This window comes from Pseudomonas idahonensis, from assembly GCF_037903935.1.
Lineage (GTDB): Bacteria > Pseudomonadota > Gammaproteobacteria > Pseudomonadales > Pseudomonadaceae > Aquipseudomonas > Aquipseudomonas danubii.
Genome location: NZ_CP149586.1, coordinates 4,057,969 through 4,115,639, shown reverse-complemented (window position 1 = coordinate 4,115,639; position 57,671 = coordinate 4,057,969). Strand labels below are relative to the sequence as shown.

Below are 57,671 nucleotides of genomic sequence, written 5' to 3'. Positions count from 1 at the left end.
GCTGGCCGCCGGAAAGCTGGTGCGGGTAGGCCTTGAGTCGCTCCTTGGGTTTCTGGATGCCCACCAGTTCCAGCAGTTCGAGAATTCGCGCCTGGGCCTCCTTGCCCCCCAGTCCCCGGTGCAGGAGCAGGGTTTCGCCGATCTGCTTCTCCACGCTGTGCAGCGGGTTGAGGGAGGTCATGGGCTCTTGGAAGATCATGGCGATGCGGTTGCCCCGCAGTTTTTGCAGGGTTGCCGGATCGCAGCCCATCAGCTCCTGGCCGCGGTAGCGCACGCTGCCGGAGCTGCTACAGCCGGTCTGCGGCAGCAGTTGCAGGATCGAGTGGGCGGTCACCGACTTGCCCGAGCCGGACTCGCCCACCAGGGCCAGGCATTCGCCGGGGCGGATGTCCAGGCTCAGGTCGCGGACCACGATCTGTTCGCCGAAGGCGACCTTGAGCTGGCGGATTTCGATAAGGTTGTCAGGCATTTCTACAGTCCGCTTCAAGATCGTGGATCAAAGGCATCGCGCAACGCTTCGCCGATAAACACCAGCAGCGAAAGGATCAGCGCCAGGGTGAAAAACGCCGTTAGCCCCAGCCATGGCGCCTGCAGGTTCTGCTTGCCCTGGCCGATCAGTTCGCCCAGGGAAGCGCTGCCCGCGGGCATGCCGAAGCCGAGGAAGTCCAGGGCGGTGAGGGTCGAGATGGCGCCGGTGAGGATGAACGGCAGGTAGCTCAGGGTGGCGTTCATGGCATTGGGCAGGATGTGCCGCAGGATCACCTTGCGGTCGCTCAGGCCCAGGGCCCGGGCGGCCTTGACGTATTCCAGGTTGCGCCCACGGAGGAACTCGGCGCGCACCACGTCCACCAGGGCCAGCCAGGAAAACAGCGCCATGATTCCCAGCAGCCACCAGAAGTTCGGCTCGACGAAGCCCGAGAGGATGATCAGCAGGTAGAGCACCGGCAGCCCGGACCAGACTTCCAGCAGGCGCTGGCCCAAGAGGTCGACCCAGCCGCCGTAATAGCCTTGCAGGGCGCCGGCGGCGATGCCGATCAGGGCGCTGATGGCGGTCAGCGCCAGGGCGAACAGGATCGATACCCGGGCGCCGTAGATCACCCGCGCGGCCACATCCCGGGCCTGGTCGTCGGTGCCCAGCCAGTTGACCTGGCTCGGTGGGCTGGGGGCCGGCTGGGTCAGGTCGTAGTTGGGCGTGTCTTCGCTGAAGGGGATCGGCGGGAACAGCAGCCAGCCACCGTCCTTGCGGATCAGCTGCTGCACGTAATCGCTGCGATAGTCGGCCTGGAACGGCAGTTGGCCGCCGAATTCCTGCTCGGTGTAGCGCTTGAACACCGGGAAGTACAGCGAGCCCTGGTAACTGGCCACCAGGGGTTTGTCGTTGGCGATCAGCTCGCCGCCCAGGGTCAGGATGAACAGGCCGATGAACAGCCACAGCGACCACCAGCCGCGGCGGTTTTTCTTGAAGCGGTCCAAGCGTCGACGGGCGACGGGAGAAAGCTTGAGCATCAGGCATTCCTCGCGGCGAAGTCGATACGCGGGTCGACCAGGGTGTAGCACAGGTCGCCGATGAGTTTTATCAGGAGGCCAAACAGGGTGAAGATGAACAGCGAACCGAACACCACCGGATAATCTCGCGACACCGCCGCCTCGTAGCTCATGCGCCCCAGGCCGTCGAGGGAGAAGATCACCTCGATCAGCAAGGAACCGGCGAAAAACACGCTGATAAAGGCCTGGGGAATCCCCGAGACCACCAGCAGCATGGCGTTGCGGAACACGTGGCCATAGAGCACGCGGCGCTCGCTCAGGCCCTTGGCCCGAGCGGTGACCACGTACTGGCGGGTGATCTCGTTGAGGAAGGAGTTCTTGGTGAGGATGGTCAGGGTGGCGAAGCCACCGATCACCAGGGAGCTGACCGGCAATACCAGGTGCCAGAAGTAGTCGGCGATCTTGCCCAGGGTACTCAGCTGTTCGAAGTTGTCCGAGACCAGGCCGCGCACCGGGAACCAGTTCAGCGAGGTGCCGCCGGCGAACAGCACGATCAGGAACATGGCGAACAGAAAGGCCGGCATGGCGTAGCCGATGATGATCGCGGTGCTGCTCCAGATGTCGAAATGGCTGCCGTGGTGCACGGCCTTGCGAATCCCCAGGGGGATCGACACCAGGTAGGTGATCAAGGTCGCCCAGAGACCGAGGGAAATGGTCACTGGCATTTTCTCCAGGATCAGGTCGGTGACCGTGGCGCCGCGGAAGAAGCTCTTGCCGAAGTCCAGTTGGGCGTAGTTCTTGAGCATCAGCCACAGGCGTTCATGGGCCGGCTTGTCGAAGCCGTACTGTTTTTCGATGTCCTGGATCAGCTTGGGATCGAGCCCGCGGCTGGCCCGGGAGCCGCTGCTGCTCATGGCATCGGCGGAGCCGCCGACGCTGCCGCCACCACCAATGCCTTGCAGGCGGGCGATGGCCTGTTCCACCGGGCCGCCGGGGGCCGCCTGGACGATGACGAAGTTGACCAGGAGGATGATCAGCAGGGTCGGAATGATCAGCAGCAGGCGCCGCAGAATGTAGGCCAGCATCAGTGGCGTCCTCCGGGTTTGCCACGGCGGATCAGCTCGGCGGCCATTTGTTCATTGGTCAGCGCGGTGCTGCTGACTTCCCACCAGCTTTCAATGGCTTCGTCGTTGCTTGCCGGCACCTTGGGCATGCCGAAGCGGTTCCACCACACCGTGGAGGTGCCGGGCGGGTAGTAGTTGGCGATCCAGTAGTAGTTCCACTGCAACACCCGGTCCAGGGCGTGGGCGTAGCGCAGCATCTCCGGCTGGCTGGTGGCCTTCACCAGGCCGTTGAGCAGGCGGTCCACTGCCGGGTTCTTGAGCACCATGTAGTTGTTGGAGCCCGGATCGTTGGCCGCCGCCGAACCGAAGTAGTTGTACAGCTCCATGCCCGGCGAAGTGGTCACCGGGTAGCCGGTGACGATCATGTCGTAGTCCCGGGCCATGAGGCGGTTGACGTACTGCGAGGAGTCGATGCGGCGGATGTTCAGGCTGATGCCGATCTGCGCCAGGTTGCGCTTGTAGGGCAGCAGTAGGCGCTCGATGGAACCTTGGGTGATGAGGAAGGTGAAACTCAGGGGCTCGCCTTCGGCGTTGACCAGTTTGTCGCCTTCGGCTTTCCAGCCGGCCTGTTCCAGCAGGGCCAGGGCTTGCAGTTGCTTGTCGCGGATCACGCCGCTGCCGTCGGTTTTTGGCGCTTGGAAAACCTGGGTGAAGACTTCGTCGGGGATCTGTCCGCGCAGGGGTTCGAGGATCTTCAGCTCCTCGGCGTCCGGCAGGCTGCGGGCGGCCAGGGGCGTGTTGGAGAAGAAGCTCTGCTGGCGGATGTAGAGGTTGCGCATCATCTGCCGGTTGCTCCATTCGAAGTCCCAGAGCAGGGCCAGGGCCTGGCGCACCCGGCGGTCCTGGAACACCGGCCGGTCGAGATTGAACACATAGCCCTGGGCCGGTTGCGGCGCCGACTGAGCCAGGTGGGCCTTTTGCAGGCGGCCGTCGTTCAGGGCCGGACTGTCGTAGCCGATGGAGTAGCCGGTGGCGGAGAACTCGCGGTTGTAGTCGTAGGCGCCGCCGCGCAGCACCTGGCGGGCGACATCGATGTCGCCGAAGTACTCGACGCTGAAATGATCGAAGTTGTACAAGCCGCGGCTCACTGGCAGGTCCTTGCCCCACCAGTCGGGGTTGCGGGCGAAGGTGATGCTGTTGCCCGAATCCACTTTGGCCACGCGATAGGGGCCACTGCCCAGGGGGGCTTCGTAACCGCCGCCGCCCGCGAAGTCGCGACTCTTCCACCAGTGTTCGGGGAACACCGGCAGGGTCGCGATATCCAGGGGCAGGGTGCGGTTTTCATTGCTCTTGAAGTCGAAGCGCACCACTCGTGGCGATTCCACGGTGACGCCTTTGACGTCCTCGAACTGGGTGCGGTAGCGCATGCTGCCCTGGGTCATCAGCAGGTCATAGCTGTAGCGCACGTCCTCGGCGGTGATCGCGGTGCCGTCGGCAAAGCGCGCCTTGGGGTTGAGGTAGAAACGCAGCCACAGGCCGTCTTCGGCACGCTCCATCTTTTCGGCCACCAGACCGTAGACGGTGTAGGGCTCATCCAGGGAGCGCAGGGCCAGGGGCGAATAGACCAGGCCGTCGAGCTGGGAAACGCCGATGCCTTTGTCTATATAAGGCAGCACGTGGTCGAAGCGCCCGATCTCGATGGCCGAGCGGCGCAGGGTCCCGCCTTTGGGGGCTTGGGGATTGACGTAGTCGAAGTGGCTGAAGCCCTGGGGGTACTTGGCTGGTTCGCCGTAGACGGTCATGGCGTGTTGCGGGGCCGCCTGGGCACCCGAGGTCGCCAGCAACAGGGCGGTGAAAAGCACGGTGGGGAAAAGCAGTCGCATTGTCAGCCTTACGAGCCGGGTGATCGATGACCACGATTTGTACGCTAGCGGCGCGTGACTGGCCAGCCGCTTTCACAAACACAACGGCCCACCAGGAGGCGGGCCGTTGAGCAGACGCAGTCGCGAGGGGATCAGTCCTGGCGGCTGGTGACTTCCAGCAGGTGGTAGCCGAACTGGGTTTTCACCGGACCTTGCACGACGTTCACGGGAGCGCTGAACACCACGGTGTCGAATTCCTTGACCATCTGGCCCGGGCCGAAGGAGCCCAGGTTGCCGCCGTCACGGCTGGACGGGCAGGTGGAGTTCTTTTTCGCGACTTCGGCGAAGTCGGCGCCGGCTTCGATCTCGGCTTTGAGTTCGTTGCACTTGGCTTCGCTGGCAACCAGGATGTGACGGGCAGTGGCTTTGGCCATGGATGTTGCTCCTTTCAAGAAAGTTGAGAGCCTACCGGATTCAGGTGGCTATTTCTTCTCAAAGTTCCTTCAAGGCGTTGCCGTCTGGCGCCTTCGCGGGCTGCCACGCTCCTGCGGGCGCGGTGGGTGTTACAGAAGCCGGCTTGCTGGCGAAGAAGTCGCTGCTCTTGGGGACGTCTTCGCTGGCAAGCCAGTGCCTGCAGCAGGGGCGGTCAGGCGGGGACGGCAGCGACCTTGTGTGCGTGCTGCAGTTGTTGCGCGGCATTGCGCAGCAATTGCTCGGTCGCGCTCCAGCCCAGGCAGCCGTCGGTCACGGAGACGCCGTAGCGCAGTTGGCCGCTCAGGGGCTGGCAGCCTTCGAACAGGTGGCTTTCCAGCATCACCCCTATCAGCGAGGTGTCGCCCTGCAGGCGTTGCTCCAGTACGTCGTTGAATACCGCCGGTTGGCGCAGTGGGTCCTTGCCGCTGTTGGCGTGGCTGCAGTCCACCATGATCCGCGCCGGTATCTTCAGCTTGTGCAGGTCGCGCTGGACCTGGGCCACGCTCTGGCGGTCGTAGTTCGGGCCGCTGTGGCCGCCGCGCAATACCAGATGAGTGTCGGGGTTGCCCGGAGTCTGGATGATCGCCGGATGGCCCTGGCTGTCGACGCCGAAATGGCGGTGGGGGTGGGCAGCCGAACGCATGGCATCACAGGCGATGGCGACGCCGCCGTCGGTGCCGTTCTTGAAGCCTACGGGCATCTCCAGGCCGCTGGCCATCTCGCGGTGGATCTGCGATTCGGTGGTGCGGGCGCCAATGGCGACCCAGCTCAACAGGTCGTCGAAGTAGCCGGCGGCCATGGGCTGCAGCAATTCGGTGGCAATCGGCAGGCCCAGGCGCAGCATTTCGCGCATCAGCTCCCGGGACAGGGTCAGGCCGCCGGCCATGTCGTCGCTGCCATCCAGGTCCGGGTCGTAGGCCAGGCCTTTCCAGCCCACGGTGGTGCGGGGCTTTTCGACGTAGGCACGCATCACCAGGAGCATCTGGTCGCTCACCTCTTCGGCCAGGCGGGCCAGGTTGGCGGCGTATTCCAGGGCTGATTGCGGGTCATGGATGGAGCAGGGACCGACGACTACCAGCAGGCGGTGGTCTTGTCCTTCGAGAATGGCGCGTATCGCCAGGCGGTGGTTGGCGACCTGCTGGCTCAGGGCCAGTGACAGGGGCAATTGCTGCTTGAGCTCCAGAGAGCTGGGCAGGCGCTGGGTCAGGGTTTCGTTGGCGCTGACTTGGGCGGACAGGGGCAGAGCGGATACGGACGAGTTCATGTTCGGTCTTCCTGGGCGGGCGGCGGGTGATGTCCCGCGCGCGGCCCTACTGGGGTGTTCGACAATTGGCCGTACTGGCCACAAGTGTGCAATTGCCACCGGTAGGTGACCGATCGGAGGCGGCAGGCTGTCCCGAGCGGAGGCTGCTAAATCGCCAGGTGGAGAACATGTCGTAGCGGTAATAGGTGGCGTAGTTCATGGGGCAAATCCTCGGTAAGTTCGGTGTGTTGCTGAAAGTCGTGGTTAAAAACGTCGAGCCTGAAAAAACAAAACCCCCGGTCGGGAGGCCGACCGGGGGTTGAGAATTCTCTGGTAGGCGACCCGTTAAAGTGGGCGCCGGTTGGGTATCAGGCGCGCCAGTGGCTAAACCAATACCCAAAATAAAAGCTCGCCGGAGCGCTGGTGCCGTCGACCCGAGCAGCCGCAACCGAACGCAGTGCGCTGGCGGTGTGACGATGCAGGGAAAGGGTCTGGGACAACATGAGTTTCTCCGTGAAGTGGGGCGAGCTTACTAGAGGCCGGGGCCGCGATTCAATCAGTAATTTCTATGGAAGCTGATGCAATGAGCCATGGATTAAGCCGTGAGAGGATTTATGCCACACTCGCCGCTGCCTCTCGTTGTCTCGCCAAGGAACGTTCATGACCGTGCTGACCCTCGCTGCCGCCCAATCGGTGTCCATTGCTGGAGACTTGTCGGCGAATCTGGCCCGACATCAGCATTTGATGGGGTTGGCAGCGCAGCAGGGTGTGCAGTTGCTGGTGTTTCCTGAGCTGTCCCTGACTGGTTATGAACCGCAGTTGGTCGCTGAACTGGCGCTGCCGCCCGACTCCCCGCGGCTGCAGCCACTGCGCAATCTGGCCCGCGAGTTGAAGCTGACGACGGTGGTGGGCATGCCGATTCGCTTGTCCGTCGATGGACCGGTGCTGATTGGCGCACTGGTGCTGGGGGCGGACGGCTCGCTGGCGGTTTATAGCAAGCAGCATCTGCACCCTGGAGAGGAGCGGGTTTTTGCTCCGGGTAGCGGTGGCGCGCCGTTGCAGTTGGGGAATGAGGTCCTGGCCTTGGCGGTATGCGCGGATTTCTGTCATGCCAGCCATGTGCAGGCTGCGGTGGACGCTGGCGCCGGCATCTACGCCGCCGGGGTGTTGATCAGTGAAGGCGGGTATGCCGTCGACAGTGCTCTGTTGCAAGGATATGCCCGGGACCACGGGATTCTGGTGCTGATGGCCAACCATGGCGGCCCCAGCGGCGGCTGGTCCTGTGCCGGGCGCAGCGCAATCTGGGGCGCCCAGGGACAATTGCTGGGTGCTGTGGAAGGTGTCGGCGAAGCGCTGCTGATCGCCCAGCGCGATGGGGGGCAATGGCGGGTCGAAGTGCGGGCGGTTGCGGGTTGATGAGCGCCTTTCAATTGCGTCCGGCAGCTGAGGCGGATTTGGCCTTCGCCCGGGATCTGACGCGTTCCACAATGCTGCGCTATTACATTCGCAACGATCTGTTGTGGCTTGATGAGGCGTTTGATGTGGCGTGGGGCGGTCGCGAGAATCTTTTGATTTGCTCGGGAACCGAGGTATTGGGGTTTGTCAGCCTTAGCAGGGACCTGCGCGCCGTCTACATCCGTGAGCTGCACGTACTGGAGGCGTGGAGGGGGCGGGGCGCCGGAGCCTGGACGCTGTTGCAGGTGATGGAAAAGGCCCGTTCGGAGCGGCGGGGCTTGTTGCGTCTGACTGTGTTCAAGGGCAACCCGGCACAGCGTCTATACGAGCGGGTGGGGTTGAAGGTGGTGGGTGAGGAGGAGTGCTTTTTGCGGATGGAATGCTCATCCGCCTCAGATCCTCTGGAAGGCTCCTGCGGCAATTGAGCGCAACCTTGTGGGTTCAATCCCATTTGCTGTTCTTGCAGCCCGCCAGAGGTGGGAAGGTATGCGCGGGATCGAGCCTCTGCCAGTGGGAAAAGTGTTGAACCGATTTACCTTGAAGTTCGCGCCTGGCTTGGCTTGTGCGGCAATGCGGATACCGGGCATAGTTCAAAACCGTTCAAATTGCTGGAGGGTACTGTTCAAGGACGATCAGAGGGCAATCTTTCGTCTGACCAGGACCCTGGCGAGTTGTCGTAGATCCAGAGTCTGCGCAAAAAGCCCCTGATCGCCGAGCCCTGAAGCCAGAGCGTTTTCTTGCTTCTGGTTGGCGGCGTCTCTTATCGCTTGCCGATGTTTTTTATATAGCGCTTGTGATTAGGTTTGTACGTCGCTTTTTGCTAAGGTATCCGGCAACCTATAAAGACCAAATCGCGAGGTGTCTGCTTGATTAGGGTGCTAGTAGTCGATGACCATGATCTCGTTCGTACGGGCATTACACGAATGTTGGCTGACATCGATGGCCTGCAAGTAGTCGGGCAGGCGGAGTCAGGGGAAGAATCCCTGCTCAAGGCTCGGGAGTTGAAGCCCGATGTGGTCCTGATGGACGTAAAGATGCCCGGGATCGGCGGCCTTGAGGCCACGCGCAAATTGCTGCGCAGTCATCCGGATATCAAAGTCGTGGCGGTGACTGTCTGCGAGGAAGATCCGTTTCCGACGCGGTTGCTGCAGGCCGGTGCGGCGGGCTACCTGACCAAGGGCGCGGGCCTCAATGAAATGGTTCAGGCCATTCGCCTGGTTTTTGCTGGTCAGCGCTACATCAGCCCGCAGATTGCTCAGCAACTGGTGTTCAAATCGTTCCAGCCTTCCAGTGATTCCCCGTTCGATGCCTTGTCGGAGCGGGAAATTCAGATTGCGCTGATGATTGTCGGTTGCCAGAAGGTGCAGATCATCTCCGACAAGTTGTGCCTGTCGCCGAAAACCGTGAACACCTACCGCTATCGTATTTTCGAGAAACTGTCGATCAGTAGTGATGTCGAGTTGACGCTACTGGCGGTTCGTCATGGCATGGTTGATGCCAGCCTCTGAAATGACTGACCTGTTTGATCCCAGTGCTTTTCTTTCTACCTGCAGTGGCCGTCCCGGCGTGTATCGCATGTTCGACAGCGATGCACGCCTGCTTTACGTGGGCAAAGCCAAGAATCTGAAAAACCGGCTGTCCAGCTATTTTCGCAAGACCGGCCAGGCACCGAAGACCGCAGCCCTGGTGGCGCGTATCGCGCAGATCGAAACCACCATTACCGCCAACGAGACCGAAGCGCTGCTGCTGGAGCAGACGCTGATCAAGGAGTGGCGGCCGCCCTACAACATTCTCTTGCGCGACGATAAGTCCTATCCCTATGTGTTTCTTTCGGATGGCGATTTTCCGCGTTTCAGCATCCATCGCGGGGCGAAGAAGCACAAGGGCAAGTATTTTGGGCCATACCCCAGTGCCGGTGCCATTCGTGAAAGCCTCAGCCTGTTGCAGAAGACCTTCATGGTTCGCCAGTGCGAGGACAGCTATTACAAAAACCGCACGCGGCCCTGCCTGCAGTACCAGATCAAACGCTGCAAGGCACCTTGCGTCGGTCTAGTGGAACCCGAGATCTATGCCGAAGACGTGCGCCACTCGGTCATGTTCCTGGAAGGGCGTAGCAATGCCTTGACCGATGAACTTTCCAGTGCAATGGAGGCGGCCGCCGGCACTCTGGATTTTGAAAAGGCCGCCGAGTTGCGGGACCAGATTTCCCTGCTGCGCCGAGTCCAGGACCAGCAAAGCATGGAAGGTGGCACCGGTGATGTGGATGTGGTCGCGGCCTTCGTCAACCCGGGTGGCGCCTGCGTGCACCTGATCAGCGTGCGTGGCGGTCGGGTGCTGGGTAGCAAGAACTTCTTTCCCCAGGTGGGCATCGAGGAAGACGTGGCGCAAGTCATGTCGGCCTTTCTGGGTCAGTATTTTGTCAGCAGTCCTGAGCGCGATCTGCCTGCGGAGTTGATCGTCAACGTGGTGCACGAAGACTTTCCGACGCTGGTCGCCGCCATTTACGAACTGCGGGGCCGCGAGCTGACCATCAGTCACCGGGTCCGTGGCACCCGTGCCCGCTGGCAGCAACTGGCGGTGACCAATGCCGAACAGGCTCTGAGTGCACGCTTGGCCAACCGCCAGCACGTAGCCGCGCGCTTTGAAGCCCTGGCTGAAGTTCTGAATCTGGACGAGCCGCCCCAGCGCCTGGAGTGCTACGACATCAGCCATTCCAGCGGCGAGGCCACAGTGGCTTCCTGTGTGGTTTTCGGTCCGGAAGGGCCGCTGAAATCCGATTACCGCCGTTACAACATTGAGGGTGTCACCGCCGGAGACGACTATGCGGCCATGCATCAGGCTCTTACCCGGCGCTTCAGCAAGCTCAAGGAAGGCGAAGGCAAGCTGCCGGATATCCTTCTGGTGGATGGCGGCAAGGGGCAGTTGTCCATGGCTCGCGACGTGCTCAATGAACTGGCGGTACCAGATCTGATCCTCCTCGGCGTAGCCAAGGGGGCGACCCGCAAGGCGGGTTTCGAGACCTTGTACCTGAATGACGCCGCCCACGAGTTCACCCTCAAAGGCGACTCACCGGCGTTACACCTGATTCAGCAAATCCGCGATGAGGCTCACCGCTTCGCGATCACCGGTCACCGTGCCCGACGTGGCAAGACCCGGCGTACCTCGACCCTGGAAGGGGTGGCGGGCGTTGGCCCGAAGCGTCGGCGGGACCTTCTTAAACATTTTGGTGGATTGCAAGAACTGTCTCGTGCCAGCATCGACGAGATAGCCAAAGCACCGGGAATCAGTAAAAAGCTCGCAGAGTTGATTTATGCAAACCTGCACAGCGAGTAGAATGCCCAATCACCTCGTAGCCAGTTGTGCCGATGAATATCCCTAATCTGATCACCGTTCTACGCGTCCTGCTCATCCCGATTTTCATATTGCTGTTCTATTTGCCCTATAGCTGGAGCTACATGGCGGCCAGTTCAGTCTTTGCCTTCGCGGCTGCCACTGACTGGTTAGATGGCTACCTAGCGCGACGCCTGCAGCAGAGCACGCCGTTTGGCGCGTTCCTCGACCCTGTAGCCGACAAGCTGATGGTGGCGGTGGCCCTGGTGCTGCTGGTGCAAGAGCACGGCAACCTGTGGCTGACCTTGCCGGCAGCCGTGATCATCGGTCGCGAGATTGTTGTTTCGGCACTGCGCGAATGGATGGCCGAACTTGGCGCCCGGGCCCAGGTGGCAGTGTCCAATATGGGCAAATGGAAAACAGCAGCGCAGATGCTGGCGCTGGTGATCCTCCTGGCCAACCCTTCGGACTTCAGCTTCTGGGTCTTGGTGGGCTATGCCTTGCTGCTGGTAGCGGCGGGGCTAACCTTGTGGTCGATGCTGCAGTATCTGCGGGCCGCCTGGCCGCATCTGAAAATCGACAACGAGAAAAAATAAGTATTTTTGAATCAAAGGCTTGACGCGCATTCGGATTTCTATAGAATGCGCAACACCAAGACGATGCGGGAATAGCTCAGTTGGTAGAGCACGACCTTGCCAAGGTCGGGGTCGCGAGTTCGAGTCTCGTTTCCCGCTCCAAATATAGCGTTGTAGAATTCAGTTGATTTCTACTGCGATCGAAAAAAGGACCTCCGGGTCCTTTTTTCGTTTCTGTGGTTTTCACTCAAATGCAGCACCATCCAGTGCGTTTAAGTCCAGAATTGAGTACGTTTCAAACGCTCAAATCTGGTCAAGTGCTTAATACGGTTTGTTGTCGGCGCATACCGATTTAGGTTATCCCCGCCCATCAACTCAATCGGACCTTGCGTGGGAAATCGCCCCACCGCGGGATCGTCTTACTGAAGGTTCTGTAGTTCAGTCCTCTTTCCCAAACGTGATCCCCCCTGAAAACACAGATTCTGCTCCATCCGATTCTGCGATAGCGTTCTCCTCATGCTTTGTAGTACGCGCGACACCTCGAGCCCTCCGACATCGGTCATTTCCTGCGGTGTGCCGATCTGGTTGGTATGGAAGTTGTAGGCCTGGCTGGGAAGGCCGAGGGCGTTTTCGATGCGCGGCTGATCAGATCGCCTCATGGCCAAGTCTCTCGCTGGCATAGCGGGTCATGCATTTACCGCAGTCGCCGATTTCGATGATCGTCGATCAGGCCGTGGATGCCTTCACCGTCCAGGCCGAACTGCAAGGACGCCGGTTGGTTGAGTAGGCTTTTCAGCTCGACATTAGGCTCTGTCCGAACGAAGGTCAGGCAAGGCGAAAATGGCCGAGGAACGGCCGGGGTCGCGTTCGACTTTACTGGGTGTAAATGAGCATTCCGATCGGACTCGCGCACGAGACCGTTTTCAACGCAGCATCACCGAGTATCAAGGGTTTTCGTACAAAGCCTAGGGTTGTCCGAAATCAGCTCGATACGGATCGCATACAGCTCGCAGATGGCTTCGCAACCCTTGAAGACCAGCCCCTTGAAGTCGTGGCGAACGGCAGGGATGGACAGCACAAAATGTGCAGTGTCGACTGACGCGAACATAGACTCATCCTTAAGCTTTAGAGAGGCCAGACCCGCACCTTGCCTGGCTCGGATGCAAGATGGCGCTCAACCTGGCAAAGCGTGCGCAAACGCTAATATGAGACCGGTCTGTAAAGTCAGTTGAAACTTCTGAGTCTAAAAGCTGCCCTCAATTAAGAACGGTGATGTTTAGGCCTAGGGCTCCGCCCAACATTCAAACGCCATGACCAAACAACACATCAGGACCATTTTGGGTAAGTAAAAACATGGCCCATGTCCGGTGCTACAACAACGCAAAGCCAGCACTCTCATAATGAATCGCCGAGCAGTTTCCATTTTTTTGGAAGCTGTTGTACCGCTATTTCAGGGAGTTACACCTTGAGCCGAGTGTTCCTCTTGTTGGGCGCGACCTTTAAAGGAGGTTGTGTTTTGGTTTCTAAGTAATTTTCTTATGTTATTGATAAATATGAACTAATTATATTTCTCTCTCGGTGCGCCGTTAGCTGAATAAGGTTGTCTCGCCCCGATTTTACTTTCTGATACAGCATGGTTAATGGAGGTATATATCTGTGGCAATGCATCGTGACGGCACTGCATCAGCGAAAAGGCCGGTAACAAAGGTCCTAGCGCGGAGTGCGCTTGTAGGAAAAATTGAAACGGTAAGGGAATTATTCTCGTAAGTTTAGGATTTTTCTTAAATTAATACTTATGGGTTAGGGGTTATATTTTTAAAGCTCTAGCCATTTGTTCTGCGGCAAAGCTTTAAACAGGTCATGGATGAACTACTCAAATAAACTGTCTGCTCATTATCTTGAGATCGCCAAAGTCTCTATTTCCAAAGAGAGTTTTGCGGGCGCGGATGTTCGCTTTTCGAGTGAATACGAAGCCCTTGAAAACGAGTTGGCCAAAGCCCAGTCCATGCATGAAAGCGGTCAGATCGACTGGCTGAAAGTTCTTGAAAACAGTGAAAACCTGCTACGTGTGCAGTCCAAGGATCTGCGGGTGGCCGCCTGGCTCACTTGGGCGCTGTATCAGCGCGAGTCCTTCGCAGGATTGCTTGCGGGTTCCGGCCTCTTGCAGTACCTGTGCGAACAGCATTGGGTCGAGGTCCACCCCAATAAACTGCGTACCCGTGGTGCCGCCATCAGTTGGCTGGTGCCTCGACTGGAGCAGGCGTTAAGCGAAAACATCGCGATCAAGGAACAGTTACCGCTGTTTCGTCGATTGGTGCTGAATCTGGAAAAGCTTGATGCGGTACTGACCCAGCATCTTGGCGATGACGCTCCTTTGTTGCTGCCCATCTGTCGGCGGCTGTCGAGCATGATCCAGCGTGCCGTCGAGCATCAGCCAGAGCCAGGCGCCGTCGGCACCGTGGTAGCACAGGTCAAGCAGGCAGCGACCCAGCTCTTCTCATCGGCCTCGTCGATCGATAACGAAAAGGATGCTCAGAGGGTCCTGCGTGCGCTGCAGGAGCATGCCCGACCTCTGTGCGCCTGGTGGCTCAAGCAGAAGGCTACCGACGTACGCTCCCTGCGCCTGAACCGCACCATGCTGTGGTTGCCCATCGATAGTGTCCCGGAGCGTAACGCTGAACAGGTCACGGGATTGCGAGGGCTGCCAGGGGACAAACTCAAGGCTTACCAGGAACGCTTTGCCGGTGGTCAGTTCGCTGATTTGTTGCTGGAGCTCGAAGCCAGCCTGTCCAGGGCACCCTTTTGGTTCGACGGGCAGCGCATGGTCTGGGAGTGCTTGCAAGCGTTGAACGCCGATCAGGCCATGCGTGAAGTCGAATTTCACTTTGCGCTCTTGCTGCAGCGTCTGCCGGGAGTGGTGGAGTTGCGCTTTCACGACGGCACTCCCTTCGCCGATCCGGCCACTCGAAGCTGGATCAGCGCCCATGTCATGCCTCACCTATCCGCCACCAGCGCACCGCGTCAGGTCGACGCCAGCTCCAGCCAGCCGATTTGGGAGGAGGCCCTGGAAGAGGTCTTGCCGATCCTGCGCAAGGATGGCCTCAAGGCGGCGGTGCAAGTACTCAAGCCAGGCCTGCAGAGTGCGCGTGGCGGTCGCGTGAGGTTCTTCTGGCATTTCAGCCTGGCGCGGCTGTGTTTCATCGCCAAGAAGTACGAGCTGGCCAAGACCCAGCTGGAAACCCTTGATCAAGAATTGCAGAACTCAGGCTTGCACGCCTGGGAGCCGGATCTTGCGTTGGAAGTGCTGCACCTCCTGCATAGCTGCTGTGAGTTGTTGCCGCAGAACCACGCAGTGCGAGAACGCAAGGAAGAGATTTATCGCAGGCTGTGCCATCTCGACCTCGAGGTGGTACTCGAATAGGCCCACGGGCCGACAATCGCAAGGAAAGGACCATGGCCAAAGAAGGCTCTGTAGCCCCTAAGGAACGCATCAACGTCACCTTCAAACCCGCGACCGGCGGAGCTCAGGAGGAGATTGAGCTACCGCTGAAACTGCTGGCGATCGGCGATTACACCCAGCGTCCGGATGAACGCAAGGTGGAAGATCGCAAGCCGATCAGTATCGACAAAATGACCTTCGACGAAGTCTTGGCCAAGCAGGATCTGAGTCTGACGCTCAGCGTGCCTAACCGTCTTCAGGAGGACAGTGACGCTGATGAGCTGGCGGTCAGTCTGCGGGTCAGCTCGATGAAGGACTTCAACCCGGCCAGCTTGGTAGAGCAGGTGCCCGAGTTGAAAAAGCTGATGGAGCTGCGCGATGCCTTGGTGGCACTCAAGGGGCCTCTGGGTAATGCCCCTGCGTTTCGCAAAGCCATCGAAGGCGTTCTCGCCGACGACGAATCCCGCGTTCGCGTGCTCGGTGAGCTGGGCCTGAACGCCGCCGCCCCAGACGCCTGACCCATCAGACAAGGAAGCCACAACACATGACTACCCGTGCCGCGCAACACCAAAGCAACGAGAGCAGCGAGTACAGCATTCTCGACGGCATCATCGCCGAAACCCGTCTGACTCCGAACGACGAAGCCTACGATATCGCCAAGCGCGGAGTGTCAGCCTTCATCGAGGAGCTGCTCAAGCCGCAGAACAGCGGCGAGCCGGTCAAGAAGGCCATGGTCGATCGCATGATCGCCGAGATCGATGCCAAGCTCAGCCAGCAGATGGATGAGATTCTCCACCACGAAGACTTTCAGTCGCTGGAGTCCGCCTGGCGGGGGCTGCAGTTACTGGTGGAACGCACCAATTTCCGTGAAAACATCAAGATAGAAATCCTCAACGTCTCCAAGCAGGACCTGCTGGACGACTTCGAAGATTCGCCGGAAGTGATGCAGGCCGGCCTTTACAAACACATCTACACCGCGGAGTACGGTCAGTTTGGTGGCCAGCCAGTCGGCGCGATCATCGCCAACTACTTCATGTCGCCCAGTTCTCCTGACGTGAAGTTGATGCAGTACGTCTCCAGCGTTGCCTGCATGTCACATGCGCCGTTCATTGCCGCCGCAGGCCCGAACTTCTTTGGCCTGGAAAGCTTCACCGGCCTGCCGGACCTGAAGGATCTGAAGGATCATTTCGAAGGCCCGCAATTTGCCAAGTGGCAGAGTTTCCGGCAATCGGAAGACTCTCGCTACATTGCCCTGACCTTGCCGCGGTTCCTGCTGCGCAATCCCTATGATCCGGAAGAAAACCCGGTCAAGTCCTTCGTCTACAAGGAAACCGTTGCCAACAACCACGAGCACTACCTGTGGGGCAATACCGCATATGCGTTCGGCACCAAGTTGACCGACAGCTTCGCCAAGTTCCGCTGGTGCCCGAACATCATCGGTCCGCAGAGCGGTGGCGCGGTGGAGGACTTGCCGCTGCACCATTTCGAAAGCATGGGTGAAATCGAAACCAAGATCCCGACTGAAGTGCTGGTTTCAGATCGTCGTGAGTATGAACTGGCCGAGGAGGGCTTCATCTCCCTGACCATGCGCAAGGGCAGTGACAACGCCGCGTTCTTCTCTGCCAACTCGGTACAGAAGCCGAAGTTCTTTGGCATCAGCGCTGAAGGCAAGACGGCGGAGCTGAATTACAAGCTTGGCACCCAACTGCCCTACATGATGATCGTCAACCGCCTGGCTCACTACCTGAAGGTGCTGCAGCGTGAACAGCTCGGCTCATGGAAGGAGCGTACCGATCTTGAGCTGGAGCTCAATAAATGGATCCGTCAGTACGTGGCTGACCAGGAAAACCCCAGTGCCGAAGTCCGTGGCCGTCGTCCGCTGCGCGCTGCGCAGATCATCGTCAGCGATGTGGAAGGCGAGCCGGGCTGGTATCGCGTGAGCCTGAACGTGCGCCCGCACTTCAAGTACATGGGGGCCGACTTCACGCTTTCTCTGGTTGGCAAACTGGATAAAGAGTAACCGGGAGCCAGGTCATGAGCGGATACGGCAGCCTGTTTGAACGCCTGAGCGCAGAGGCCGACCAGCGTGTCGGCTGGAGCCGCGAGGTCGGCGCGATGGCATCGGTGGCTGCCCATCTGGGCAAGATGCTCAGCACCCGTGCGGGGAGCGTGCAAACGCTTTCCGACTACGGGTTGCCCGATCTCAACGACATGCGCTTGAGCTTGCACGATGCCCTGAGCCAGGCCCGTTTGGCCATCGAGCACTTCATCGAAGCCTACGAGCCGCGGCTCAGTCAGGTGCGTGTCGTTTCTCTGCCGCGTGATCATGACCCGCTCAAGCTGGCGTTCAGCATTGAAGGCTTGCTTGAGGTGGAAGGGATCAAGCGTCAGGTCAGTTTTTCCGCCTGCCTGGATGGCAGCGGGCAAGTCAAGGTCAGTTAAGGAGACGACGATGACAGCAAACCACGCAGTCTGCGCCAGCCGGGTTGTTGGCTGCCCAGGCCACGACCTTTGTTGGCTATCCGGTACGCGTAGCGAACACGGCAAGGATCTTTGGAGAGTGGGGTAACGCGGCGCGGCTACTGGCAACGCGTTCCACCGCAGTGATCCATGACTCTTACTACCAGGCACTGAGCCCATGTCCTTTAACCACTACTACCAAAGTGAGCTTACCGCGCTGCGCCAGCTGGGCCGTCGTTTCGCCGAGCGCAGTCCGGCCTTGGCACCTTTTCTGGGGGAGGCCGGACGAGACCCGGATGTGGAGCGCCTGCTCGAAGGGTTTGCGTTTCTGACGGGACGTCTGCGCCAGAAGCTCGACGACGAACTGCCCGAGCTGAGCCACTCGCTGATGCACCTGCTGTGGCCGAACTACATGCGGCCATTGCCAGCGTTCAGCATCTTGCAGTTCGACCCCCTGCAGCAGTCCGGACCCGCCCAGCGCATACCGCGAGATACGCCGGTAGAGAGCAAGCCCATCGATGATGTCTGCTGCCGATTTCGCACCTGCTATCCGACCGATGTGCTGCCTCTGGATCTGAAGGCATTGAGTTACTCGGTCAAGGGTGACGGTGCACTGTTGAGCCTGCGTCTGGAAATGAGTTGCGACGGTCATATTGGTGAACTGAACCTGGAGCGTCTGCGCCTGCACCTGGCCGGTGAGCGCTACATCAGTCAGATGCTTTACCTCAGCCTGCTGCGCAACCTTGAAGGCATCGAGCTGGTGCCGTTGGGGGTGGACGGCGAGCCGCTGGCCGGAGTCAACGGCGTTGGGATGTCCTTCAAGATACCGGGCAATCGTGTACAGCCTGTGGGCTTTGCTGAAGAAGAGGCCTTGATCCCGTACCCGCTGAATACCTTCCGCGGGTATCGCTATTTGCAGGAGTATTTTGCGCTCCAGGATAAGTTCCTGTTTGTCGATCTCAGTGGTCTGGATCTGCTGCAGAGGTTGGCCCAAGACATCCTTCAGCGCATGCACGGCCTGGAGTTGCGCTTCGATATTCGCAACAGTGGGGTGCAACGTCTGCGTCCGACACTGGACAACGTGAAGCTCTACTGCACGCCTATCGTCAACCTGTTCAAGCACGATGCCTTGCCGATTCGTCTCGACGGCAAGCAGGACGAGTACCTGCTGCTGCCGGCCAAGTACGAACTGGAACATTGCGGCGTGTTTTCCATTGAAAGCGTCACCGGCTGGAAGCCGGGCGGCCTGGGTTATCAGGCGTATGTACCCTTCGAGTCGTTCGAGCATGATCCGAGTTTCGACGTGCCCCACAGCCGTCCGCACTACAGCATTCGCCAGCGCTCATCGTTGCTGCACGACGGCCTCGATACCTACCTGAGCTTCGGCATCCGTCACACCGATGCTCAGGAAACCCTGTCGATCGAGCTGATGTGCACCAACCAGAACCTGCCGCGTCGGCTCAAGCTCGGCGACATCAACCAGTTGTGCGAGGAAACCCCGGAGTTTCTCAGCTTCCGCAATATCACACCGGTCACGTCGAGCTACGCGCCGCCGCTGAACCGCGATTTTCTGTGGAAGCTCATCAGCAACATGTCGCTCAACTATCTGTCGCTGGCCAACGTCGATGCGTTGAAGGTGATCCTCGAAACCTACGATTTGCCACGCTACTACGACCAGCATCTGGAGAAGGTCAGCAAGCGTTTACTGGGCGGGCTCAAGTCGATACGTCACGAGCACGTCGACCGCCTGCACCGAGGCTTGCCGCTGCGTGGATTGCGCACCGAGCTGAGTATCGATCCCCAAGGCTATATCGGTGAAGGCGACCTGTTCGTTTTCGCGTCGGTTCTTAACGAGTTTTTTGCTCTTTACGCCAGTCTCAATTCCTACCATGAGCTGCGGGTAAAAAGTACACAGGGAGAGGTGTACAAATGGGCTCCACGCATGGGGCTGCAGCCCCTGCTTTAAGCAGACTGAGCACGGTAATACGAGAGTATTCGCTGTTTCAGGCCGTACTGTTGGTCGTCGATCGCTTGCGTGATGCCCATCCGTACCTGAGTGAAGAGGAACTCTACGATCAGCTGGAGTTCCAGGCCAATCCGAGCCTGGGTTTCCCTGGCAGCGATGTTGATCGCGTGGAGTTTTTTGAAGAGCGCGGCCAGATGCGTGCACGTTTGCGTTTCAACCTGATCGGGTTGTTTGGCGCGGGCTCGCCCTTGCCGGCCTTCTATGGCGAGCAGGCCCTGGGCGATGGCGAGGAGGGCAACCCGACACGCAACTTCCTCGATCTGTTCCATCACCGCCTGCAACGCCTGATGCTGCCGATCTGGAGTAAATACCGCTACCGCGCCAGCTTCAAGAGTGGTGCCCTGGACCCGTTTTCAGCTCAGTTATTTGCCTTGATCGGCCTGGGTGGCGAAGAGATCCGCAAGGCCAAGGAACTGAACTGGAAACGCTTGCTGCCATACCTGGGATTGCTCAGCTTGCGCGCCCATTCGGCGGCGCTGATCGAGGCGGTGCTGCGCTACTACTTCAAGCACGCAGACCTGGTGATCGAGCAGTGCATCGAGCGCCGGGTAGAGATTCTCGACGAGCAGCGCAATTGCCTGGGGCAGGCCAACAGCCTGCTCGCTGAGGACCTGGTACTGGGTGAGCGGGTGCGCGACCGCAGCGGCAAGTTCCGCATTCATATCAGCCAGCTCGACTGGCAACGCTTCCACGAGTTCCTGCCGATCGGATTCGGTTACCAGCCCTTGTGCGCGCTGGTGCGGTTCACCCTGCGCGATCCGCTGGACTACGACATTCGCCTGGTGCTGCGCCAGGAGGAAATCCGCGAACTGTGCATCGGTGAACAGAACACTTGTCGTCTGGGGTGGACCAGTTGGCTCGGTCATGAAAAGGCCGACGGCGTGGTGACCTTGGGCAGCAAAATTCATTAAGGACAGATGACCCATGATCAACCTAGACCTGCAACAACTTATCCAGGCACTGGACGCTGAAACCCGCCGCGACCTGGAGCGTTCCGCTGAGCGCTGCGTCGCCCGTGGCGGCAACAAGGTGCTGGTCGAAGACCTGCTGCTGGGTTTGCTGGAGCGTCCCCAGGGTCTGCTTGCCCGGGCGTTGCAGGACGCGCAAGTCGAGGCCGGCGAGTTGATTGAGGCACTGCAATCGCAAGTCGGCGATAGCGGCTCGCGCAGCCCGGTGTTCGCTCCGGAATTGGTGCAGTGGCTGCAGGACGCATTGCTGGTGGCCAATCTTGAACTGGGTCAAAGCCAGGTCGAGCAGGCGGCCTTGATTCTGGCCTTGCTGCGCAACCCGATGCGTTATGCCGGCAGTCGCTACCAGCCGTTGCTGGCGAAGCTGGACATCGAACGCCTGAAGGATTTTGCCCTGTCACAACAGCAACGAACCTCCGGCGGCGGGCCGGCGGCAGCGGGGGAGTCGCTGTTGCAGCGTTTCACTCATAACCTCACCCAACAGGCGCGAGACGGCCAGCTCGACCCGGTGCTGTGCCGCGACGATGCGATCCGGCAGATGGTCGACATCCTCGCCCGTCGCCGCAAGAACAACCCGATTGTGGTCGGTGAGGCCGGTGTCGGGAAAACCGCGGTCGTCGAAGGCCTGGCCTCGCGCATCGCCGCCGGAGAAGTACCGCCCGTGCTCAAGGACATTGAGCTGCTCTCGCTGGACATGGGGCTGCTGCAAGCGGGCGCCAGCGTCAAAGGTGAATTCGAGCGGCGCCTCAAAGGGGTGATTGACGAGGTCAAAGCCTCGCCCAAACCGATCATCCTGTTCATCGATGAGGCTCATACCCTGATCGGCGCGGGCGGCAATGCCGGAGGCTCCGATGCGGCCAACCTGCTCAAGCCGGCCCTGGCCCGCGGTGAGCTGCGTACCATTGCGGCCACCACCTGGAGCGAATACAAAAAATACTTCGAGAAAGATCCGGCCCTGGCCCGGCGTTTCCAACCCGTGCAATTGCACGAACCCACCGTTGCCGAGGCAGTGACCATTCTGCGAGGCCTGGCCCAGGTCTATGAGAAGAGCCACGGTATCTACCTGCGTGATGACGCAGTGGTGGCCGCCGCCGAGCTCTCGGCCCGCTACCTCGCCGGGCGCCAATTGCCGGACAAGGCCGTCGATGTCCTCGACACCGCCTGTGCCCGGGTTCGCATCAGCCTTGCAGCGGCGCCTGAGCGTCTGGAGCGTCTGCGTGGCGAGTGTGCTGAGGGACGGCGTCAGTGCCAGGCTCTGCGGCGCGATGCCGAAGCCGGACTGAAGATCGACCAGGAGGTCCTGGACAGCCTGGAAGCGCGGCTGGCCGATGCCGCGGAGCAACAGCAGGCCCTGGAAACACTCTGGCATGAGCAACGTACATTAGCCGAGCGCCTGCTGCAGTTACGTGTGCAATTGGCCAGGGCCCGCGACGCCAGCACCCTGCGCTCGACACAGGACAGCGAAGGCTCGCCGGATGCCGGCCGGGAGACTGATGTACAAGCCGGGCCTGGCGTGGTGGAGCTGGAGTTGGCACTCAACGACACCCATCGCGCCCTGAGTGATGCACAAACCCGGGAGCGGCTGGTCAGTTTCGAGGTGTGCCCACGCCTGGTGGCTGAAGTCATTAGCGCCTGGACCGGCGTACCACTGGCGCAACTGGCCCGTGAGCACAACGCCAAGGTGGCGAGTTTCGCCACTGACCTGAGTGCCCGTATTCGCGGTCAGGACCAGGCGGTACAGGTTCTGGATCGTTCGATGCGTGCCGTGGCCGCAGGCCTGAATAAACCAGACGCACCAGTCGGCGTATTTCTCCTGGTGGGCCCCAGCGGTGTGGGCAAGACCGAAACCGCCCTGGCCCTGGCAGACCTGTTGCATGGCGGTGAGCGTTTCATCACCACCATCAACATGTCCGAGTTCCAGGAGAAACACACCGTTTCGCGTTTGATCGGCGCTCCGCCGGGTTATGTCGGCTATGGCGAAGGCGGCATGCTCACCGAAGCGGTGCGGCAAAAGCCCTACTCCGTGGTGCTGCTCGATGAAGTCGAGAAAGCCGACCCGGATGTGCTCAACCTGTTCTATCAGATCTTCGACAAGGGCGTAGCCAACGATGGCGAAGGGCGTGAGATCGATTTTCGCAACACGCTGATACTGATGACCTCGAACCTGGGCAGCGAGCGGATCAGCGCGCTGTGCGAGAACGGCGAGCGCCCGAGTGTCGACACCCTGGAGCAGACGATCCGTCCGGTATTGAGCAAGCATTTCAAACCGGCGCTGCTGGCACGTATGCGCGTGGTGCCTTACTACCCGGTGAGTGGTCCGGTGCTGCGTGAACTGATCGAAATCAAGCTGGCGCGACTGGGTGAGCGGCTGAACGCTCGGCAGCTGGAGTTCAGCCACTGCCAGGCGTTGGTCGATCACTTGGCCGAACGCTGCACTCAGAGCGAAAGCGGTGCACGCCTGATCGACTACTTGCTCGACCTGCACGTCCTGCCATTGGTGGCCGACCGCCTGCTGGCGGCCATGGCCACCGGCGAGAACCTCAAACGTGTGTACGCAACGCTCGATAGCAGCGGTGGCGTGGCCTGCGAGTTCGCCTGAGGTGGGCATCATGTTCACTCGGGTGCCGCAGCCGCTGGCTTATGCAGAGGCACTGCTGGCGCAATTCTCCGCTTTGTCCCGGGCGGCGCAAGGCGCTGTGCTGCTTGAAGACTTTGTGCGAGGCGCAGCACAGCTCAGTGGCTGTGAACTGAGTCAGCTGTATCTGCTCGATGCCACCCATAGCTGCCTGCAACTGCGCGCCGAATGCCTCGGCGGCCTTTTACAACCGCGGGAAGTGATCAACCTGCCGAGCGATTACAGCGGTGAGCAACTGCTGCAGTTTGCCCTGTGCCAGAACCGGGTGGTGAGCCTGGTGGGTCTGAACCACAGCCTCCACGACACCAGCTTCCTGCCCGTGCACAGCGCTGCGTGGCAGTCACTGTTATGCGTACCGCTGGTCAACGCGCGCAAGGCTGTCGAAGGCTTGCTGTTGTGTGCCAGCCCGCAACAGCAAGACCTGCAAGCCTTTGCCCAGTCGTTGGGCCAACTGGGGGCGTTTGTCCTTGGACAATGGGCGTTGCTCCAGCGTTTGCGTCTGCCCGCGGGCGAGCCTGCGCCGCTTCTGCCCCCCGAGGTCATCACCAGTGGTTATGGCCTGATCGGCACCAGTCCGGCGATGCGCCAGGCCTATCAGTTGATCAGCAAGGTACTGCACAGCCCTTACACCGTGTTGCTGCGTGGCGAAACCGGTACCGGCAAGGAAGTGGTGGCGCGTGCCATTCATGATTACGGCCCGCGTCGTTCCCAGGCATTTGTGGTGCAGAACTGCGCGGCGTTTCCGGAAAACCTGCTGGAAAGCGAGTTGTTCGGTTATCGCAAGGGGGCGTTCACGGGCGCTGACCGCGATCGCCCCGGACTGTTTGATGCGGCCAATGGCGGCACTTTGTTGCTGGACGAAATCGGCGACATGCCGCTGTCCCTGCAAGCCAAACTGCTTCGGGTCCTGCAGGACGGCGAGATCCGCCCGTTGGGCTCCAACGACACGCACACCATCGACGTGCGGATCATCGCCGCCACCCACCGCGATCTGGCGGCGCTGGTGGGTGAGGGCAAGTTCCGTGAGGACCTGTATTACCGCCTGGCTCAGTTCCCGATCGAGTTGCCGGCTTTGCGACAGCGTGAAGGCGACATTCTCGACCTGGCCCGGCATTTCGCCGACAAGGCCTGTGCCTTCCTGCAAAAGGACCCGGTGAGCTGGTCGCCGACGGCCCTCAATCATCTGTCCGGTTACGCCTTTCCAGGCAACGTGCGCGAGCTCAAGGGGCTGGTGGAGCGTGCAGTGCTGCTCTGTGAAGGCGGTGAACTGATGGCCGAGCATTTCTCCCTGAACGTTGAAGTCATGCCCGAAGAGCCGGGGCTGAACCTGCGCGAGCAGTTGGAAAAAGTCGAACGCCACCTGTTGCTCGATTGCCTGCGCAAGAACGACGGCAATCAGACCCTGGCGGCACGGGAGCTGGGATTGCCCCGTCGCACGCTGCTGTACCGCCTGGGGCGCCTGAACATCAATCTTGACGACTTTGTGGTCTAGCGAGGCATGCAGCCTTGGCTGGTTTTTTGTACTTCTGGGCGCGCCTGCAAGGGAGGGCGTTTTGTGCACTGTCTACCTATGGAGACCTTCTGATGTCTGTTCGTCACTGGCAAGCCGTCCTCTTGACCCTGGTTGTTGTGGTCGGCCTCGGCGCCTGCAGCGGCAATTACAAATTCAACGATGACACCTATCGCCCGCTGGGTGATCCGCAGGCGGTCAATCGCGGCAAGTGAGCGCAAGGAGCAGCATCATGGAACTGGTTTTTGAAGTGCTCAATGCCAAGCAATTCGTGCCGGCGGACTTGAGCAGCAAAACTTTCAGGCGGGCGGGTGGCACCATCGGCCGGGCAGGGGATTGCGAGTGGCAGATTCCGGATAGCAACCGCCATCTGTCCAACCATCATGCGCTGGTCAGCTATCGCGATGGCCAGTTTTTCCTCACCGATACCAGCAGCAACGGTATTCAGGACCGTGGCAGTGGCGCGCGTCTGCGCAAGGGCCAAGCCCAGCGTATCGAGCAGGGCAGTGTCTACCTGCTGGGGGATTTCGAGATCCGTGCACGCCTGGTGCAAGCCCCGGAGGCCTTCGCCGTTGAAGCCGGTCGTCCACAACGGGCCGGCAGCATCATTCCGGATAACGCATTCATAGACCTCGACCCGCTCAACGCATTGGACCAGCAGGAACACAGTGGGGCAGAGCTTGACGAGCTGAGCGCGCTTGATGTGCCACACCAGGAGCCTGAGCAGCGAGCTGACTATGCCCGCATCGATAGGGAATGCCTGTTGGTCCCGGAACTGGTGGCCCCCCCCGAGCCGCAGGCGCTACCCGAGCCCAAGGCACCGGCCTGCCAAAGTGAGGCTTTCTGGGCGCGTTTTGGCGCGGTCCTGGGGGTGGATCTGCAGGCGCTCGATAACGATCAGCGCGAGGCCTTGGCAGTCAATGTCGCGGGGCTGTTCAAGCAGAGCATGGGGGGCTTGCAGCAGAGCTTGCGAACCCGTAGCGAGCTGAAAAACGAGCTGCGCCTGGCCCTCACCACGGCCCAGGGCAACAGTCAGAACCCGCTCAAGTTCGCCGTGGATTGCGAAGCGCTACTGGGCATCCTGCTGCTGGACCACAAGCCAGGGCAATTGTCTGCCGAGCAGGCGATCTCCCGCGCTTTTCGCGACCTGCAGGCGCACCAGGTGGCGCTGCTCAGCGCCAGCCGCGCCGCAGTGCGTAGCACCCTCGAACACTTTTCGCCGCAACAGCTGACGCTACGTTTCGAGCGCGATGGCCAGCAACCGTTGCTGGCGACTTCCGGTAGCCGCTGGCGAGCGTACCGCCGCTATCACCAGGCGCTGTGCCAGGACGACGACTGGAACGAGCGCCTGCTGGCGCGGGATTTTGCTCAGGCCTATGAAGAGCAGATCCGCCTGATCTCCACCCTCCACCTCGATGATCAAGGATGACCTGCATGTCTCGCCGTACCCACCCATTACTCAAGGCCCTGACACTGCTCATGGCCTTGGCGCTGTTGACCGGCTGCGCATCGATGTCGCCGTATTCGACCCTGACCAAGCTGAACCTGAAGCTCAGTGCCAGCGACCGGCTCAACCCCGACCTCAATGGGCGTGCGTCGCCGATCGTGGTGCGGTTGATGGAACTCAAGCATCCCGTCGCGTTCGAGAACGCCGACTTTTTCAGTCTCTACGAGCGCGCCAGGGAGTCCCTGGCACCGGATCTGGTGGCCAGTGAAGAGCTGGAGTTGCGCCCGGGGGAAAGCCTCGAATTCAAGTTGCGGGTCGAGGACGGGAGCCGTTTCGTCGGCGTGCTTGCGGCTTATCGTGATTTGCCGGAAAGCCAGTGGCGTTATGTGGTGCAGCTCACCCCGCAGGAGGTGACCGAGGTTGGCCTGATCCTCGACCAGTCCGGCATCCGCAACAGCAACGATGTGTCCACCCAAGCGGATGACAATTGATGAACGTGCATAAAATCATTTGGCAGGAAGGCATGTTGCTGCGGCCTCAGCATTTCCAGCACAACGATCGTTACTACGATTACCAGATGAAAACCCGTACCCAGCTGCTGGGTAGTTACAGTTGGGGGTTTCTGGCGCTGGAGATCGATCTGCAGTTTCTCAACATGGGCAAGCTGGTGATCAGCCGGGCCTCCGGTATCTTGCCGGACGGCAGCCTGTTCGAGCTGGGGGACGATACCGAGCCACTGGCCCTGGATGTACCGCCCAACACGGGGAGCACGCCGGTCTACCTGGCTTTGCCGCTGGTCACGGGCAACCACATCGAAGCGCGGCGCGCAGAGCAATCCGATGTGCTGGCGCGCTACATCGTCTACGAGGCGGAAATCGCCGACTCCAACGCCGGTGATGATTCCAGCAGCCAGCTCAGCTGTGCCCGTCCGGACTTCCGTCTGCTACTGGGCGAGCAGCAGAGCGGGCAGGCCTATGTGAAGTTGAAAGTCTGTGAAGTGATGGATGCCACCTCCGATGGCGTGATCAGCCTCGATCCGGATTTCGTGCCGACCTTCCTGCACACCCATGCCAGCACCTATCTGCTTTCGTGCCTGAAAGAGATCATCAGCATGCTCAGTCATCGGGGGGACACCATCGCCGAGCGGATTCGCTCCAACGGCAAGGTCGGTGGTGCCGAGGTGGGCGACTTCATGATGCTGCAACTGATCAACCGCACCGAACTGCTGTTGCGCCATTACCTGGATCTTGAACATGTCCATCCGGAGGAGCTCTATCGCTCGCTGCTGGTCATGCTCGGGGAGCTGGCGACTTTCGCCAGTGACAGCAAGCGCCCTCGGCTGGACAGCCGCTATCAGCACAGCGACCAGGGGGCGAGCTTTCGCAAACTGATGGACGCCATTCGCCAGGTACTGTCGATGGTGCTTGAGCAGCACGCCATCGAACTGGTGCTGCAGGCCCGTCAGTACGGGGTGCTGGTGTCGCCGCTGCATGATCACAAGCTGTTGGAGTCGGCGTCGTTCGTGCTTGCGGCCAGTGCCAACTGCGACTCTGAAGAACTGCGTCATCGCTTGCCGTCGCACCTCAAGGTCGGGCCGGTGGAAAGCATTCGGCAACTGGTCAACCTGCATCTGCCGGGGATCAAGGTCCGGCCCCTGCCGGTGGCGCCGCGACAGATCGCATTCCACTCCAACAAGACCTATTTCATCCTCGACCTCAGTCCCGAGGACTTGGCGCAACTGGAGCGTTCGGGCGGTTTCGCCTTCCACGTCTCCGGTGAGTTCGCCGAGCTTGAACTGAAATTCTGGGCCATCAGGAACTGAACGACATGATCAAGGATCTGGAACACCCTCAGGACGATAAAACCGTTTTGCTTGACCGCCTTGGGCATGGCCCGGCGCGCAACCCGCTGACCGACTTCGCCGATCCCCCCCGTTTCGAGCAGTTAGAGGAACGGATGATCTATGCCGCACGCCTGGGCCCTGCGCAATCCTTCAGCGTCAGCCTCAACCCGCTCGTGGCGGCGGCGTCCGACCTGCTGTCGGAAGTGGTTCGCCTCAAGCACAGCGAGGCGGCTGAAGACTTGCGTGCACTCAATACGCGCCTGAGTGCCGGCCTCAGGCAGTTCGACGCGCGAGCCCTGCAGGACGGTGCGCTGAGCAGCCAGGTGATGGCCGCCCGCTATGTGCTGTGCACCGTGGTCGACGAGGCGGTGGTGAGCACCTCTTGGGGCAATGAAAGCCAGTGGTCGCAAATGAGTCTGCTCAGCAGCTTTCACAACGAAACCTTCGGCGGCGAAAAGTTCTTCCAACTGCTGGATCGGCTGTCGAAGAACCCGGTCAAGCATCTGCCGATGCTGGAGCTGATGTACCTGTGCCTGTCGTTGGGGTTCGAGGGCAAGTACCGGGTCATTCCCCGCGGCGTGCTCGAGCTTGAGGGGATTCGCGACGCCTTGTACCGGCAGATCCGCCAGCTGCGTGGCGATGTGCCTCGTGAGCTGTCGCCACATTGGGAAGGGCTCGGCGATCAGCGTCGCAGCCTGGTGCGCATTGTGCCGGGGTGGATGGTTGCGCTGTTCACCGTGGTTTGCCTGCTGGTGATGTACTCGGGGTTTGCCTGGGTGCTGGGCCAGCAGCGCGAAAGCCTGTTGCAGACGTATCAACCGCTTGACCCGGTGGTGGTCCAGCCCCAGCAGTAAGACAGGGACGTGTGATGAAAAACTTCTTCAAGAAAGCCGGCGCCTTGCTGCGTCAGACCTGGGTCTGGACGCTGCTGTTGGTGCTGAGTGTGGCATTGCTGGTGTGGTTCGTCGGGCCGCTACTGGCCGTCAACGACAACAAGTTCTGGGCCAGCGCAACCTCGCGTCTGCTGACCATCAGTGCGTTGTTCCTGATCTGGGGCCTGGCGATGGTCTTTGTCAGTTGGCGCGCCGGTGTCCGCAAGAAAGCCGTCGAAGACAGCGAGGCCGGACAGCAGCGCATGCAGCGCGACGAGTTGATCGACCAGGAGCACAAAGAGCTCCATGAGCGCTTCAAGGACGCGCTGCGCACCCTCAAGACCTCAAGCCTGTACCGCGGTCGCAGCGAGCGTTGGCGCAGTGACCTGCCCTGGTACCTGCTGCTCGGTCCACAAGGCAGCGGCAAGACCAGCCTGCTGGACTTTTCGGGCCTGGAGTTTCCACTCAACAAAATGGGCCGCAAGCTGACCCGCGACACCAGCGGCACCCGTCACTGCGACTGGTACTTCGCCGAACATGGCGTGCTGATCGACACGGCCGGCCGCTACCTGAGCCAAGGCGCCGCCGACGTCGACGCCAGTGCCTGGAACACCTTGCTGGGTCTGTTGCGCAAGCGTCGTCGTGGCCGCCCGCTCAATGGTGTGCTGGTGACGGTTCCGGTAGCGGCACTGCTGAGCGCCGACGAGCAGGAACTGGAGACCCTGGCGCAGCAGGTGCGTATGCGCTTGCAGGATGTTCATCAGAAATTGCATGTCGATGTCCCGGTCTACCTGGTGCTCAGCAAGGCCGACCAACTGGCGGGGTTTGACGAGTTCTTTGATCACATGAGCCGTGAGGAAAGCGATCAGGTACTCGGCGCCAGCTTTGGCAAGGAACAAAGCGGCACCGATGTGGCAGTACTTCGCCAGGAGTTCGAGGAGTTGCTGCGGCGCTTGAACAGCCAGGTGATCATGCGCATGCATCAGGAGCGAGACACCCAGCGGCGTGGGCGCATTCTCGACTTCCCACACCAATTGGGACAGATCGGAGAGCGCTTGTGCCTGTTCGTCGACATGGCATTCACCGGCAACCGCTATCAGCGGCCCAGCCAGCTGCGGGGCTTCTACCTGACCAGTGCGCCGCACCTGATCGAACAGCTCGATCAAGACACGGCCAGTATCGGCGCGACCCTGGGCATGTCGGCTGCCGTCCTGCCGACCCTGCGCGGCGGTCGCTCGCGCTTTATTCATCACTTGTTGAGCCGGGTGATTTTTCCCGAGGCCGATTTGGCCGGCCTGGACCAACGCGAGCGCCGACGCATTCACTGGGGCCAGCGTGCCCTGTACGTGGGCGCCCTGGTGGCCCTGGCGGTGTTTGGCATGCTGTGGGCGGGGAGCTTCTCGGCCAACCATGGGCGCCTGGAGCAACTGCGTTCACTGGCGCAGAGCTGGAGTGAGCAACGCGCGGCCTTGAGTGCGCGGGATGACGCGCAGGCCCTGCTCAAACCCCTCGACACTCGTTATGCGGCCACCCAGGTCTTTGCGCCCGGGGGCGAGGTGCCGCTGCATGAGCGTGTCGGGCTGTATCAAGGCGATGCCAGTCGTCCGGTGCTCTTGCGTGCCTATGAGCGTGAGTTGCAGGAGCAACTGTTGCCAAGGGTTGCGCAGATGCTCGAAGGGCAGGTTCGCGCCAACATGCGCGATCGCGAACGCCTGCTCAACAGCTTGCGCGCGTATCTGATGCTGAACCTGCAGGATCGCCGTGATCCGTCCTTGCTCAAGGACTGGGTGGCGCGAGAATGGTCGAACCGCTACGCCGGCAACAGCGCCTTGCAGAACGGTCTGAATGGACACTTCGAACGCCTGCTCCAATTGCCATTCAGCTATCCGCTCAACGAGGCTCTGGTGAGCCAGGCCCGTCAGGTGTTGCGCAGCGAATCGTTGGCCAACGTGGTCTACCGAGTGCTGCGCGAGCAGGCTCGCAGCTTGCCGCAATACCGTCTGAGCCAGCACCTGGGGCCACAAGGCAATCTGTTTGTCGGCACTGACTATGTGATCCCGGGTTTTTATACCCAGCAGGGTTATCAGCAGTATTTTTCGATCCAGGGCACGGCGCTGGTCACCGATATCCTGCGTGACAACTGGGTGCTGGGCGAAGGTTCGGGAATCAGTGGCATGGATCTGCGTCGGCTGATGGTCGAGCTGGAGCAACTGTACTTTCGCGACTACGCCAACCACTGGAGCGAAGCCCTGGGTCGGGTCAGCCTGCCGCCGTTCAACGATGCTGGCGATGGGGCCGAACAACTGGCCAGTCTGACCGCGGCCAACTCGCCGCTCTTGCAATTGCTGGTGGAGATCCGGGAGAACACCCGCTTCCAGAGCGTGCTGGAGCCTGCCGACGAGACGGCGCAGGCTGGCAAAACCGGGGATGCAGCGCCGGGTGCGCAGGGCGAGGGGCTGGCTGCTGTCGCAGGGAAGGCCCGACAGGCTTTGGCCAAGAGTCTGCCGGATACGGCGAAGAAGGCGCTGCAACGTCGCTTCGAGCCGCTGCACCGGTTGCTGGATGACAACAACGGCCCGGCGGCGGACCTGACCCCAGCGTTGCTGGCAATCAACGACCTGCAGCTGCAGTTGTCCAGCCTGGCGCGGGCCAGCCAGCCTGATCAGGCTGCCTTTGAAATGGCCAAGGCGCGCATGAGCGGCCAGCGCGATGCCCTGAGCAGCCTGCGCAATGCCTCGGTGCGCCTGCCGCGTCCGGTGAGCCTGTGGTTCAACACGCTGGCCGAGGACGCCTGGCGCCTGGTGCTCAATGATTCGTACCAGTACCTCAACCAGCGATACCAGAGCGAGCTGTACAGTTTCTACGGTAAGGCGATCCGCAAGCGCTATCCGTTCAATGCCCATAGCACCAGCGATGTGGCCATCAACGATTTTCGCGAGTTCTTCAAGGCTCAGGGCATCGCCGAGCGCTTCTTCGACACCTACATACGACCTTTCGTCAGTGGTGATCCGGGTAGCTACCGCTTGCGCAGCATCGACGGCCAAAGCCTGCCGATCAACAAGGCGTACCTTGAGCAGATGGTCGCCGCGCAAGTGATTCGCCAGGGATTCTTCGCCGAGAACCCGGCCGAGCCCCAGGTGCAGTTCAGGCTTGAGCCCTACACCCTCGACCCGGCGGTGAGTCGTGCCGAGTTCCGTTTTGGCAACCGGCAACTGGAATACCGGCACGGCCCCATTGTGCCGATGTCCTTCAAGTGGCCCACCGATGCTGAAGAAGGGCGTGCCAGCCTGGTGTTGGACAAGATGGTCGGCCGGCCCATCGGTATCGAGAAGAACACCGGGCCCTGGTCGTTGTTCCGTCTGCTCGACCTGATGCAGACCGAATACCTGACCGGTCGTGATGTGCTGGTACTCAAGGCTGAGCTGGGTGGCTTGCGTGCCAACTATCTGCTGCTGAGCCAGCGCACGCCGAATCCGTTCGACATGGGCGTGCTGCGCTCATTCCGTATGCCGGCGCAGCTCTGATGTCGGTTGCCGGCACCTGGCGCAGCGCCGCACGGACCGACCCGGGCAAGGTGCGGCTGCGCAATGAAGATGCCTTTCTCGATTGCCCGGAGCAGGGGCTCTGGGTGGTCGCCGATGGCATGGGCGGTCACCAGTGCGGAGATGTTGCCAGCCAGCTGATTGTCGCCAGCCTGGCGGAGTTGTCGCTGCATGACAGTTTCGAGGGGCGGCTCAATGACTTGCGCCAATGCCTGCACTGGCTCAACCGGCGCCTTGGCCAGGAGTTGACGGTCAGTGTGGGGCGCCAAGACAGCATTGTTGGCAGCACCGTGGTGGCGCTGTTGCTGCAAGGCAACCGCGCGGCCTGTATCTGGGCGGGCGACAGCCGCTGTTATCTGTGGCGTGGGCAGTGCCTGTATCAACTGTCCAAGGATCACTCGCTGAGGCAGCAATTGGTGGACGAGCAGCGGATGAGCCCGGAGCAGGCCAGTGCTCATCCCGACGCCAATGCCCTGACTCGCGCGGTAGGCGCCAGCGAGCGGTTGGCCCTGGATGTGCTGGAGTTCGAGGTCCATGCGGGCGATGTTTTTCTGCTGTGCAGCGATGGTCTTTACCAAGGACTTACCAGAGATGCCTTGGGCCGGGCGCTGAGCCTTGCGTCGCCACGGATTGCCCTGGAGCGCCTGTTTGAAGGGGCATTGCGCGGCGCAGCCAGAGACAACCTGACGGCCGTGGTGATCCGCCAATGACGGATATGAAGCCCGATATGCAGCGCATCCTGGCCGGTGAGGCTGAGGCCGGCGACCTGACCTATTTCGCCTTCGTCAAACCCCCACCTGCTGCGCCTGCCGTGGCGCGTCCCAGGGGCAAGGGCCGCAGCCGGGCGCGAAAGCGTGGCAAAGCCAAACCTGCGCAAACTGCGCCGTTAGGTGCGTTGCCGCTATTGCTGGCGGGTCGCTATCGTCTTGAACGGCTGCTCGGTGCTGGAGGCATGGGCACGGTTTATCGCGCGCGCGACCTGCTGCATGAACAGTTTGGCGACCCCGACCCCTACATCGCCCTCAAGGTGTTGAGCGAGGAGTTTTCCGAGTCGCCGGATGCGGGCCTGGTGCTGTATAGCGAGTTCGCCCTGACGCGCCGCTTGCGCCACCCGAACATCGTGCGTTTGCACAGCTTTGAAGTGGATGCCCAATGTCACTGTGCGTTCATCACCATGGAGCTGATGCGCGGGCTGACGCTGGACAAGCTGCTCTGCGAGCACCCGACGGGCCTGCCGTGGACAGCCTTGCAGGAGGTGGCCGTGCCGCTGCTTGACGCCCTGGCTTACAGCCACGGGCGCGGCGTGCTGCATGGGGATCTGAAGCCGAGCAACGTGATGCTCGGTGAAGAGGGCGTGCGCCTGTTCGACTTCGGCCTGGGTCAGGCCGAGGCAGGTGTCTTGCCTGGCCTGCCTCACTTGAGCCGCAGTCGCTTCAATGCCTGGACGCCGGGCTACGCTGCCCCCGAATTGCTGGAGGGCGGTGCCTTGTCGGCCGCTGCCGATCTGTATGCCGTTGCTTGCGTGATCTTTGAACTGGCCTCTGGCAAGCATCCCTTCCGAGGCTTGCCGTCGACCCAGGCGCGTGATCAGCGACTGGAGCGCACCCTGCAGGCGCCCAAGCATCTTCCGGGGCATTGCTGGCCCGCCCTGCGAGCGGCGCTGGCCTTCAATGTGGAGGAGCGTAGCGACGGCCTTCAGGCACTGCGTGAGGCGCTGGGCGCGCAACCGTCCTGGATATCGCGCTGGATGTCGCGATGCAGAAGATAGCCCGTGAGTGGGGAGGGTTCCGGTCTTTTTCGTCGGGCTCGGAAGGCCAATGGTTCTCTAAGTGGAGATGTGTGTCATGCGTCAAAGGGATTTGCAGTTCACGTTTTCCGTGCTGACCGCACAGGTGGCGTTCGAGGTCGTCGAGTTCACCCTGGAAGAGGCCTTGTCCGAGCCTTTTCGCCTGACGCTCGAACTGGCCAGCGACAACGGTGCCATCGATTTTGGCCAGATCCTCGACCAGCCGGCCTTGCTGACGATCTGGCAGGGCGGCCTGCAGGTGCGGCATGTCCATGGTTTGGTCAGCAGCTTCACCCAGGGTAAAACCGGGTTTCGCCGCACCCGTTACCGCCTGCTGGTGGAGCCGCAACTGGCACGGCTGGCCCTGAGTTCCGACTGGCGTATTTATCAGCAGAAAACGGTGCCCGAGATCCTCAAGTCGGTGCTCGACGAGCACGGCGTCCTTGATTACCAGCCCTATATCCACACCCCGCATGCGCCGCGTGAATACTGCGTCCAGGCCGGTGATACCGACCTCTATCTGTTCGACCGCCTGTCCACCGAGGAAGGCCTGTTCTATTTCTTCAAACACGATGCCAACGCCCACACCCTGGTCCAGGGTGACAAGTTGTACGTCCAGGAGCGCATCCAGGGCGGGCCGGTGCTGTACACCACCCAACCGGCCGGGGATGCCCCGCAACCGGTGCTGTACGCCTTCAGCTACACGGAAAACGTGCGTACCGCCGAGCAGACGCAGCGCGACTACAGCTTCAAGCGCCCGGCCTTCGACCAGCAGCAGCGAATGCTCGGCGATGACCTTGAGCATCAGGCCCAGCGCTATGAGCGCTACGATTATCCGGGCCGCTACAAGAGCAGCGCCGTCGGCCAACCCTTCACCCAAAACCGCCTGTTGGGCCATCGTCGCGATGCCCGGGTGGCGACGGTGGAAGGGGATGATCCGCGGCTGATTCCGGGGTTTTCCTTCCAACTGACCGGGCACCCGCGGGGTGACTTCAACCGCTGGTGGCGCTCGGTGCGCATCATCCACAAAGGGATTCAGCACGCCAGCCAGCAAGAAGAGGCCGCTGGCGCCGAGATGGGCGTGAGTTACGACTTCCGCGCCCAGATCATTGCCGAGGACTGCGAATGGCGGCCGAGGCCACTGCCCAAACCGGTCATTGATGGCCCGCAGATAGCCACAGTGGTAGGCCCGGAAGGCGAGGAAATCCACACGGACGAATATGGCCGGGTGAAAATTCAGTTCCCCTGGGACCGCGAGGGCAAGCACAACGGCTTCAGTTCCTGCTGGGTGCGGGTTTCACAGAACTGGGCGGGGGCGCAGTGGGGCCATATGGCAATCCCACGCATTGGCCAGGAAGTCATAGTCGATTACCTGGATGGCGACTGTGACCAGCCAATCATCACCGGACGCACCTACAGGGCCAGCCATATGCCGCCCTACCGCCTGCCGGATCACAAGACGCTCAACACCCTCAAGAGCAAGGAACACAAGGGCAGCCGGGCCAACGAACTGCGCATCGATGACACCACCCAGCAGATCAGCGCCGCCTTGATGAGCGACCACGGCAGCAGCGCCTTGCACCTGGGGTACCTGACCCATCCCCGGCCTGAAGGTGGCGCACCCCGTGGCGAAGGCTTTGAACTGCGCACCGACGAGCGCGGCGCCTTGCGCGCGGCCAAGGGGCTGCTGCTCAGTACCGAAGCGCAACTGCAGGCCAATGCCGGGCAGCTGCAGCGTGGCGCGGCCATTCAAGTGCTGGAAGCCGCGCTGCAACTGGCCAAGGGGCTGGGCGACTACGCCGAAGACCACCAAGGCGTCGGGCACGACACCCAACCGCAGCAAACCCTCAGCGAAGCGGTGCACGACTTGGGGCATGGCGCCAACGACGAGTCGCAGCAGAGCAACGGCGGCAACCCGGCCATCGCCCTGAGTGGCCAGGCGGGCATCGCCGCGGTGTCTCCCCAGAGCGTCACCCTGGCGGCGGGCGAGCATATCGACAGCGTCGCCCAGCAGAATCAGCAGCTCACCTCGGGGCAGAAATTCGTGGTCAACGCCGGTAGCGACCTGGGCCTGTTCGCCCAGAGCGGCGAGATGCGCCACATCACCCACCAGGGGCCGATGCTGCTGCAGGCGCAACAGAACAGCATTCGCCTGGAGGCGGATCAGAGTGTGGAAGTCAGCGCGGGCCAGCAGCACGTGCTGGTGTCTGCCAAGGAACACATCACCCTGATGTGCGGCGGGGCCTACCTGACGCTCAAGGGCGGCAATATCGAGTTGGGTATGCCGGGGAATTTCACGGTCAAGGCGGCCAAACATAGTCTGCTGGGCGGGGCCAGTCTTGCGGCGCAGTTGCCGAACTTCAACGTGGGCGATACCCAGCGGCGCTTCAAGCTCAAGCAGATTGATGGTCAGTCGGCCATGCCCAACGTGCCCTACAAGATCACCCTGGCCAATGGTGAAATCGTCGAAGGCGTGACCGATGCGCAAGGCGCAACGCAGCTGCTGCAGAAAGATGCCATGAGTATTGCCAAGGTGAGCATGAAGCGTTCGAGCAAGCCGCTGGTCGCGGCCGCTGCAGCAGTGGGAGCGGCCGCTCTCGTGGCAAAGGTTTTCTCCGAACCTGATAGTGAAAAAGGGCGGGCCCTGACGGAGGGAGAAATCACTCTGGCGAAACGTGTGTTTGGCGACTCTATCGATTACGACAAGGTGCGATTGCGTGATGAGGACTATGTGCCGTGGCAGGGCAAGAACTACGTAATGGCCCCCAACGGGCACATCTACTTTGGGGAGGACTTGCGAGGTGTGGCCGACTGGAGCCTGCTGCCGGCCGATGAGCGGGGCTTGTTCATTCACGAAATGACCCACGTATGGCAACACCAGCACGGCGTCAATGTGCTGTTGGTAGGCGCCTATCAGCAGGCAAAGCAGTTCCTGATAGGAGACCAGTACCAGTATCAGGTGGAGCCTGGGAAGACGCTCAAGGACTACAACATCGAGCAGCAAGGAGACATTGTGCGTGATTACTACCAAGGCCTGGAATCTGGAAACACTCAGGTACTGACAAAGCTCAAGCCTGTATTGGGCAACTTCCCGGCGGGGTATTGAACGATGAAAGGCCTGATGTTTGCTGTGTTCTGTGGGGTTTTGCTGATGCCATGGCCAACATGGGCCGTGTCCAAACGTCCTCCGGAAACTCCAGTGACGATCAATTCCGGTCGTCCAATAGCGGACCTTCGACCTCTGTTGGCGGACACCAACAACCTGGAGATCACCCATGTGTTTCTCTGCCGTCGGACCGCCAGCAAGTGTTACGAAACGCTCTGGGATATTGACCTTCCCGACGGCTGGATTCAGCCGCAAATAGAGTTGTTGGGCGACTACCCCGGTGCTCTGGTCAGAACGCAGAACCGCAAAGCGCTGCAGCCGGGGGGTAGTTACAACCTCAATATTCATTTCAAGGAGCGCGGTCGTTGGCATAAACAAACAGTTTCCAGCACCTTTTTGGAGTTTTGTCTGATAGACGAAGGGGAGGGGGTAAAAGTCCAGGAATCGGCGCTTTGCCTGGCTCGAAGAAATGCCGAAGAGCGGCAATCACTGCCCTGAATCGATGGGGTGTAGCCCGTAATCTGGATGCTTGCTGTTCATGCCTCAATGAGGATAAGCACGATCAAAGATGAGCTGCAGATGAGGGCTGCCGACGTCGGCCAAAGGGGCAACTGAGTCCTTGGCAAAAATCGAATTCACATTGAAAAAACTGCGTCAGGGTACCAAGTCATGAAGTCTGATATATCGCCTTTATTCTTGTTGATCGCCCTGATCGCAACCTCTGTCCAGGCCGTTTCCAGAATGCCGTCAGCGACCCCAGTCTTGATCAGGGATAACCAGCCTGTCGTTGATCTGCGTCCCCTGTTGGCTGAAACCAACAATCTAGAAATTACGCATGTGCTTCTCTGCCGCCTTGGTGCTCAGCGTTGCGATGAAACGATATGGGACATTGCGCTCCCCGCTGGTTGGCAGCAGCCGGATCTCACCTTGTTTGGCAACTACCCGGGAGCAACCGTAAGGGTTCTCAGACATGAGGCTTTACAACCAGGAGGCAGTTACAACCTGTTCATCCATTTCAACGAGCGGAGCCGACTGCACCAGCAGACGGTCGACAACACCGTTACCGAGTTTTGCCTGGAAGAAAAATCTGACGCCTTGCGCGTCCTGACCCGCGCAGACTGTCGGGCTCGAAGGATCGCAGCGCAACATCAAGGAGGACCTGCACGATGAATGACGCCGTACGGATGAGGACCATTTGCACCGCTGAAGCGATCACCCTGCCAGGCGGTGGCGATGTGCACCTGATCGCGCCACCCCCCAAGCCCTGCGTGACCATCGTGGTGCACGGCGTCAACGACCTGGCCGGTTGCTACGAGCGCATCGAGCGCGGCCTGTGCGAGGGGCTCAACGAGCGCCTGGACATGGCGCCGACCCTGCCCAATGGCGTGAGCAATCCGGGCTTTCTGCGTCCGGCCAGCTACAGCTTGCCCGAGGACGATGAGGGCAAGGCCAGCAACCCTGACGCGGTGTACTACCGACGCAAGTTCGCCGCGGCGGCCAATGGCACCGACGCCCGCAGCGTGGTCATTCCGTTCTACTGGGGCTTTCGCGAGGAAGAGAAGCACATCATCAAGGATGCGCCCCACGGCGAGTGGATGGATCGTAACAGAAACCGCCTGGACAAGGCGGGCACCCTGGAGGGTGGGCACTTCGTCAATGCCACCACCAACCTGCCGGACATGTGGGGCAAGGGCTTCAACGGCAAGCTGTTTGGCTTCATCTCCCTGAATCTGCTTGCCGGCGAGCTGACTCACCCATTGTTCTCCGCGCCTGGACGTCGCTACATGGTGCTGGCGGCGATGCGTCTGGCGATGCTGATCAGGATCATCCGCAAGCGCTACCCCAACGACACGGTGAATGTGGTGGGCCACAGCCAAGGCACGCTCATCACGTTATTGGCCCATGCCTTTCTCAATGATGACAAGGTGCGGCCGGCCGACGGCGTGGTGATGATCAACTCGCCCTACAGCCTGCGCGAACCCAACATGGAGAAGCTTCAGGGCTTCGGCGCGCAGCAGACGGCCGAGGCCCGCCTGGCGACGCTTGACGCCATCCTGAAGTTCATTACCGCAGCGCCCAATCCGTACCCGGCCTTGTCGAGCATCGCCCTCAAGAACTGCCAGGGTTATGGCGCTATTGGCGGGCCTGGCTGGAGCGGCGGCAGCGCCTGCGAAACCACGATTGACGCCAAGCGCATTGCCTTCAACGAGCGCGACAACCGAGGCAGTGTCTACCTGTATTTCACTCCACAGGACCAGACCGTTGGCCTGGCCAACGTCCAGGGAATCGGCTGGCAGGGTGTTGACGAGCAGCTGTATGGCAAGCCATTGCGTCGTACCTTGCCGCTGAGTTTCCACCAGCGAATCTTTACCCTGCGCAAGCGCGGTGGCGAAAAGGAACTGATCGGTTTGCACACGCCGCCCCATGCCTACCCATTGCTGCTTCAGGGGGAGGACACCTGGGAAGACACCGGTCTGCCTTGCCTGCAGCGGATGTCCGTGGCCCGCGCCTCCCTTGAGCAAGGGAAGTCGGTGATGCTGACCGCACCGTTATTGCCAGTGCCCGTTGAAACCAACTTTGACGCCGATGGCACAGTGGTCATGCCGGGAGCGGACTCCAACAGCGGTGTCTATCAGATCAAGGACAAACTGGCGCCCATCGACGCCGCGATTGCGATCAGCAATAAAGCCTGGACCCCCGAAAGCACCCGGCACAGCCGGCTGGAGGCGATCGATGAGGCCGTCGCCTTCAAGCACGGACGCGACATTGCCAGCGTTCAAAAGGCCCTCAACGAAGGCAAGGAGATATCTGAAACCACCCACGTGTTTGCCGCCCGAGCGACCGATGACGGCAAGGTGCTGGTGACGCGTTCGGAAACACCCTACGAGGCACGCATGCGCTTGCAAAGTGGCGGCAAGGACAAGGAGCACGAAGAGGCGCTGTCTTTCCACTCGGCCATTCCAAACAACCCTGAACACAGCCGTCGAGTGCTGGCGTATGACGTGGCGATTGGGGCGGGGGAGAGCGTGGATGATGTGACGTTTTATGCGTATTTGTGTCGGGTGGCGGATTGGCGGTTGGATTGGGAAAACACGAAAGCAAAGGGAAGGAGCCAAGTTGACTCGGAGGTTGACCACGACTTTCCAGATGAAGCGGTGGAGATGCTTTATCAGAAAGAGGAAGAGAAAAATCGAGACCTTATCGATGCCACAGCTAGATACCGAACAACTGGCACGCTACCAACCACGGTCGTGAACAACATGCCCTCCTTGGTGTTCTCGCAGACCTTGGCGGAGCGAAAAGCTGGCAAGCCTATTGGCCAGGGAGGCGAAGTAATCTGATGCGCTCGATATTTATCAGTTTGAGTATTGCCAGCCTGCTGCTGGTCAGTTGTTCAACGTTGGCCGGGCAAACTCCATTAACGCTGACCCGCTGTTTTGCCAACCCGGCGACGCCCGTGCTTGCCTACCCTCTAACCAAGAAGACCGCTGATATGTCTGCTGATACTCGCTACCGAGCACCGACTACCTCACCTCGTCTAGAAACCCTGGATGTGCTCAGCATCGGCATAAGCCTGGATGTATTTCGTCAAGGGCAGACCTGGCAGGCTTTGCAAGAGCAGAGTGCGAAGCAAACGGAGTCACTGCACGTAGGCAGTATCTTGCCCATGGATCCAAAGAAGTACCCAGTCACTGCTGATGACAAAGATACGGCCTCTGAAAAACGTGAAGCCGATGCGCTTGAGTTAGGGCTCAGGGACTTTCTGGAGAAATGGCCGATTCCTACCGTCACTGTGGTTCGAGGTTGGAACCCTAAAACACCGAACCTTCGCTTCTCGCCTGAAAGAACTCAGCGCAGCTTGTCTGTCATGGTCAATAACATGCGAACCCCTGCTGGACTACATTGGCATCGTATTCGTAACTTACAGGACGGCATTGTCTGCAACGACACTCCCGAGGGCGTCATGGAGTCCCTGTTCCAACTATTCGAACAGCACCCAGACCTCCCGGCGCTGCTGGTGTACGTCAATGAAGGCTTCAACATGGCGCTGTCATTGACAACGAAAGGCAATAAGCCAATAGGACTTGGAACCGGCCCTCGACAACCTGGGGAGCTCACAGATTCAATGGTCGCCCTAGTCGTCGGCCGCCCCGAACGTGTCGAGTGGCTGCGCTATTACGCTCCCTTCACCAAGGTCAACCAGAACAAGATCGATCCCGAGTTCACCGGTTGGGGCTGGCGTAAACCTGCTTTCGAGTTCCAACCTTCGGAGTTCATCCCGCAACCCTGGACCGAGCGCGCTTTTGAACAATGGGACGCCTTGCCGGTGCTGGCCAGGATTCATCGCCCGGTCACGGTTTCCCTGCAGCGCCCGGACAACGGCGAGCGCCTCAAGCGTGAAGCCTTGACCGCTCAACTGGCCACTGGCTGGAAAAAAGCCACTGATGCCGTTACACCTTCACCGGCCCGGGTGTTCTACGACGGCGGCCTGAACAGCACGCCACTGGCCGAGTTGCTGCCCGCGTTGACGGCTGCCCGCAGCTCGCTGGATTTGCTCGACTCCCGCGAGGGCTACGACCTGACCCAGCGTTTGGGTGATACCGGCGCCGCCTCGCCGTTCGTGGGCATCGCGTTGGCCACCATGGCCAGTTACCAGAATGCCGACACCAGCGTGGTCATGCCTCTGCGTCGCAAGGATCAAGCGACCCTCATCACCATCACCTCGCCGACACCTGGGCAAAAGCCCGTTGGCAACAAATTTGGCATCAACCTGATGCCCCAAACCGCCAGCCATGACGACGGCGCCTCGGTAAAACCCGCGCCGGCTGCTCCTGCCGCATCGCGGATGCCGGTTGTGGAAGAGGACTACACGCTGGAAGAGTTTCTGGCTGAGCTGAGGCCCAAGGACAACTGGATGGATGATCTCTAGCGCTGGCTGATCAAGCTGCGCTGAAGACCCGGGTCAAAGGGAGAGGGCTGTTTCGATGCACCGCATATTGTTGTTGATGGGCTGCCTGTTGTTACTCAGTCACTGGGTTCAAGCCGCTGAACTACCCCTGACTTCTGGTCGTTGCTTTGCCAGTTCGGCCACGCCCGTGACGGCCTATACCCCAGCCAGGAAGGCTTCCACCATGACTGTTGATACTCGTTACCGTGCACCGACTACTTCACCGCGATTGGAAACACTGGATGTGCTCAGCCTCGGCGTGAGTCTGGATGTCTTTCGCCAGGGAGATATCTGGAAAACCTTGCAAGAGCAAAATGTGAGAGAACCGGCGTCTCTGCACGTTGGCAGTATCCTGCCCATGGACCCGAAGAAGTATCCGGTGACAGCTGATGACAAAGATATTGCTTATGCAAAACGCAAAGCGGATGCATTGGAACTGGGACTGCGTAACTTCCCGGAAAAATGGCCGGTGCCCACCATCACAGTGGTCCGTGGTTGGAATTCCAAAACGCTGAACTTGCGCTTGAGACCTGAAAGAACCCAGGAAATGCTTACCAGTATGGTGAACAGTTACCGAACAGATGCGGGCTTACATTGGCATCGCATCCGTAATGTACGGAATGGGGTTGTCTGCAATGACACTCCCGAAGATTTTCTAGAAAGCTTGTTCCAACTCTTTGAGCGTAACCCTGATTTGCCTGCTGTGCTGATCTACAACTTGGAAGGCTTCAATATGGCCTTGGCGTTAACCACGAAAGGCAAAGACAACCAGCCTATAGGTGTAGGAACTGGTCCCCGACAACCTGGTGAACTCACCGACGCCATGGTCGCCCTGGTCGTCGGTCGCCCCGAACGTGTCGAATGGCTGCGCTATTACGCCCCCTTTACCAAGGTCAACAAGAACAAGATCGATCCCGAATTCACCGGTTGGGGCTGGCGTAAACCGGCGGTGGAGTTCCAACCTTCGGAGTTCATCCCACAACCCTGGACCGAGCGCGCTTTTGAACAGTGGGACGCCTTGCCAGTGCTGGCCAGGATTCATCGCCCGGTCACGGTTTCCTTACAGCGCCCGGACAACGGCGAGCGCCTCAAGCGCGAAGCCTTGACCGCTCAACTGGCCACTGGCTGGAAAAAAGCCACTGATGCCGTTACGCCCGCACCGGCCCGGGTGTTCTACGACGGCGGCCTGAACAGCACGCCACTGGCCGAGTTGCTTCCTGCTCTGACGGCTGCCCGCAGCTCCCTGGACCTGCTCGACTCCCGCGAAGGCTACGACCTGACCCAGCGCCTGGGCGATACCGGCGCTGCTTCGCCATTCGTGGGCATCGCGCTGGCGACCATGGCCAGTTACCAGAATGCCGACACCAGCGTGGTCATGCCTCTGCGTCGCAAGGATCAAGCGACCCTTATCACCATCACCTCGCCGACACCCGGGCAAAAGCCCGTTGGCAACAAATTTGGCATCCACCTGATGCCGCAGACCGCCAGCAGTGATGACGGCGCCTCGGTAAAACCTGCGCCGGCTGCTCCTGCCGCATCGCGGATGCCGGTTGTGGAAGAGGATTACACGCTGGAAGAGTTTCTGGCTGAGTTGAGGCCCAAGGACAATTGGATGGATGATCTCTAGCGCTTGCTGATCAAGCTGCGCTGAAGACCCGGGTCAAAGGGAGTGGGCTGTTTCGATGCACCGCATATTGTTGTTGATGGGCTGCCTGTTGTTACTCAATCACGGTGTTCAAGCCGCTGAGCAGCCCCTGACCTCTGGACGTTGCTTTGCCAGTTCGGCCACGCCCATGACGGCCTATACCTCAGTCAGGAAGGCTTCCACCATGACTGTTGACACTCGTTACCGCGCACCCACTACGTCGCCTCGTTTGGAAACCCTGGATGTGCTCAGTATTGGCATAAGTCTGGACGTATTTCGGCAAGGACAAACCTGGCAGGCTTTACAGGAGCAGAGTGCAAGACAGACAGAGGCTCTGCATGTGGCCAGCATTCTGCCCATTGATATAAAGAAGTATCCCCAGACTTCTGATGATAAAAACATGGCATGGAACAAACGCATTGTCGATGCATTGGAACTGGGGCTGCGAGACTTTATGGAGAAATGGCCGATCCCCACCATCACTGTTGTGCGAGATTGGAGCCCTAAAACACCAAACCTGCGTTTCACTCCAGACGAGACCAGAGAGATGTTGACTAGCACAGTGAACGATTACCGTACCGATGCTGGGTTGCATTGGCATCGTATTCGTAATGTGCAGGATGGCATTGTCTGCAATGACACCCCCGAAGGTTTGGTGGAGAGTCTATTCCAGTTGTTTGAGCGTAATCCCGATCTACCGGCTGTTCTGGTTTACAACCTCGATGGCATCAATATGGCTGGCGCTCTATCAAGCAAGGACATTTCCTTAAAATCGCTTGGGGCTGTCGCGGGCCCACGCCAACCTGACAAACTCACCGACGCCATGGTCGCCTTAGTCGTCGGCCGCCCCGAACGTGTCGAGTGGCTGCGCTATTACGCTCCCTTCACCAAGGTCAACAAGAACAAGATCGATCCTGAATTCACCGGTTGGGGCTGGCGTAAACCTGCCGTCGAGTTCCAACCTTCTGAGTTCATCCCGCAACCCTGGACCGAGCGGGCTTTTGAACAGTGGGACGCCTTGCCAGTGCTGGCCAGGATCCATCGTCCGGTCACTGTCTCCCTGCAGCGCCCGGACAACGGCGAGCGCCTCAAGCGCGAAGCCTTGACCGCTCAACTGGCCACTGGCTGGAAAAAAGCCACTGATGCCGTTACGCCCGCACCGGCCCGGGTGTTCTACGACGGCGGCCTGAACAGCACGCCACTGGCCGAGCTGCTTCCTGCTCTGACGGCTGCCCACAGCTCTCTGGACCTGCTCGACTCCCGCGAGGGCTACGACCTGACCCAGCGTTTGGGCGATACCGGCGCCGCATCGCCGTTTGTGGGCATCGCGCTGGCGACCATGGCCAGTTACCAGAATGCCGACACCAGCGTGGTCATGCCTCTGCGCCGCAAGGATCAAGCGACCCTTATCACCATCACCTCGCCGACACCGGGACAGAAGCCTACGGGCAACAAATTTGGCATCAATCTGATGCCCCAAACCGCCAGCAGTGATGACGGTGCCTCGGTAAACCCTGCACCGGTTGCTCCTGCCGCATCGCGGATGCCGGTTGTGGAAGAGGACTACACGCTGGAAGAGTTTTTGGCTGAGCTGAGGCCCAAGGACAATTGGATGGATGACCTTTAAGGTCGCAAAGGAGTGGACATGGACATTATTCGACTTGGGGACAGTACCAGTCATGGCGGTACTGTCATTGAGGCATTCAGCCAAACCGACTTGAACGGTAAACCCATGGCGGGTGTCGGGCACAAGGTTGTGTGCCCGTTGTGCAAAGGGGTTTTTCCTATTGCAGAAGGCAGTGCCCTGTTGGATGTCGGTGGTATTGCAGTGGCCCTTGACGGTATGAAGACCGCGTGTGGCGCCAGCCTGATCGCGAGCGGTCCCAAAGCAAGGGCTGCGCGTTAGCCGGGTAACGGCGGCGAAGTGTTCAAGAGCGCTGGGGGGCTGGCGCTGATCGATGAGCCACGGTCACGGCTTCTCAGGCCGGGCCATAGAGTGCCGTGATGCTTGCCTTTTACTGAGCTGACCGCTCAATGGGTCATGCGTGGTAACGATGCCAGGGATGAGCATTGCGATTGTCGTTCGAAGTCGATCCCGTGATGCTGCAGGCAGGCGTCTTCATAGGCAATCTGGTCATCGTCAGCGATCGAGCAAAGGTAGGCGTCTATAGGTTCGAAGCGGCACGCTGGCGCTATATCAACCGAGAAGAGCGACAGGCTATGAGTCACTGAACAGTGGGCACCCAACTGTTGCAGTGCCTTGATGATGTTGGCTTTGTCCTGTGCATTTTCAGCGAAGACTCTGAGGGTGGAGTGGCCTCCTTGTTGAATGACGACGGTAGTGATCAGCTCGTTGTTTTCCTGTCGCGTATCAATCAGGTCGCCTTTGCTGAGCCCATAAATGTAATAGGGAGTGTTGTCGACGATGTAGGTCGTTTCGCCTTGTTTGATGCCCCAAAGGGATTCGGCAGCGACGGGTGGGTAACCGTCATCGTCCTGTTTCAGGAGGATGGTGATCTTGTGAAAGACTTCTGGGTGATGCTGTTTCATGCCCATGGGCTCCGCCCGCTCGAACGTGTCCGACAGTGGTGATAGCTGATTCGTGCCGAAGAATACCTTATCCAATCGCTCCCTCAGGACAGATTCCAGCGGCTATGTGGGGGGCACTTCAATGGTGCTCCTGAAGAATCCGGGGTCTCGAATCGCAGCGGGGTCCAGCGACTGCGTTGGCCATCACACGGGGCGCACTTGGCGTTTGAATAATCTCGGGAATAATGCTGTGATTGCGCCCGTCGCGCCCCCGGGTGGCCGCGCTTTTTTCAGAGATTCAGTGAAATGGATAGCCAAGCAATGACAACCAGGACGTCGCAGCTGCCTCCCGGCAGCGACAGGCGCGAGCGCCTGGTGGGTATCGCAGCCCATACCGCGCTGGTGTTGGAGACCAACAACCTGCGTGGCGGCAAGGACGCACAGGAGGCCTTGAACAGCCTCAAGCGGCTGATCGCACGCCTTGCCCTGCAGAGTCTGCCACCCCAGAATTTTGCCCAGTGGGTCATCACCCACGATGGCCTCGATCCTGTGGCGCGCCAGGCCCTGTGTGCACTGGCCGGACGGGAACTGGACTTCGTCGAGATCGATACCCTCACCGGTTACTACGATGCCAAGAATGTCGGTTTCGACGCGGTCGACCAGGGGCGCTGCCAGTACGTGGTCTTTGCCGATGCCGATTGCATTCCCTGTAGCCATTGGCTGGAGCAGTTGCTCGTGCCTTTCGCCGAGGACGACGCGCCGTTGGCGGTTGCCGGGCGTACCAGTTATGCGCCCAGCGTCGCCGGCAGTGCCCTGACCGCCATCGACTTCATGTACTTCCCCAGCCCCTTGCGCCACGGCGCCACGCGTAACTTCTACGCCAACAACGTGGCCTTTCGCTGTGACACCTTCGAGCAATATCGCTATGAGCCGCTCGATGGCATCTATCGCGCCCATTGCCAGGTCATGGGCCTGCGCTTGCAAGCGGCGGGGGTGGCGGTGGTCTATGCGCCAGGCGCCCATACCGAGCATCGACTGCCCGACAGCCAGGGCGAAGTGCTCAAGCTGCGCTGGCTCAGGGGCGGTGACAGCGTCGGCCTGACCCCCTATCTGGTCCGCGCCTATATGCCGGGCTGGCTGCAATGGCTTGGGCGCAGCGGTCCGATCGGCCCTCTGTGCGTGATGCTCGGGCGCCTCGGCTACAGCCTGCGGGCCCTCAACCATCAGGACTTGCCGCCCTTGCGCGGGCTCCGACGTCTTGGGGCGATGCTGGTGGTCATCGGCATGTCGTTGCTCGACACCGCCGGCGCTGTGGTGCGTGGCATGGGCATCAGTGTCGGGCGTCGGAGCGCCGGTCACAGTGAAGCCTTGTCGTATCACCGCAACCTGGATTGATCCCCGTCGCGCCGTATCTTCGCACGCAGGCTGCGTGCCCATAGGACTCCCCCATGAAAACACCTTCGCTCGCTTCATTCGGCTACTCCCTGGCGTGCCTGGCACTGCTGGCATTGAGCAGCCAGGCCAATGCCGCGCCTTCCGAGTTCAGTGGTCGCGGGGTGTTTCACTTCGCCTCGGACAGTGGCTGCGCGACCGTCACTCGCAGCGCTGACCTCGACTGCAACCGGATTGCCCTGGATGTGGCGGATGCCCAGGCCAGCGTCGACCCGCAAACCCACGCCATCGTGATTGGCGCTGACGACCATCATGACAGCAAGACGGTGATCGGCGACGTGCTGCTGCACGGCAGTGGCATCGCCGCCGATGGCCAGCGCGTGCCATTGAGCCTGCAGGTGCTGTTGCGGCGTTCGGGCACGAAGTGGAAGTCCGACACCTATGTGCACTCGCCCGTGCGCGGCAAGTTCAGCGACATCGTCCTCGACCCCTATCAGATCAGCGTCCGCGAAGGCGCCGGCGAGCGTGTGCTGTTCACCGCCGAGCAGGCGCGCAAGGTCCTGGCGCAGCCGTCAATCGCCGCGCGAGTGGCCAGTTACTTCGTGGTCGTGCGTCCCAGCGATGCCCAGAACCCGGCGGCCGACGACATCACCATCGGCCTGGGTGTCGGGCGACTGTCCAAGTCAGTGATGCGTGCCAGTTTCACCGCGGCGCAACCGGGCACTGGCGAACTGGATGCGTTGCTGGCAACGGGCACCTGGAACCTTAACCTGCAGGCCCTGAGCGGCCAGATTCCGTTGTGGGTGGTTCAGCGCCAACTGTTCGTGTTCGGCCTTGAGGACAGTCCTCTGCTCAAGGCGGTGCGCCAACGCGGCCTGAACAAGCGCGACACTCTGGAATTGGGCGCGGTCAACGGCAAGGGCTACCTGCGTTACAACGGCCATGAGCAACCCTTTGCCAATGCCGGGGCGTCCGGAACGGCCTTTATGCGTGACAGCTTTATCGGCCTGATCCTGGCCTGGCATCGCAGCCAGCAGGTAGCCACGGTATCCGCCACTGCCCCGCAGCCTGCGCAATGAGTGGGGGTGAAGCAGTCGCCACCGAGGCGGACTTCAGCTGCCTGAGCATGCCTCAGGCCCAGGGCCTGGGGGCGGTGCAGGCGCGCCTGGTGGATCGCATCAAGCGCGCTGCGCTGCGGCGCCTGCACCGTAGCCCCCGCGGAGAGCGCTTGTTGTTGCGCATGTACCTGGCCGGCGAAGACGCCACCGAGCGCACGCTGCTGGAAGACTTGCTCCCCCAGTCGCCGCCCTGGCTTGAGCGCCAGGTGCAACAGCACCTGGCCGATGAGCGTCGCCATGTGACGCTGTTTGCCGACGCTTTGCGCGGCCTGGGCGACGACGGCTCGGTGCGCCTGGAACCGGACTGGCTCAGCCGGCGCAAGATCCGCCGCTGGCAGCGCCTGGCCCATCGCTATGCGGCACATTTCGAGCATGGCCTGCTGGTGCCGGCCTACGCCACCGGGCTCTGTGCCGAGCAGATGGCCCAGCGGGTATTGAGCCGCCACTGTGCGGTGATCGGCACCGGGCATGAGCTGTATCCGTTGCTGTCGCGGGTCCTGACCGACGAGAAGGCCCACGTGCGCTTGTGCGAGAACACCTTGCGCCGCATCGTCGCGCCCCATGAGTCTGTACACCTGGACCTGTTGCTCAAGGACATTCGCGCAGTGGATGCCAGTTTCGGCGTGACCGGTGCCCTGGCCATGTACATCGCCGGTTGGGTCCTGGGCGGTGTGGGCAGCGCGGCCCGATGAGTAAACGGATTCTTTATCTGGCGACCGCCGATGCCCGTGGCCACCTGATGCGCGCGCAGTTGCTGGTGCATGCCCTGCGTGAGGCGGGGGCCCAGGTCGAGGTGCTGACGACCTCGGAGCAGGGGCAGCACTTTCTGCAACGCTTCGGCATCGAGGCCGAGTTGCTGTCCAGGCACTATGCGGTGCAGTTCGACAGCGAGCAGAACATGCTGCGCCAAGCCACCAATCGCAATGTCGCCCATTACCTGTTTCGTCCCGGGCGGATGCTGCGGGACATTCTGCGTCTGGGGCGCAGGTTGCGCAGTGTGGATCTGGTGATCAACGACTCCTTCCATCCGGCGCTGCTGTACATGGGCATGCTGCCGGGATGGCGACGCAAGGTCGTGCACGTGTACGGCGCGAGCCTTAAGGTGGCGCTGCTGAACAATTTCGCGGGCATGTGGCCGCGGCAGTTCGGGCGGTTGTTCGGCTGGATTGTCGACCGCCAGATCAACGCGGCGCGAGCCCGCATCGAGCATGATTTCGCCTATGAAGTGGACGACGCCCAGGCGCCGTTGCTGTATCGCCTGCCGACTCCGGTGGCCCTGGCGGCGGTGATGCCGGAACCTGCGGCCCCCGGGGCTGCGGTGTACCTCAATCCGCATTTCAGCGAGCCCAGCCTGGCCGATGCCTTGGGTGCGGGCCTGGAGGACGCCGGCCTGGACGCGCATCGGGTGGGCGAGGGCTATGCCGGGCGCCATGGCTGGCTCGGGGTCGACCCGCACTGGGCCAGCCGCGCCGCCCAGGCCCGGCTGATAGTGTCAGCGCCGGGCATGGCGGCACTGTCCATCGCTCGGGTCTATCAGCGGCCGATCATCCTGGTGCTCAGCGATCAGCCCGAACAGACCCGCAATGCGGCGCGTGCCGCCCAGCTACAGCTGCTGCATCGGGTGGTGACCTGGCGCGGCGACGCCGCGGATTTTCGCCGCCAGGTGACTGCGGCGGCGCAGCAATTGACCGCAGCGGCGGGGGCCGAGTCGACAGCGGCTGCCGGTCGGGCGCGGGCCCAGGGGCGGATCGACGCCTGGGTCAGCCGCCTGCTCAGCCTGTGAACACGCCGCTGTGGGCCGTGATCCACTCTTGCATCCACTAAGCGAGCAGCCATGAGCAATCCCTTGCCCAGCCCGACCCCGAGAGCCAACTATCGACAGACGCTGGTTGCGCTGCTGGGCCTGTTGCTGGGCCTGAGCATTTTCATCGGCGTGCAGCGACTGATCACGCCGCGCTACACCTGGGTCACGCCGCTGGATGAATGGATTCCTTTCATTGCCCAGTCCTGGTGGCTGTACGTGCTGTTCTTTCCCTTCGTGCTGCTGGCGGCGACCTACGCCAGTGCCGAAGCGTTCAGGACGTTCAAGAACGCCACGGGGATGGCCTTCGCCATTGCCCTCCTGTGTTTCTGGCTGTTCCCCGAGCACCTGCCCAGGCCCGATCTTGGTAGCCTCGACAATGCCTTTTTGTATCAGCGCTTGAGCCGCATGTGGCAGCTGGACCTGGCGTCCAATGGCTGCCCCAGCCTGCACGTGGCGGTGACGTGCCTGGCCTGCCGCGCGCTCTGGTCTCACTCCGGCAAATGGCTGATCGGCATCACCGGCCTGTTGATCTGCCTGTCGACCCTGACCCTCAAGCAACACACGCTGCTGGATGTCGCAGGCGGCCTACTGCTGGCCCTGGCCTGTGCCCTGGCCACCCAACGACAAGGAAGCCATGCCCGTGTCCCAGCCTAATGCCCGCGCCGGCGACAATCAGGCGCTGCATGCCTTTGTCCCGGCCGCCGAGCTGTTTGTCCTCAAGCCCTGGATCGGGATGCTGGCGCTGTTGGCCGACTGGGCCCTGATCGTTGTCGCGTTCGTCTGTGCCGCACGCTGGCCGCATCCCGTCACCTACCTGTTGGCGGCGCTGATCATTGCCCGCAGCCAGCTGGCCCTGGCGGTGATCATGCATGAGAGTGCCCACGGCCTGCTCCTGCGCCGACAGGCACTCAATGATGGCGTGGGGCAGTTGTTGGCGGCCGGCCCGCTGTTTCTTTCCATGGCCACCTACCGCGCCGGCCACCTGAAGCACCACCGGCAACCGATGCTGCATGACGACCCGGTGATGGCGGTGTTTGGCATGGGGGACTACCCGCTGCCTCGGGGCAAACTGGCCAGGCGCTTGCTGGCGGATCTATTCGGGGTGGGCTACTTAATCAGCGCCTACAGATTTGCCCGGGGTGATTACCGCACCGTCATGCCCAGGGTCGACAAGTCCGCAGGGCAGGTGTCCTGGGAGATCTGTTCAATGCTGATCGGCAACGGCGTGCTGTTCGGCTTGCTGAGTGCGTTCGGGCACCCCTGGCTCTACCTGGATTTGTGGTTGTTGCCGGCCATCACTTTGCTGCCGTTGATGGGCCGGGTCCGGGCGCTCATGGAGCACGCCGGATTGCCCGCCCATGCTGACCAGAGCCAGAACGCCCGCAGCATCGTGCGTCCGAACTGGCAGACTTTTTTCTTCGGTCCCCATGGGATCCACTACCACATCGAGCATCACCTCTATGTGCGCGTGCCGTTCTACCATTTGCGCCGTCTGCATGAACAACTGGCAGCGCGGCAGTTGCTGCCTGCGGCGAATCTCTATGGCGGTTACATCGGGGTACTGCGGGATGTCAGCTACCCGGCGTTGAAGCCGCCGGCGGCCTGACTGCTCATGGCGTTTGCGCACGGATGATCGAGGCTATAGGAAGGGAGGTATAGAAGGCGCTGGGCAATCAATCGGAACAAGGTCATCGGACCCGCCATTGCAGCGGGTCCGACAGGTGTGTCAAAGCTTGGGCAGTTGCCCGATACGCCCGACCATCTCGGTGACGATCTGCAAGTCCAGGAGGAACTGATCCACGGTCTTGAACTCGTTGTCGGTGTGGCCGGTGTACTTGACTTCGGGCCGCGCCAGGCCGAATTGCACGCCGTTGGGCAGTTCATGCACCGAGGTGGCACCGGCGGAGGTGCCGAACTGGTGTTGCATGCCCAGGTTCTCGCTGGCCACCGCCAGCAAGGCCTTGACCCATTCGCCTTCGGGGTTGCGGTACATCGGTGCGGCGATGGAGGTGTCGAGCGTCACCGCCACCTGGGTCTTCTTGCTCCAGGCCGCCAGCTTGTCGGTGATTTCAGCCTTCAGCACGTCCGGGGTCTTGCCCTTGGGCACTCGCAGGTTGACCGCCAGCTTGAAGGCTTTGTCATCCACGCCGACGAAGGTCGGGGAGGTGGTCAGCGGGCCCATGAAGGCGTCGGCGAAACCGATGCCCAGCTTGTTCCCCAGGTAGTCCAGGCCCCAGTTGTCGGCGGCGTAGCGGGCACCGTCGGTGAACGCGTTGTGCTTGAGGGCGATCTTGCCGTCGAGGCTGTTGATGAAGTCCAGCATCCGCGCCACCGGGTTGACCCCGGACTCGGGTTCGGAGGAGTGGGCGGACACGCCGGTGACGGTCAACTGCACATCCTTGTCCACCACCTTGGCGGTGACCTGGAAGTTGCCGCCGTTGGCCTTGGCATAGGCGGCACCGGCTTGCTGCAGGCTGGCCACCAGTTCGGCGGGTGTGTCGGTCTTGAAGGTGGCCACCGAGGTGGAAGGAATCTGGTTGGTGGCCAGGCCACCGGTCAGCCCGGTCATTTCCGCGCCCTTGCCTTCGGCGGCACGCCGGGCAAAGGTCGCCATCACCGTGCCGTAGCCTTTCTCGGCGATCACCACCGGGTAGCCGCCATCCAGCGCCAGGTTGTAGTTGGGCGTCGGGTTGCGTTCGAAGTAGTAGGGGATGGCGTCGCCGCTGGTTTCCTCGGTGGTGTCCACCAGCAGTTTGAAGTTGCGCGCCAGGGGCAGCTTCTCTTCCTTGATGATCTTCATGGCGTAGAGCGCGACCACGATGCCGTTCTTGTCGTCCTCGGTGCCGCGGCCGTACATGCGGTCGCCGATCAGGGTGACCTTGAACGGGTCGAGGCGGGTGCCGTCTTCCAGCACCCAGTTTTCCGGGGTCACCGGCACCACGTCGGCGTGGGCGTGGATGCCGACCACTTCGTCGCCGGTGCCGTCCAGGGAGATCTCGTAGACCCGGTTGTCGATGTTGCGAAAGTTCAGGTTGAAGGCCTTGGCCAGGCCCTGGATCTTCTCGGCGATCTTGAGAAACTCGGGGTTCTTGTACTGCGGCACACCGTCGATGTTGAAGGTGGGAATGGCCACCAGTTCACGCAGGGTCTCGGTGGCGGCCTTGCCGTACTTCACCCGGGCGTAGAGGCCCAGCAGGCGATGGATTTCGTTCTGCTGTTCGGCGGACAGGCTCTTGTTGTCGAGAAAGGCGCTGATGGCCGGGCCCAGGTTGGCGTTCTTGCCCGCTTCGCTCTTGGCCAGGCTGCCGAGGAACTGACGGAAGTCGCTGACCGAGTGGTCACTGAAGGACTTGAGGATGGCCGCGCTCTGTTGCGGGGTGATATTGGCCTGGGCGGCGCTGGAAAACGCGGACAGGCTGGCGAGCATCAGGGTGGCCGCAGCCAGGTGCTTGAGAGAAAAATCCATTGTTGAGGGCATTCCTTTGCAGGTGATGAGTGGGAAGTGTCTGATGTTTCAGACAGAAACGTTCCCAAGCTAACACTACGAAGGAGGGCGGCGGGAGTCCCGGATGTGGGATCTGTCGCACAGAAATGCAAAAGCGGCGCACAAACGAAAAATGTTGCAGGGCGGGGAACAGCGGGCGCCTGGGTCGGCGCCCGCTGTGGGTGGGGCAGGATCAGATGGCGGCGTCCCAAGGACGGTCGCCATGCTCGTCCTTGATACGGGTCGGCAGGCCCATCACGTCCAGCGCCTTGAGGAACGGCTTGGCCGCCAGCTCCTCGACGTTGACCATGCGTTGCACGTCCCACTCGCCACGGGCGACCAGCAGGGCGGCAGCCACTGGCGGTACACCGGCGGTGTAGGAAATGCCCTGGCTGTCAGTCTCGGCGTAGGCTTCTTCGTGGTCAGCCACGTTGTAGATGAAGACTTCGCGCGGCTGGCCATCCTTGGTGCCCTTGACCAGGTCACCGATGCAGGTCTTGCCGGTGTAGCCCGGGGCCAGGGAGGCCGGATCAGGCAGCACGGCCTTGACCACTTTGAGCGGCACCACTTCCAGGCCTTCGGCGGTCTTGACCGGTTGCTCGGAGAGCAGGCCGAGGTTGCGCAGCACGGTAAACACGTTGATGTAGTGCTCGCCGAAGCTCATCCAGAAGCGCACGTTGGGCACGTCGAGGTTTTTCGACAGCGAGTGCACTTCGTCGTGGCCGGTCAGGTACAGGTTCTGCGAGCCGACCACGGGCAGGTCGTCGGTACGCTTGACTTCGAACATGGTGTTGCTGGTCCACTGGCTGTCCTGCCAGCTCCACACCTGTCCGGTGAATTCGCGGAAGTTGATTTCCGGGTCGAAATTGGTGGCGAAGTATTTGCCGTGGGAACCGGCATTGACGTCGAGAATGTCGATGGAATCAATGCGGTCGAAATGTTCTTGCTTGGCCAGGGCGGCATAGGCGTTGACCACGCCCGGATCGAAGCCCACGCCGAGAATGGCGGTGACTTTCTTCTCCTGGCATTCCTCGAGGTGCTTCCACTCGTAGTTGCCGTACCAGGGTGGGGTCTCGCAGATCTTGCCCGGCTCTTCGTGGATCGCGGTGTCCAGGTAGGCCACACCGGTATCGATGCAGGCACGCAGCACCGACATGTTGAGGAACGCGGAGCCGACGTTGATGACGATCTGCGACTCGGTCTCGCGGATCAGCGCCTTGGTCGCTTCGATGTCCAGCGCGTTGAGGGCGAAGGCTTTTATTTCAGCGGGCTGTTTGAGGCTGCCCTTGGCCTTGACGCTGTCGATGATGGCCTGGCATTTGGAGATGTTGCGCGACGCGATAGCAATACGACCGAGTTCGTCGTTGTGCTGCGCGCACTTGTGGGCCACCACCTTGGCGACACCTCCTGCACCAATGATAAGAACATTCTTCTTCAATTTATTTACTTCTCCTCGTGTCTGTCCGCTCAGGAAAGGCTGGACAGGTAGTCTTCGAAACCAAACTCGCGCACTACGTCGATGCTGCCATCGAGTTGTTTCACGACAATGGACGGCATTTTCAGACCGTTGAACCAGTTTTTCTTGACCATGGTGTAACCCGCAGCGTCGATGAACGACAGTCGATCGCCGATGGCCAGCGGACGATCAAATTGGTATTCGCCGAAGATGTCCCCGGCCAGGCAGGATTTGCCACACACCATGTAGGTATGTTCACCCGTGCTTGGTGACAGCTTGGCGTTCAAGCGATAAATCAGCAGGTCGAGCATGTGGGCTTCGATGGAGCTGTCCACCACTGCCAGGTGCTTGCCGTTGTACAGGGTGTCGAGCACGGTCACTTCCAGGGACGCGCTCTGGGTGATGGCGGCTTCGCCCGGCTCCAGGTAGACCTGCACGCCGTACTTCTCGGAGAAAGCCTTGAGGCGCGCGCAGAAGGCGTCCAGGGCGTAGTCCTCGCCGGTGAAGTGAATGCCGCCGCCGAGGCTGACCCATTCGACCTTGTGCAGCAGGTGGCCGAAGCGCTCTTCGATGGTGGTCAACATCTGGTCGAACAGGCCGAAGTCGCCGTTCTCGCAGTTGTTGTGGAACATGAAGCCGGAGATCTGTTCGATCACGCCTTCGATCTTCGCCGGGTCCCACTCGCCCAGGCGGCTGAACGGGCGCGCCGGGTCGGCCAGCAGGTAGTCCGAGCTGCTCACCTGGGGGTTGACCCGCAGGCCGCGGACCTTGCCGCTGGAGGCATCGGCAAAGCGCTGCAGCTGGCTGATGGAGTTGAAGATGATCTTGTCGCAGTTGGCGAGCATGTCCTCGATCTCATCGTCGGCCCAGGCCACGCTGTAGGCATGGGTTTCGCCTGCGAACTTCTGCCGGCCGAGCTTGAGCTCGTACAGCGACGAGGAGGTGGTGCCGTCCATGTACTGCTGCATCAGGTCGAACACCGACCAGGTGGCGAAGCACTTGAGGGCCAGCAGGGCCTTGGCGCCGGACTGCTCGCGCACGTAGGCGATCTTCTGCATGTTGCTCAAAAGCTTCTGCTTGTCGATGAGGTAGTACGGCGTCTTGATCATTTCAGGGTCTCCGGCAGGGCCAGCCAAAAAGGTAGGCATTGTGCCCTCAGTGCCTGCAGATCGAAAGCACGGAAATGCATTTTCGCCGGGTAATCATCTGAACGGCCAAACTGATCAGTCTGATGGCCGCGGGTTAACGCCCGTACGTCCCCGATCACAGTCCGGCCTCGTGCAATCCGTGGCCGCAGGCCCTCGTGCTGCCTCGTTTTTTCTTATCCAGGGAGCACATTTTTAGTCATTTTCCTTCGCCGACGTCTGTCGCACCATCTGCTGCATCCGACTCACACCCGGGTTCTGAACCAGGTGTCCAGCGCTTGCGCTGACGCCCTTCGTCTTGCAGAAGGACACACACATGACCGTAGAACAAATACAAGTGGATACCTTGGTGGTCGGCGCGGGCCAGGCCGGCGTGGCCATGAGCGAACACCTGAGCAAGCTCGGGGTGCCCCATCTGGTGCTGGAGCGCAGCCGCATCGCCGAGGCCTGGCGCACCGGACGCTGGGACTCGCTGGTGGCCAACGGGCCGGCCTGGCATGACCGCTTTCCCGGCCTGGAATTCGATACCCCTGCCGATGCCTTCCCGGCCAAGGATCAGGTGGCGGACTACTTCGAGGCCTATGCCCGCCAGTTCAATGCACCGATCCGCACCGGTGTGGAAGTGCGCAAGGTGCAGCGCAATGTCGGACGCCCCGGCTTCACCGTCGAGACCTCCGAGGGGGTGATCCAGGCCCAGCGCGTGGTGGCCGCCACCGGACCTTTCCAGCGCCCGGTGATTCCGCCGATTGCGCCCAAGGATGCACGGGTTGAGCAGATCCATTCCGCCGCCTACCGCAATCCGCAGCAACTGCCGGCGGGTGCGGTGCTGGTGGTGGGGGCGGGTTCCTCCGGCGTGCAGATCGCCGATGAGCTGCAGCGAGCGGGGCGCCAGGTCTACCTGTCGGTGGGGGCCCATGACCGTCCGCCGCGGGCCTACCGTGGCCGGGACTTCTGCTGGTGGCTCGGGGTGCTGGGGGAGTGGGATGCGGAGATTGCCAAACCGGGCCGGGAGCACGTGACCATTGCTG

Annotated in this window: 47 protein-coding genes and 1 tRNA gene (2 of these 48 only partly in view); 37 read left to right on the top strand and 11 right to left on the bottom strand. The window is 60.9% G+C overall.

The genetic code is table 11. The annotated features are described in order from the left end of the window. The 6 genes from WIN67_RS18640 to WIN67_RS18615 form a co-directional block, all read right to left on the bottom strand. Positions 1-469: the 5' end (the start) of an ABC transporter ATP-binding protein gene (locus WIN67_RS18640; protein WP_339069827.1), read on the bottom strand. Its footprint begins 1,106 nt before the window's first position; only the first 469 of its 1,575 coding nucleotides appear in the window; it begins with the start codon at positions 467-469; its stop codon lies off the left edge, out of view. 14 nt (positions 470-483) lie between these two features. Further along, on the bottom strand, positions 484-1,506 hold the full coding sequence (locus WIN67_RS18635; protein WP_339069826.1) for an ABC transporter permease: 1,023 nt from the start codon (positions 1,504-1,506) through the stop codon (positions 484-486). Next, a complete protein-coding gene (locus tag WIN67_RS18630; protein ID WP_102864941.1) occupies positions 1,506-2,570 on the bottom strand; it encodes a microcin C ABC transporter permease YejB in 1,065 nt (354 codons plus the stop codon). Before WIN67_RS18630 ends, WIN67_RS18635 begins: the two co-directional genes overlap by 1 nt. After that, a complete protein-coding gene (locus WIN67_RS18625; protein ID WP_339069825.1) occupies positions 2,570-4,432 on the bottom strand; it encodes an extracellular solute-binding protein in 1,863 nt (620 codons plus the stop codon). Before WIN67_RS18625 ends, WIN67_RS18630 begins: the two co-directional genes overlap by 1 nt. A gap of 131 nt (positions 4,433-4,563) precedes the next feature. Then, a complete protein-coding gene (locus WIN67_RS18620; RefSeq protein ID WP_007924449.1) occupies positions 4,564-4,845 on the bottom strand; it encodes a peptidylprolyl isomerase in 282 nt (93 codons plus the stop codon). A gap of 212 nt (positions 4,846-5,057) precedes the next feature. Then, a complete protein-coding gene (locus WIN67_RS18615) occupies positions 5,058-6,149 on the bottom strand; it encodes a 3-deoxy-7-phosphoheptulonate synthase (RefSeq protein WP_306409141.1) in 1,092 nt (363 codons plus the stop codon). 639 nt (positions 6,150-6,788) lie between these two features. Here WIN67_RS18615 and WIN67_RS18610 point away from each other — a divergent pair. The 6 genes from WIN67_RS18610 (at position 6,789) to WIN67_RS18585 (ending at position 11,650) form a co-directional block, all read left to right on the top strand. Continuing rightward, a complete protein-coding gene (locus tag WIN67_RS18610) occupies positions 6,789-7,544 on the top strand; it encodes a carbon-nitrogen hydrolase family protein (RefSeq protein WP_339069824.1) in 756 nt (251 codons plus the stop codon). After that, positions 7,544-8,008 (top strand): GNAT family N-acetyltransferase, encoded by a 465-nt coding sequence (locus tag WIN67_RS18605; RefSeq protein ID WP_268562705.1) that lies wholly within the window; start codon positions 7,544-7,546, stop codon positions 8,006-8,008. The genes WIN67_RS18610 and WIN67_RS18605 overlap by 1 nt, the downstream gene beginning before the upstream one ends. Before the next feature lie 441 nt (positions 8,009-8,449). Then, positions 8,450-9,091 (top strand): response regulator transcription factor GacA, encoded by a 642-nt coding sequence (gene uvrY, locus WIN67_RS18600; RefSeq protein ID WP_011061841.1) that lies wholly within the window; start codon positions 8,450-8,452, stop codon positions 9,089-9,091. A 1-nt stretch (position 9,092) separates the two neighbouring features. Next, a complete protein-coding gene (uvrC, locus tag WIN67_RS18595; RefSeq protein WP_102864946.1) occupies positions 9,093-10,916 on the top strand; it encodes an excinuclease ABC subunit UvrC in 1,824 nt (607 codons plus the stop codon). Between the two features lie 32 nt (positions 10,917-10,948). Next, complete coding sequence (pgsA, locus tag WIN67_RS18590; protein ID WP_060839891.1) at positions 10,949-11,509, top strand: CDP-diacylglycerol--glycerol-3-phosphate 3-phosphatidyltransferase; 561 nt, start codon at positions 10,949-10,951, stop codon at positions 11,507-11,509. 65 nt (positions 11,510-11,574) lie between these two features. Then, positions 11,575-11,650: transfer RNA gene (locus tag WIN67_RS18585), tRNA-Gly, on the top strand. Between the two features lie 772 nt (positions 11,651-12,422). Here WIN67_RS18585 and WIN67_RS18580 read toward each other — a convergent pair. Continuing rightward, the gene (locus tag WIN67_RS18580) at positions 12,423-12,596 is read right to left on the bottom strand and encodes a hypothetical protein (RefSeq protein WP_181430899.1); all 174 of its coding nucleotides are present in this window, start codon (positions 12,594-12,596) and stop codon (positions 12,423-12,425) included. A 756-nt stretch (positions 12,597-13,352) separates the two neighbouring features. Here WIN67_RS18580 and tssA point away from each other — a divergent pair. The 24 genes from tssA (at position 13,353) to WIN67_RS18460 (ending at position 45,621) form a co-directional block, all read left to right on the top strand. Further along, positions 13,353-14,909, top strand: a complete 1,557-nt coding sequence (gene tssA / locus WIN67_RS18575) for a type VI secretion system protein TssA (RefSeq protein ID WP_306409144.1) — start codon at positions 13,353-13,355, stop codon at positions 14,907-14,909. Positions 14,910-14,941: 32 nt separating this feature from the next. Beyond that, on the top strand, positions 14,942-15,445 hold the full coding sequence (gene tssB, locus WIN67_RS18570; protein WP_102864948.1) for a type VI secretion system contractile sheath small subunit: 504 nt from the start codon (positions 14,942-14,944) through the stop codon (positions 15,443-15,445). 26 nt (positions 15,446-15,471) lie between these two features. Then, the gene (gene tssC, locus WIN67_RS18565) at positions 15,472-16,947 is read left to right on the top strand and encodes a type VI secretion system contractile sheath large subunit (protein ID WP_102864949.1); all 1,476 of its coding nucleotides are present in this window, start codon (positions 15,472-15,474) and stop codon (positions 16,945-16,947) included. A gap of 14 nt (positions 16,948-16,961) precedes the next feature. Continuing rightward, complete coding sequence (tssE, locus tag WIN67_RS18560) at positions 16,962-17,369, top strand: type VI secretion system baseplate subunit TssE (RefSeq protein WP_102881492.1); 408 nt, start codon at positions 16,962-16,964, stop codon at positions 17,367-17,369. 196 nt (positions 17,370-17,565) lie between these two features. Continuing rightward, positions 17,566-19,353 (top strand): type VI secretion system baseplate subunit TssF, encoded by a 1,788-nt coding sequence (gene tssF, locus WIN67_RS18555; RefSeq protein WP_102881491.1) that lies wholly within the window; start codon positions 17,566-17,568, stop codon positions 19,351-19,353. Continuing rightward, entirely contained in the window at positions 19,317-20,324 is a 1,008-nt protein-coding gene (gene tssG, locus WIN67_RS18550) for a type VI secretion system baseplate subunit TssG (protein WP_102881490.1), read from the top strand. The genes tssF and tssG overlap by 37 nt, the downstream gene beginning before the upstream one ends. A 13-nt stretch (positions 20,325-20,337) precedes the next feature. Then, on the top strand, positions 20,338-22,980 hold the full coding sequence (gene tssH / locus WIN67_RS18545; protein WP_339069823.1) for a type VI secretion system ATPase TssH: 2,643 nt from the start codon (positions 20,338-20,340) through the stop codon (positions 22,978-22,980). A 10-nt stretch (positions 22,981-22,990) separates the two neighbouring features. Next, positions 22,991-24,508: a sigma-54 interaction domain-containing protein gene (locus WIN67_RS18540; protein ID WP_339069822.1), complete on the top strand. Its 1,518-nt coding sequence runs from the start codon at positions 22,991-22,993 to the stop codon at positions 24,506-24,508. Between the two features lie 92 nt (positions 24,509-24,600). After that, positions 24,601-24,741, top strand: a complete 141-nt coding sequence (locus WIN67_RS18535) for a type VI secretion protein (RefSeq protein ID WP_102864953.1) — start codon at positions 24,601-24,603, stop codon at positions 24,739-24,741. 17 nt (positions 24,742-24,758) lie between these two features. Then, positions 24,759-25,955 (top strand): type VI secretion system-associated FHA domain protein TagH, encoded by a 1,197-nt coding sequence (tagH, locus tag WIN67_RS18530; protein ID WP_339069821.1) that lies wholly within the window; start codon positions 24,759-24,761, stop codon positions 25,953-25,955. 5 nt (positions 25,956-25,960) lie between these two features. Further along, positions 25,961-26,464, top strand: a complete 504-nt coding sequence (gene tssJ, locus WIN67_RS18525; protein WP_102864955.1) for a type VI secretion system lipoprotein TssJ — start codon at positions 25,961-25,963, stop codon at positions 26,462-26,464. Then, the gene (gene tssK / locus WIN67_RS18520; RefSeq protein WP_339069820.1) at positions 26,464-27,795 is read left to right on the top strand and encodes a type VI secretion system baseplate subunit TssK; all 1,332 of its coding nucleotides are present in this window, start codon (positions 26,464-26,466) and stop codon (positions 27,793-27,795) included. Before tssJ ends, tssK begins: the two co-directional genes overlap by 1 nt. 5 nt (positions 27,796-27,800) lie before the next feature. After that, positions 27,801-28,670, top strand: a complete 870-nt coding sequence (icmH, locus tag WIN67_RS18515) for a type IVB secretion system protein IcmH/DotU (RefSeq protein WP_102881486.1) — start codon at positions 27,801-27,803, stop codon at positions 28,668-28,670. A 14-nt stretch (positions 28,671-28,684) separates the two neighbouring features. Beyond that, positions 28,685-32,212, top strand: a complete 3,528-nt coding sequence (gene tssM / locus WIN67_RS18510; RefSeq protein WP_339069819.1) for a type VI secretion system membrane subunit TssM — start codon at positions 28,685-28,687, stop codon at positions 32,210-32,212. Continuing rightward, a complete protein-coding gene (locus WIN67_RS18505; RefSeq protein WP_102881484.1) occupies positions 32,212-32,940 on the top strand; it encodes a PP2C family protein-serine/threonine phosphatase in 729 nt (242 codons plus the stop codon). The genes tssM and WIN67_RS18505 overlap by 1 nt, the downstream gene beginning before the upstream one ends. Beyond that, positions 32,937-33,998 carry a serine/threonine-protein kinase gene (locus WIN67_RS18500; RefSeq protein WP_339069818.1) on the top strand — a complete coding sequence of 354 codons (1,062 nt, stop codon included), beginning with the start codon at positions 32,937-32,939 and terminating at the stop codon, positions 33,996-33,998. The genes WIN67_RS18505 and WIN67_RS18500 overlap by 4 nt, the downstream gene beginning before the upstream one ends. 76 nt (positions 33,999-34,074) lie before the next feature. Further along, complete coding sequence (locus WIN67_RS18495) at positions 34,075-37,122, top strand: type VI secretion system Vgr family protein (protein ID WP_339069817.1); 3,048 nt, start codon at positions 34,075-34,077, stop codon at positions 37,120-37,122. Between the two features lie 3 nt (positions 37,123-37,125). Next, the gene (locus tag WIN67_RS18490) at positions 37,126-37,620 is read left to right on the top strand and encodes a hypothetical protein (protein ID WP_110596511.1); all 495 of its coding nucleotides are present in this window, start codon (positions 37,126-37,128) and stop codon (positions 37,618-37,620) included. A gap of 171 nt (positions 37,621-37,791) precedes the next feature. Continuing rightward, the gene (locus tag WIN67_RS18485) at positions 37,792-38,292 is read left to right on the top strand and encodes a hypothetical protein (protein ID WP_253086046.1); all 501 of its coding nucleotides are present in this window, start codon (positions 37,792-37,794) and stop codon (positions 38,290-38,292) included. After that, on the top strand, positions 38,289-40,463 hold the full coding sequence (locus WIN67_RS18480; protein ID WP_339069816.1) for a T6SS effector phospholipase Tle3 domain-containing protein: 2,175 nt from the start codon (positions 38,289-38,291) through the stop codon (positions 40,461-40,463). Before WIN67_RS18485 ends, WIN67_RS18480 begins: the two co-directional genes overlap by 4 nt. Next, positions 40,463-42,052 carry a type VI lipase adapter Tla3 domain-containing protein gene (locus WIN67_RS18475; RefSeq protein WP_339069815.1) on the top strand — a complete coding sequence of 530 codons (1,590 nt, stop codon included), beginning with the start codon at positions 40,463-40,465 and terminating at the stop codon, positions 42,050-42,052. The genes WIN67_RS18480 and WIN67_RS18475 overlap by 1 nt, the downstream gene beginning before the upstream one ends. Positions 42,053-42,107: 55 nt before the next feature. After that, positions 42,108-43,697, top strand: coding sequence for a type VI lipase adapter Tla3 domain-containing protein (locus WIN67_RS18470; RefSeq protein WP_339069814.1), 1,590 nt, complete (start codon positions 42,108-42,110; stop codon positions 43,695-43,697). A 55-nt stretch (positions 43,698-43,752) separates the two neighbouring features. Continuing rightward, positions 43,753-45,342: a type VI lipase adapter Tla3 domain-containing protein gene (locus WIN67_RS18465; RefSeq protein WP_339069813.1), complete on the top strand. Its 1,590-nt coding sequence runs from the start codon at positions 43,753-43,755 to the stop codon at positions 45,340-45,342. 18 nt (positions 45,343-45,360) lie between these two features. Further along, positions 45,361-45,621, top strand: a complete 261-nt coding sequence (locus tag WIN67_RS18460) for a PAAR domain-containing protein (RefSeq protein ID WP_339069812.1) — start codon at positions 45,361-45,363, stop codon at positions 45,619-45,621. A gap of 125 nt (positions 45,622-45,746) precedes the next feature. Here WIN67_RS18460 and WIN67_RS18455 read toward each other — a convergent pair whose 3' ends face one another. Continuing rightward, positions 45,747-46,340, bottom strand: a complete 594-nt coding sequence (locus WIN67_RS18455) for a DUF4265 domain-containing protein (protein ID WP_339069811.1) — start codon at positions 46,338-46,340, stop codon at positions 45,747-45,749. 225 nt (positions 46,341-46,565) lie between these two features. Here WIN67_RS18455 and WIN67_RS18450 point away from each other — a divergent pair, with 225 nt between their 5' ends. Genes WIN67_RS18450 through WIN67_RS18425 form a run of 6 tightly spaced genes read left to right on the top strand, consistent with a single transcriptional unit; the run spans position 46,566 to position 52,164 of the window. Beyond that, a complete protein-coding gene (locus WIN67_RS18450; RefSeq protein WP_339069810.1) occupies positions 46,566-47,639 on the top strand; it encodes a glycosyltransferase family 2 protein in 1,074 nt (357 codons plus the stop codon). A 53-nt stretch (positions 47,640-47,692) separates the two neighbouring features. Beyond that, positions 47,693-48,715, top strand: a complete 1,023-nt coding sequence (locus WIN67_RS18445) for a hypothetical protein (protein WP_339069809.1) — start codon at positions 47,693-47,695, stop codon at positions 48,713-48,715. Continuing rightward, positions 48,712-49,446: a hypothetical protein gene (locus tag WIN67_RS18440; protein WP_339069808.1), complete on the top strand. Its 735-nt coding sequence runs from the start codon at positions 48,712-48,714 to the stop codon at positions 49,444-49,446. Before WIN67_RS18445 ends, WIN67_RS18440 begins: the two co-directional genes overlap by 4 nt. Beyond that, a complete protein-coding gene (locus WIN67_RS18435) occupies positions 49,443-50,537 on the top strand; it encodes a hypothetical protein (protein ID WP_339069807.1) in 1,095 nt (364 codons plus the stop codon). The genes WIN67_RS18440 and WIN67_RS18435 overlap by 4 nt, the downstream gene beginning before the upstream one ends. A 51-nt stretch (positions 50,538-50,588) precedes the next feature. Then, positions 50,589-51,212 carry a phosphatase PAP2 family protein gene (locus WIN67_RS18430; protein ID WP_339069806.1) on the top strand — a complete coding sequence of 208 codons (624 nt, stop codon included), beginning with the start codon at positions 50,589-50,591 and terminating at the stop codon, positions 51,210-51,212. Next, positions 51,199-52,164, top strand: a complete 966-nt coding sequence (locus WIN67_RS18425) for a fatty acid desaturase family protein (protein WP_339069805.1) — start codon at positions 51,199-51,201, stop codon at positions 52,162-52,164. The genes WIN67_RS18430 and WIN67_RS18425 overlap by 14 nt, the downstream gene beginning before the upstream one ends. A gap of 120 nt (positions 52,165-52,284) precedes the next feature. On the opposite strand, the gene WIN67_RS18420 is transcribed toward WIN67_RS18425, so the two are convergent. The 3 genes from WIN67_RS18420 to WIN67_RS18410 form a co-directional block, all read right to left on the bottom strand. Next, positions 52,285-54,024 (bottom strand): dipeptidase, encoded by a 1,740-nt coding sequence (locus tag WIN67_RS18420; protein WP_339069804.1) that lies wholly within the window; start codon positions 54,022-54,024, stop codon positions 52,285-52,287. 211 nt (positions 54,025-54,235) lie between these two features. Continuing rightward, on the bottom strand, positions 54,236-55,480 hold the full coding sequence (locus WIN67_RS18415) for a saccharopine dehydrogenase family protein (protein ID WP_102863073.1): 1,245 nt from the start codon (positions 55,478-55,480) through the stop codon (positions 54,236-54,238). 29 nt (positions 55,481-55,509) lie between these two features. After that, positions 55,510-56,607 carry a carboxynorspermidine decarboxylase gene (locus WIN67_RS18410; protein WP_102863074.1) on the bottom strand — a complete coding sequence of 366 codons (1,098 nt, stop codon included), beginning with the start codon at positions 56,605-56,607 and terminating at the stop codon, positions 55,510-55,512. A 352-nt stretch (positions 56,608-56,959) separates the two neighbouring features. Here WIN67_RS18410 and WIN67_RS18405 point away from each other — a divergent pair, with 352 nt between their 5' ends. After that, positions 56,960-57,671: the 5' portion of a flavin-containing monooxygenase gene (locus WIN67_RS18405; protein ID WP_253085367.1), read on the top strand. 614 nt of this gene lie beyond the right edge of the window; 712 of the gene's 1,326 nt are visible here — the first part of the coding sequence; its start codon is at positions 56,960-56,962; the stop codon falls past the right edge of the window.

Excerpts from the sequence above, each read along its gene's own strand:
- WIN67_RS18635 (WP_339069826.1), bottom strand. The coding sequence starts at position 1,506 with ATGCTCAAGCTTTCTCCCGTCGCCCGTCGACGCTTGGACCGCTTCAAG.
- WIN67_RS18630 (WP_102864941.1), bottom strand. The coding sequence starts at position 2,570 with ATGCTGGCCTACATTCTGCGGCGCCTGCTGCTGATCATTCCGACCCTG.
- WIN67_RS18625 (WP_339069825.1), bottom strand. The coding sequence starts at position 4,432 with ATGCGACTGCTTTTCCCCACCGTGCTTTTCACCGCCCTGTTGCTGGCG.
- WIN67_RS18620 (WP_007924449.1), bottom strand. The coding sequence starts at position 4,845 with ATGGCCAAAGCCACTGCCCGTCACATCCTGGTTGCCAGCGAAGCCAAG.
- WIN67_RS18615 (WP_306409141.1), bottom strand. The coding sequence starts at position 6,149 with ATGAACTCGTCCGTATCCGCTCTGCCCCTGTCCGCCCAAGTCAGCGCC.
- WIN67_RS18610 (WP_339069824.1), top strand. The coding sequence starts at position 6,789 with ATGACCGTGCTGACCCTCGCTGCCGCCCAATCGGTGTCCATTGCTGGA.
- WIN67_RS18605 (WP_268562705.1), top strand. The coding sequence starts at position 7,544 with ATGAGCGCCTTTCAATTGCGTCCGGCAGCTGAGGCGGATTTGGCCTTC.
- uvrC (WP_102864946.1), top strand. The coding sequence starts at position 9,093 with ATGACTGACCTGTTTGATCCCAGTGCTTTTCTTTCTACCTGCAGTGGC.
- pgsA (WP_060839891.1), top strand. The coding sequence starts at position 10,949 with ATGAATATCCCTAATCTGATCACCGTTCTACGCGTCCTGCTCATCCCG.
- WIN67_RS18580 (WP_181430899.1), bottom strand. The coding sequence starts at position 12,596 with ATGTTCGCGTCAGTCGACACTGCACATTTTGTGCTGTCCATCCCTGCC.
- tssA (WP_306409144.1), top strand. The coding sequence starts at position 13,353 with ATGAACTACTCAAATAAACTGTCTGCTCATTATCTTGAGATCGCCAAA.
- tssB (WP_102864948.1), top strand. The coding sequence starts at position 14,942 with ATGGCCAAAGAAGGCTCTGTAGCCCCTAAGGAACGCATCAACGTCACC.
- tssC (WP_102864949.1), top strand. The coding sequence starts at position 15,472 with ATGACTACCCGTGCCGCGCAACACCAAAGCAACGAGAGCAGCGAGTAC.
- tssE (WP_102881492.1), top strand. The coding sequence starts at position 16,962 with ATGAGCGGATACGGCAGCCTGTTTGAACGCCTGAGCGCAGAGGCCGAC.
- tssF (WP_102881491.1), top strand. The coding sequence starts at position 17,566 with ATGTCCTTTAACCACTACTACCAAAGTGAGCTTACCGCGCTGCGCCAG.
- tssG (WP_102881490.1), top strand. The coding sequence starts at position 19,317 with ATGGGCTCCACGCATGGGGCTGCAGCCCCTGCTTTAAGCAGACTGAGC.
- tssH (WP_339069823.1), top strand. The coding sequence starts at position 20,338 with ATGATCAACCTAGACCTGCAACAACTTATCCAGGCACTGGACGCTGAA.
- WIN67_RS18540 (WP_339069822.1), top strand. The coding sequence starts at position 22,991 with ATGTTCACTCGGGTGCCGCAGCCGCTGGCTTATGCAGAGGCACTGCTG.
- WIN67_RS18535 (WP_102864953.1), top strand. The coding sequence starts at position 24,601 with ATGTCTGTTCGTCACTGGCAAGCCGTCCTCTTGACCCTGGTTGTTGTG.
- tagH (WP_339069821.1), top strand. The coding sequence starts at position 24,759 with ATGGAACTGGTTTTTGAAGTGCTCAATGCCAAGCAATTCGTGCCGGCG.
- tssJ (WP_102864955.1), top strand. The coding sequence starts at position 25,961 with ATGTCTCGCCGTACCCACCCATTACTCAAGGCCCTGACACTGCTCATG.
- tssK (WP_339069820.1), top strand. The coding sequence starts at position 26,464 with ATGAACGTGCATAAAATCATTTGGCAGGAAGGCATGTTGCTGCGGCCT.
- icmH (WP_102881486.1), top strand. The coding sequence starts at position 27,801 with ATGATCAAGGATCTGGAACACCCTCAGGACGATAAAACCGTTTTGCTT.
- tssM (WP_339069819.1), top strand. The coding sequence starts at position 28,685 with ATGAAAAACTTCTTCAAGAAAGCCGGCGCCTTGCTGCGTCAGACCTGG.
- WIN67_RS18505 (WP_102881484.1), top strand. The coding sequence starts at position 32,212 with ATGTCGGTTGCCGGCACCTGGCGCAGCGCCGCACGGACCGACCCGGGC.
- WIN67_RS18500 (WP_339069818.1), top strand. The coding sequence starts at position 32,937 with ATGACGGATATGAAGCCCGATATGCAGCGCATCCTGGCCGGTGAGGCT.
- WIN67_RS18495 (WP_339069817.1), top strand. The coding sequence starts at position 34,075 with ATGCGTCAAAGGGATTTGCAGTTCACGTTTTCCGTGCTGACCGCACAG.
- WIN67_RS18490 (WP_110596511.1), top strand. The coding sequence starts at position 37,126 with ATGAAAGGCCTGATGTTTGCTGTGTTCTGTGGGGTTTTGCTGATGCCA.
- WIN67_RS18485 (WP_253086046.1), top strand. The coding sequence starts at position 37,792 with ATGAAGTCTGATATATCGCCTTTATTCTTGTTGATCGCCCTGATCGCA.
- WIN67_RS18480 (WP_339069816.1), top strand. The coding sequence starts at position 38,289 with ATGAATGACGCCGTACGGATGAGGACCATTTGCACCGCTGAAGCGATC.
- WIN67_RS18475 (WP_339069815.1), top strand. The coding sequence starts at position 40,463 with ATGCGCTCGATATTTATCAGTTTGAGTATTGCCAGCCTGCTGCTGGTC.
- WIN67_RS18470 (WP_339069814.1), top strand. The coding sequence starts at position 42,108 with ATGCACCGCATATTGTTGTTGATGGGCTGCCTGTTGTTACTCAGTCAC.
- WIN67_RS18465 (WP_339069813.1), top strand. The coding sequence starts at position 43,753 with ATGCACCGCATATTGTTGTTGATGGGCTGCCTGTTGTTACTCAATCAC.
- WIN67_RS18460 (WP_339069812.1), top strand. The coding sequence starts at position 45,361 with ATGGACATTATTCGACTTGGGGACAGTACCAGTCATGGCGGTACTGTC.
- WIN67_RS18450 (WP_339069810.1), top strand. The coding sequence starts at position 46,566 with ATGACAACCAGGACGTCGCAGCTGCCTCCCGGCAGCGACAGGCGCGAG.
- WIN67_RS18445 (WP_339069809.1), top strand. The coding sequence starts at position 47,693 with ATGAAAACACCTTCGCTCGCTTCATTCGGCTACTCCCTGGCGTGCCTG.
- WIN67_RS18440 (WP_339069808.1), top strand. The coding sequence starts at position 48,712 with ATGAGTGGGGGTGAAGCAGTCGCCACCGAGGCGGACTTCAGCTGCCTG.
- WIN67_RS18435 (WP_339069807.1), top strand. The coding sequence starts at position 49,443 with ATGAGTAAACGGATTCTTTATCTGGCGACCGCCGATGCCCGTGGCCAC.
- WIN67_RS18430 (WP_339069806.1), top strand. The coding sequence starts at position 50,589 with ATGAGCAATCCCTTGCCCAGCCCGACCCCGAGAGCCAACTATCGACAG.
- WIN67_RS18420 (WP_339069804.1), bottom strand. The coding sequence starts at position 54,024 with ATGGATTTTTCTCTCAAGCACCTGGCTGCGGCCACCCTGATGCTCGCC.
- WIN67_RS18410 (WP_102863074.1), bottom strand. The coding sequence starts at position 56,607 with ATGATCAAGACGCCGTACTACCTCATCGACAAGCAGAAGCTTTTGAGC.